Origin of the sequence: Chryseobacterium pennae (assembly GCF_003385515.1) — a bacterium.
GTDB classification, from domain to species: domain Bacteria; phylum Bacteroidota; class Bacteroidia; order Flavobacteriales; family Weeksellaceae; genus Chryseobacterium; species Chryseobacterium pennae.
Genome location: NZ_QNVT01000006.1, coordinates 114,166 through 171,836 on the forward strand (window position 1 = coordinate 114,166; position 57,671 = coordinate 171,836).

The 57,671-nt window shown below is 33.8% G+C and carries 61 protein-coding genes and 1 pseudogene (2 of these 62 only partly in view); 14 read left to right on the plus strand and 48 right to left on the minus strand.

All coding sequences use genetic code 11. The annotated features are described in order from the left end of the window. From DRF65_RS08520 to DRF65_RS08610, 18 genes are all read right to left on the minus strand, one after another. Window positions 1-225 carry the 5' portion of a metallophosphoesterase family protein gene (locus DRF65_RS08520; protein WP_115970344.1) on the minus strand. 624 nt of this gene lie to the left of the window's left edge, so only the first 225 of its 849 coding nucleotides appear in the window; it begins with the start codon at window positions 223-225; its stop codon lies beyond the left edge, outside the window. A gap of 59 nt (window positions 226-284) precedes the next feature. Further along, window positions 285-1,067: a hypothetical protein gene (locus DRF65_RS08525; RefSeq protein WP_115970345.1), complete on the minus strand. Its 783-nt coding sequence runs from the start codon at window positions 1,065-1,067 to the stop codon at window positions 285-287. Beyond that, complete coding sequence (locus DRF65_RS08530; protein ID WP_115970346.1) at window positions 1,048-1,668, minus strand: hypothetical protein; 621 nt, start codon at window positions 1,666-1,668, stop codon at window positions 1,048-1,050. Before DRF65_RS08530 ends, DRF65_RS08525 begins: the two co-directional genes overlap by 20 nt. A gap of 72 nt (window positions 1,669-1,740) precedes the next feature. After that, the gene (locus tag DRF65_RS08535; RefSeq protein WP_115970347.1) at window positions 1,741-2,403 is read right to left on the minus strand and encodes an immunity protein Imm33 domain-containing protein; all 663 of its coding nucleotides are present in this window, start codon (window positions 2,401-2,403) and stop codon (window positions 1,741-1,743) included. 117 nt (window positions 2,404-2,520) lie between these two features. Continuing rightward, on the minus strand, window positions 2,521-2,991 hold the full coding sequence (locus DRF65_RS08540) for a hypothetical protein (protein ID WP_123947300.1): 471 nt from the start codon (window positions 2,989-2,991) through the stop codon (window positions 2,521-2,523). A gap of 414 nt (window positions 2,992-3,405) precedes the next feature. Further along, on the minus strand, window positions 3,406-3,915 hold the full coding sequence (locus DRF65_RS08545) for a DUF2314 domain-containing protein (RefSeq protein ID WP_115970349.1): 510 nt from the start codon (window positions 3,913-3,915) through the stop codon (window positions 3,406-3,408). Window positions 3,916-3,986: 71 nt separating this feature from the next. Continuing rightward, on the minus strand, window positions 3,987-4,553 hold the full coding sequence (locus DRF65_RS08550; RefSeq protein WP_115970350.1) for a hypothetical protein: 567 nt from the start codon (window positions 4,551-4,553) through the stop codon (window positions 3,987-3,989). 167 nt (window positions 4,554-4,720) lie between these two features. Beyond that, entirely contained in the window at window positions 4,721-5,308 is a 588-nt protein-coding gene (locus tag DRF65_RS08555; protein ID WP_115970351.1) for a hypothetical protein, read from the minus strand. A 116-nt stretch (window positions 5,309-5,424) separates the two neighbouring features. Further along, the gene (locus DRF65_RS08560) at window positions 5,425-6,339 is read right to left on the minus strand and encodes a Kelch repeat-containing protein (RefSeq protein ID WP_123947301.1); all 915 of its coding nucleotides are present in this window, start codon (window positions 6,337-6,339) and stop codon (window positions 5,425-5,427) included. Between the two features lie 86 nt (window positions 6,340-6,425). Next, a complete protein-coding gene (locus DRF65_RS08565; RefSeq protein WP_115970353.1) occupies window positions 6,426-6,653 on the minus strand; it encodes a hypothetical protein in 228 nt (75 codons plus the stop codon). 87 nt (window positions 6,654-6,740) lie between these two features. Then, a complete protein-coding gene (locus DRF65_RS08570; RefSeq protein WP_115970354.1) occupies window positions 6,741-7,214 on the minus strand; it encodes a hypothetical protein in 474 nt (157 codons plus the stop codon). A 329-nt stretch (window positions 7,215-7,543) separates the two neighbouring features. Beyond that, window positions 7,544-8,029: a hypothetical protein gene (locus DRF65_RS08575; RefSeq protein WP_115970355.1), complete on the minus strand. Its 486-nt coding sequence runs from the start codon at window positions 8,027-8,029 to the stop codon at window positions 7,544-7,546. A gap of 136 nt (window positions 8,030-8,165) precedes the next feature. Further along, window positions 8,166-8,510: a putative quinol monooxygenase gene (locus DRF65_RS08580; protein WP_228438584.1), complete on the minus strand. Its 345-nt coding sequence runs from the start codon at window positions 8,508-8,510 to the stop codon at window positions 8,166-8,168. A gap of 405 nt (window positions 8,511-8,915) precedes the next feature. Continuing rightward, on the minus strand, window positions 8,916-9,458 hold the full coding sequence (locus DRF65_RS08590) for a hypothetical protein (RefSeq protein WP_123947302.1): 543 nt from the start codon (window positions 9,456-9,458) through the stop codon (window positions 8,916-8,918). A 278-nt stretch (window positions 9,459-9,736) separates the two neighbouring features. Beyond that, on the minus strand, window positions 9,737-9,979 hold the full coding sequence (locus DRF65_RS08595; RefSeq protein WP_115970358.1) for a hypothetical protein: 243 nt from the start codon (window positions 9,977-9,979) through the stop codon (window positions 9,737-9,739). Window positions 9,980-10,186: 207 nt separating this feature from the next. After that, complete coding sequence (locus DRF65_RS08600; protein WP_115970359.1) at window positions 10,187-10,687, minus strand: DUF2004 domain-containing protein; 501 nt, start codon at window positions 10,685-10,687, stop codon at window positions 10,187-10,189. Between the two features lie 228 nt (window positions 10,688-10,915). Beyond that, a complete protein-coding gene (locus tag DRF65_RS08605) occupies window positions 10,916-11,152 on the minus strand; it encodes a hypothetical protein (protein ID WP_123947304.1) in 237 nt (78 codons plus the stop codon). Window positions 11,153-11,212: 60 nt separating this feature from the next. Beyond that, window positions 11,213-11,722 (minus strand): dihydrofolate reductase family protein, encoded by a 510-nt coding sequence (locus DRF65_RS08610; RefSeq protein ID WP_115970361.1) that lies wholly within the window; start codon window positions 11,720-11,722, stop codon window positions 11,213-11,215. An 82-nt stretch (window positions 11,723-11,804) separates the two neighbouring features. On the opposite strand from DRF65_RS08610, the gene DRF65_RS08615 reads away from it, so the two are divergent. The 3 genes and pseudogenes from DRF65_RS08615 to DRF65_RS08625 all read left to right on the plus strand — a co-directional run bounded on the left by DRF65_RS08615 (window position 11,805) and on the right by DRF65_RS08625 (window position 13,321). Next, complete coding sequence (locus DRF65_RS08615) at window positions 11,805-12,152, plus strand: winged helix-turn-helix transcriptional regulator (RefSeq protein WP_115970431.1); 348 nt, start codon at window positions 11,805-11,807, stop codon at window positions 12,150-12,152. Window positions 12,153-12,399: 247 nt separating this feature from the next. Continuing rightward, window positions 12,400-12,594, plus strand: a pseudogene (locus DRF65_RS08620) (winged helix-turn-helix transcriptional regulator); the annotation flags it as partial. A 136-nt stretch (window positions 12,595-12,730) separates the two neighbouring features. Beyond that, the gene (locus DRF65_RS08625) at window positions 12,731-13,321 is read left to right on the plus strand and encodes a DUF6624 domain-containing protein (protein WP_123947305.1); all 591 of its coding nucleotides are present in this window, start codon (window positions 12,731-12,733) and stop codon (window positions 13,319-13,321) included. A gap of 59 nt (window positions 13,322-13,380) precedes the next feature. On the opposite strand, the gene DRF65_RS08630 is transcribed toward DRF65_RS08625, so the two are convergent. Continuing rightward, window positions 13,381-14,103 carry a hypothetical protein gene (locus tag DRF65_RS08630; protein WP_115970364.1) on the minus strand — a complete coding sequence of 241 codons (723 nt, stop codon included), beginning with the start codon at window positions 14,101-14,103 and terminating at the stop codon, window positions 13,381-13,383. Between the two features lie 128 nt (window positions 14,104-14,231). After that, window positions 14,232-14,768 carry a hypothetical protein gene (locus DRF65_RS08635; protein ID WP_115970365.1) on the minus strand — a complete coding sequence of 179 codons (537 nt, stop codon included), beginning with the start codon at window positions 14,766-14,768 and terminating at the stop codon, window positions 14,232-14,234. A 518-nt stretch (window positions 14,769-15,286) separates the two neighbouring features. Between DRF65_RS08635 and DRF65_RS08640 the strand changes: the two genes are divergently transcribed. After that, a complete protein-coding gene (locus DRF65_RS08640) occupies window positions 15,287-15,544 on the plus strand; it encodes an XRE family transcriptional regulator (protein ID WP_115970366.1) in 258 nt (85 codons plus the stop codon). Between the two features lie 25 nt (window positions 15,545-15,569). Here the strand turns inward: DRF65_RS08640 and DRF65_RS08645 are convergent, their stop codons facing one another. From DRF65_RS08645 to DRF65_RS08700, 14 genes are all read right to left on the minus strand, one after another. Beyond that, window positions 15,570-16,241: a hypothetical protein gene (locus DRF65_RS08645; RefSeq protein WP_123947306.1), complete on the minus strand. Its 672-nt coding sequence runs from the start codon at window positions 16,239-16,241 to the stop codon at window positions 15,570-15,572. A 53-nt stretch (window positions 16,242-16,294) separates the two neighbouring features. Beyond that, window positions 16,295-16,795 (minus strand): hypothetical protein, encoded by a 501-nt coding sequence (locus DRF65_RS08650; RefSeq protein WP_115970368.1) that lies wholly within the window; start codon window positions 16,793-16,795, stop codon window positions 16,295-16,297. Window positions 16,796-17,055: 260 nt separating this feature from the next. Continuing rightward, window positions 17,056-18,825: an AIPR family protein gene (locus DRF65_RS08655; RefSeq protein WP_115970369.1), complete on the minus strand. Its 1,770-nt coding sequence runs from the start codon at window positions 18,823-18,825 to the stop codon at window positions 17,056-17,058. Between the two features lie 323 nt (window positions 18,826-19,148). Beyond that, the gene (locus tag DRF65_RS08660) at window positions 19,149-19,919 is read right to left on the minus strand and encodes a hypothetical protein (protein WP_115970370.1); all 771 of its coding nucleotides are present in this window, start codon (window positions 19,917-19,919) and stop codon (window positions 19,149-19,151) included. 84 nt (window positions 19,920-20,003) lie between these two features. Next, window positions 20,004-21,629 (minus strand): chaperonin GroEL, encoded by a 1,626-nt coding sequence (gene groL / locus DRF65_RS08665; protein ID WP_115970371.1) that lies wholly within the window; start codon window positions 21,627-21,629, stop codon window positions 20,004-20,006. Window positions 21,630-21,733: 104 nt separating this feature from the next. Continuing rightward, a complete protein-coding gene (locus tag DRF65_RS08670) occupies window positions 21,734-22,012 on the minus strand; it encodes a co-chaperone GroES (protein ID WP_034696138.1) in 279 nt (92 codons plus the stop codon). A gap of 179 nt (window positions 22,013-22,191) precedes the next feature. Next, a complete protein-coding gene (locus DRF65_RS29095) occupies window positions 22,192-22,326 on the minus strand; it encodes a hypothetical protein (RefSeq protein WP_259080891.1) in 135 nt (44 codons plus the stop codon). Between the two features lie 266 nt (window positions 22,327-22,592). Next, window positions 22,593-22,730 carry a hypothetical protein gene (locus DRF65_RS28410; RefSeq protein WP_165852192.1) on the minus strand — a complete coding sequence of 46 codons (138 nt, stop codon included), beginning with the start codon at window positions 22,728-22,730 and terminating at the stop codon, window positions 22,593-22,595. Window positions 22,731-22,891: 161 nt separating this feature from the next. Then, window positions 22,892-23,614 carry a DUF3108 domain-containing protein gene (locus DRF65_RS08675; RefSeq protein ID WP_115970372.1) on the minus strand — a complete coding sequence of 241 codons (723 nt, stop codon included), beginning with the start codon at window positions 23,612-23,614 and terminating at the stop codon, window positions 22,892-22,894. A gap of 50 nt (window positions 23,615-23,664) precedes the next feature. After that, window positions 23,665-23,853, minus strand: a complete 189-nt coding sequence (locus DRF65_RS08680; RefSeq protein WP_115970373.1) for a hypothetical protein — start codon at window positions 23,851-23,853, stop codon at window positions 23,665-23,667. A 143-nt stretch (window positions 23,854-23,996) separates the two neighbouring features. After that, the gene (locus tag DRF65_RS08685) at window positions 23,997-24,179 is read right to left on the minus strand and encodes a hypothetical protein (protein ID WP_115970374.1); all 183 of its coding nucleotides are present in this window, start codon (window positions 24,177-24,179) and stop codon (window positions 23,997-23,999) included. A gap of 102 nt (window positions 24,180-24,281) precedes the next feature. Then, entirely contained in the window at window positions 24,282-25,520 is a 1,239-nt protein-coding gene (locus tag DRF65_RS08690; RefSeq protein WP_115970375.1) for a cation:dicarboxylate symporter family transporter, read from the minus strand. A 90-nt stretch (window positions 25,521-25,610) separates the two neighbouring features. Next, entirely contained in the window at window positions 25,611-26,897 is a 1,287-nt protein-coding gene (locus DRF65_RS08695; protein WP_115970376.1) for a CitMHS family transporter, read from the minus strand. Window positions 26,898-26,915: 18 nt separating this feature from the next. Further along, window positions 26,916-27,608 carry a DUF2490 domain-containing protein gene (locus DRF65_RS08700; protein ID WP_115970377.1) on the minus strand — a complete coding sequence of 231 codons (693 nt, stop codon included), beginning with the start codon at window positions 27,606-27,608 and terminating at the stop codon, window positions 26,916-26,918. Between the two features lie 229 nt (window positions 27,609-27,837). Here DRF65_RS08700 and DRF65_RS08705 point away from each other — a divergent pair, with 229 nt between their 5' ends. Together DRF65_RS08705 and DRF65_RS08710 are read left to right on the plus strand one after the other, a co-directional pair. Then, entirely contained in the window at window positions 27,838-28,866 is a 1,029-nt protein-coding gene (locus DRF65_RS08705) for a sensor histidine kinase (RefSeq protein ID WP_115970378.1), read from the plus strand. After that, the gene (locus DRF65_RS08710) at window positions 28,866-29,564 is read left to right on the plus strand and encodes a LytR/AlgR family response regulator transcription factor (RefSeq protein WP_115970379.1); all 699 of its coding nucleotides are present in this window, start codon (window positions 28,866-28,868) and stop codon (window positions 29,562-29,564) included. The genes DRF65_RS08705 and DRF65_RS08710 overlap by 1 nt, the downstream gene beginning before the upstream one ends. Before the next feature lie 101 nt (window positions 29,565-29,665). On the opposite strand, the gene DRF65_RS08715 is transcribed toward DRF65_RS08710, so the two are convergent. After that, window positions 29,666-32,050 carry a M1 family metallopeptidase gene (locus DRF65_RS08715; RefSeq protein WP_115970380.1) on the minus strand — a complete coding sequence of 795 codons (2,385 nt, stop codon included), beginning with the start codon at window positions 32,048-32,050 and terminating at the stop codon, window positions 29,666-29,668. A 67-nt stretch (window positions 32,051-32,117) separates the two neighbouring features. Further along, window positions 32,118-32,696 (minus strand): HupE/UreJ family protein, encoded by a 579-nt coding sequence (locus DRF65_RS08720; protein WP_115970432.1) that lies wholly within the window; start codon window positions 32,694-32,696, stop codon window positions 32,118-32,120. A gap of 70 nt (window positions 32,697-32,766) precedes the next feature. Here DRF65_RS08720 and DRF65_RS08725 point away from each other — a divergent pair, with 70 nt between their 5' ends. Next, window positions 32,767-33,267, plus strand: coding sequence for a DUF6702 family protein (locus tag DRF65_RS08725; protein WP_115970433.1), 501 nt, complete (start codon window positions 32,767-32,769; stop codon window positions 33,265-33,267). Here DRF65_RS08725 and DRF65_RS08730 read toward each other — a convergent pair. The 4 genes from DRF65_RS08730 to DRF65_RS08745 form a co-directional block, all read right to left on the minus strand. Beyond that, a complete protein-coding gene (locus tag DRF65_RS08730; RefSeq protein ID WP_115970381.1) occupies window positions 33,264-33,857 on the minus strand; it encodes an acyl carrier protein phosphodiesterase in 594 nt (197 codons plus the stop codon). The two genes, DRF65_RS08725 and DRF65_RS08730, sit on opposite strands and share 4 nt — an antisense overlap. Then, window positions 33,854-34,561 (minus strand): VanW family protein, encoded by a 708-nt coding sequence (locus tag DRF65_RS08735; protein ID WP_115970382.1) that lies wholly within the window; start codon window positions 34,559-34,561, stop codon window positions 33,854-33,856. The genes DRF65_RS08730 and DRF65_RS08735 overlap by 4 nt, the downstream gene beginning before the upstream one ends. Next, window positions 34,558-35,229 (minus strand): class I SAM-dependent methyltransferase, encoded by a 672-nt coding sequence (locus DRF65_RS08740; RefSeq protein WP_115970383.1) that lies wholly within the window; start codon window positions 35,227-35,229, stop codon window positions 34,558-34,560. The genes DRF65_RS08735 and DRF65_RS08740 overlap by 4 nt, the downstream gene beginning before the upstream one ends. 83 nt (window positions 35,230-35,312) lie before the next feature. Next, window positions 35,313-35,441 carry a helix-turn-helix domain-containing protein gene (locus DRF65_RS08745; protein WP_115970384.1) on the minus strand — a complete coding sequence of 43 codons (129 nt, stop codon included), beginning with the start codon at window positions 35,439-35,441 and terminating at the stop codon, window positions 35,313-35,315. Between the two features lie 266 nt (window positions 35,442-35,707). Between DRF65_RS08745 and DRF65_RS08750 the strand changes: the two genes are divergently transcribed. The 3 genes from DRF65_RS08750 to DRF65_RS08765 all read left to right on the plus strand — a co-directional run bounded on the left by DRF65_RS08750 (window position 35,708) and on the right by DRF65_RS08765 (window position 39,875). Further along, the gene (locus DRF65_RS08750) at window positions 35,708-37,132 is read left to right on the plus strand and encodes a sedoheptulokinase (protein ID WP_123947307.1); all 1,425 of its coding nucleotides are present in this window, start codon (window positions 35,708-35,710) and stop codon (window positions 37,130-37,132) included. Between the two features lie 38 nt (window positions 37,133-37,170). Further along, on the plus strand, window positions 37,171-38,316 hold the full coding sequence (locus DRF65_RS08755) for an MFS transporter (protein WP_228438586.1): 1,146 nt from the start codon (window positions 37,171-37,173) through the stop codon (window positions 38,314-38,316). 464 nt (window positions 38,317-38,780) lie between these two features. Beyond that, on the plus strand, window positions 38,781-39,875 hold the full coding sequence (locus DRF65_RS08765; RefSeq protein ID WP_115970387.1) for a substrate-binding domain-containing protein: 1,095 nt from the start codon (window positions 38,781-38,783) through the stop codon (window positions 39,873-39,875). 232 nt (window positions 39,876-40,107) lie between these two features. Here DRF65_RS08765 and radA read toward each other — a convergent pair whose 3' ends face one another. The 7 genes from radA to DRF65_RS08800 all read right to left on the minus strand — a co-directional run bounded on the left by radA (window position 40,108) and on the right by DRF65_RS08800 (window position 48,286). Beyond that, window positions 40,108-41,457, minus strand: a complete 1,350-nt coding sequence (gene radA, locus DRF65_RS08770) for a DNA repair protein RadA (protein WP_115970388.1) — start codon at window positions 41,455-41,457, stop codon at window positions 40,108-40,110. Between the two features lie 184 nt (window positions 41,458-41,641). Then, the gene (locus DRF65_RS08775; RefSeq protein WP_115970389.1) at window positions 41,642-43,342 is read right to left on the minus strand and encodes a bifunctional alpha/beta hydrolase/class I SAM-dependent methyltransferase; all 1,701 of its coding nucleotides are present in this window, start codon (window positions 43,340-43,342) and stop codon (window positions 41,642-41,644) included. 3 nt (window positions 43,343-43,345) lie between these two features. Next, entirely contained in the window at window positions 43,346-44,647 is a 1,302-nt protein-coding gene (locus tag DRF65_RS08780; RefSeq protein ID WP_115970390.1) for a phosphatase PAP2 family protein, read from the minus strand. Then, on the minus strand, window positions 44,629-45,384 hold the full coding sequence (locus DRF65_RS08785; protein ID WP_115970391.1) for an SDR family NAD(P)-dependent oxidoreductase: 756 nt from the start codon (window positions 45,382-45,384) through the stop codon (window positions 44,629-44,631). The genes DRF65_RS08780 and DRF65_RS08785 overlap by 19 nt, the downstream gene beginning before the upstream one ends. 461 nt (window positions 45,385-45,845) lie before the next feature. Continuing rightward, window positions 45,846-46,889 (minus strand): patatin-like phospholipase family protein, encoded by a 1,044-nt coding sequence (locus tag DRF65_RS08790; RefSeq protein WP_115970392.1) that lies wholly within the window; start codon window positions 46,887-46,889, stop codon window positions 45,846-45,848. A gap of 4 nt (window positions 46,890-46,893) precedes the next feature. Next, entirely contained in the window at window positions 46,894-47,694 is an 801-nt protein-coding gene (locus tag DRF65_RS08795) for a phosphatidate cytidylyltransferase (protein WP_115970393.1), read from the minus strand. After that, the gene (locus DRF65_RS08800) at window positions 47,684-48,286 is read right to left on the minus strand and encodes a CDP-alcohol phosphatidyltransferase family protein (protein WP_115970394.1); all 603 of its coding nucleotides are present in this window, start codon (window positions 48,284-48,286) and stop codon (window positions 47,684-47,686) included. Before DRF65_RS08800 ends, DRF65_RS08795 begins: the two co-directional genes overlap by 11 nt. Window positions 48,287-48,439: 153 nt before the next feature. Between DRF65_RS08800 and DRF65_RS08805 the strand changes: the two genes are divergently transcribed. Both DRF65_RS08805 and yidC read left to right on the plus strand, forming a co-directional pair. Beyond that, on the plus strand, window positions 48,440-50,050 hold the full coding sequence (locus DRF65_RS08805; RefSeq protein ID WP_115970395.1) for a CTP synthase: 1,611 nt from the start codon (window positions 48,440-48,442) through the stop codon (window positions 50,048-50,050). 229 nt (window positions 50,051-50,279) lie between these two features. Continuing rightward, window positions 50,280-52,073, plus strand: coding sequence for a membrane protein insertase YidC (gene yidC / locus DRF65_RS08810; protein ID WP_115970396.1), 1,794 nt, complete (start codon window positions 50,280-50,282; stop codon window positions 52,071-52,073). Window positions 52,074-52,148: 75 nt separating this feature from the next. Here the strand turns inward: yidC and DRF65_RS08815 are convergent, their stop codons facing one another. Continuing rightward, a complete protein-coding gene (locus DRF65_RS08815; RefSeq protein ID WP_115970435.1) occupies window positions 52,149-52,733 on the minus strand; it encodes a ribonuclease HII in 585 nt (194 codons plus the stop codon). 284 nt (window positions 52,734-53,017) lie between these two features. Here DRF65_RS08815 and DRF65_RS08820 point away from each other — a divergent pair, with 284 nt between their 5' ends. Beyond that, window positions 53,018-56,074: a SusC/RagA family TonB-linked outer membrane protein gene (locus tag DRF65_RS08820; RefSeq protein ID WP_115970397.1), complete on the plus strand. Its 3,057-nt coding sequence runs from the start codon at window positions 53,018-53,020 to the stop codon at window positions 56,072-56,074. A gap of 14 nt (window positions 56,075-56,088) precedes the next feature. Further along, on the plus strand, window positions 56,089-57,671 hold the 5' portion of the coding sequence (locus tag DRF65_RS08825; RefSeq protein ID WP_115970398.1) for a SusD/RagB family nutrient-binding outer membrane lipoprotein. The gene runs 97 nt beyond the window's last position; the window shows 1,583 of its 1,680 coding nt (coding positions 1-1,583); it begins with the start codon at window positions 56,089-56,091; the stop codon falls past the right edge of the window.

The following is a 57,671-nucleotide window of genomic DNA, read 5'->3' on the forward strand; positions in this document are numbered from 1 at the left end:
TGGATTTATTTTTGTAAAGTCATCATGAAAACCAAGTTCATCCCTGTCATATTGTGCATGCTTTATGGTTGCTTTGTCTAGGTTTTCAATATTTGGGTAAGCTCCCATATCTCCGCATTGCAATATAAAATCAACGGCATTCCCAGTTTGTTTCTGATATAAATCAACCAATTTAAAGGGCAATAATATTTTACCGTGAATGTCAGAAAAAAGAGCAACTCTCATGATGTTTGTTTATTTAAAATTGATGGAAATGTTTTTATTAAGTCCAATTTTTAGTGTGATTATATGCTTAAGGGATAAGAAAAGCAATCGATTCTATATGTTTTTATTTTAAATTTCCATTCCCCTCTTTTTCTGCTTTCATTGATAAATTCGTAGACCCTTCCATTTCGGGCATCCAGAAAAAACTGATTATATCGAATTATTTTTTCAGATTCGATTAGGATTTGTTTATAAAGTCTTTTTGTTCTTGCTAAGCATGAATCGGATTCTTCCACTTTATATTGATCCATTCTATAAGTAGAATAAATATAATTCTCAAATATTTTTGGTTTCAAATCAAGATTCGTTTCAGCATTTAAAACACTTTTCATTAATTCTTCGATTAGTAATCCAAACTCTTCTTGGGTTAGATTTAATTCAGAAACAGTATTTTTTATCTGTTTTTCAAATGTTGAATTCGTTTTAGAATATAGTTGTTTTTGATCCTCATTATCAAAATTCCAATAGTCAAAATACATATTTGAGAAAAATGGAACAGCATAGAACTTTTTATTCTTGCTAAAAACTAAAATCTCGTCATAATCTTCTTTTTTAGGGTTTCTATAGAGTGAAATAGTAAGAGAGTCTAAATTCACTTCTTTTACTTTTTCAAAGTTTTTAGCAAGCATTGGAAAATTCTGTAAGGTAAACTCTATACTTTTCTTTTCCGAATGAAATTCATTTATTTTTGTTTTTTCACACGATAAACTACACAACAGTACTATAACTGATGCAAAGTATTTGAATTGTAAATGTATACCTGTTTTCAATAGTATGCTTTTTTTATTTCTTAATTTCTTCAATTAATTTTTCAATTTCCTTTACAATATCTGAGTGGCTACTATTCTTTTCTTTGTCTATTGAAAATAATCTATTGCAAACTTTGACAATTCGGTCTAATACTGTATTGTCATTAGGTGACCAAGTTTCACCAGTCTTCATTTGTCCGGTTGTATCGGTTGTAGCAAAATAAAACATGGTTCCATCAAATCCTCTTTTTTCCTTTTCTGAGGTTTTCATTTGTTGGGTAAGAATTTGAAATAAATTTCCGATTTTTAAATAAAGAGTAGAATCTATTTCGGTTTTATGACTGATTAATTTAACCTGGTTACGTTTTTTAGCATACCAAAAATTTTCTGAAAATCTATTGGATATAATATAATACCTGTTATCTATTGTTTCAACTGAAAAAGCATATTCTTCGGAGAATGAAGGTATTGAAGTATAGCGTGCATAAGATTGTTGCGAAAAGTCTTTATAAAGTTTTGGAAAGATATCGTTATAGTACTCCCTTAAAGAACCCTTATATTTGTCAAAATTTTCTGAAAGTTCTAAATATCCTTTTTGCCCGAAACATAAAAGTGTACTCAAAGTAAACGATAATATTAAAATTCTCTGTTTCATAGTTGTTTCCAAATTTAGTTCGCTTCCCAAGAAAGTATTTTGTGTAACTTTAATAGAGCAGTTATTTATAATCTAATTTTCTAGCAATTGTCTGTCAAATGCTATCTGTGCATTATTACCTTGCCAGATTACCTTAAAGCCAGATGGGAGAGCCATAAATTGAACGATTTCCGGGCTGAGTGTCATAAATTGTCCTACTGTCATTTGTTCGAAAGACATTGTTTCTTCATTAAAGCGATCTGTCATTGCAACCCATCCCGAGTCCGGATAATCTCCTATCCAACGGAACAAATTGGCCTGTAATCCTGTTTTGATCAACGGATCTACTGTAACAATCTGGTCAAAATCAGGAAAATCAGGTTCTGTTTTTACTCGAGTACAAACGGAAAGTTGTTGGTTCAGGATGTGAAGTGTACGGTTAAGACCTTCACCAAATCCTTGCTGTTCCGGGATGACTTCAAGAATTTCAAAAAAGTCTGACGCTTCATGAAATAGAATGCACCAGGAGAAACATGTAATTTTTTCTCCGCTTTTAATATCTGGTTTTTCATCTTGAATAAATTCAACCAGATATTGTAAAATTGGTTTTAGTTCATCTAGTGAAAGAGTAGTTTTTGCAATTTTTATTTCTTTCTCAATGGATGATTTTAATCCTTTGGAATAATAATAACTTCCCTCAGAATAAAATTCTATATTTCTGATCTTAAATGTTTTGCTTCTGTTGAAAAATCCCATAGAATATTTTGGTTATTAGTTTTTTTGATTAACATTTCAATTTCCCTTACAATGCCCACCTTGTACACAGTCAGAATTTAGGTATTGTATTGCCCAACGGATATCTGGTATTCTGTTTTATATTTCCAATATTTCCGTTTCAGTATTTTCATACCTGGTTTTTAAACTTTTAATTTTTGCTTCAAATTCACGATATATATCTTCAATTTCTCCTGGATAAAAATGAAGCCAGCGACTGTGATTTCTATATGCTTCCTGCCCTTCAGCAAGTTTTTTGTTTCTTTTGGATTCGTTTGGTACTAAAATTTTGTTGATGGTTAATTGGTGTGGCTTCAACATTTCAGTGAGTGTATCAAAGCTCGTAATACTTACTTTGAGATCACAGATTAAAATATTATTTTTTGAATGAATAATCTCTTCAGAAATATATTCAAGCTTCTTCTCGTGAGATTCTATTGATGAACGGTAATTAAATTTTTGAAGAATATCATGACAACTGACAATTTTAAAACCTGCAAATTCAGAAATGTTTATATCCTGTTTAGAAACCTGTAAAGTTAAAATTACGGTTATTTTCTTTTTTAACAAGTTTTCTTTTTTCTTGAAAAGGTCAAATAGTCCCATAGATGAGTTTTCGGATACGGTTATTTTTCAAATATAGGAAAGTTCTGATCATTCTAAAGTCTTGAAGTGTAAAAACCGCTTTGAAAAGAGCGGTTTTTATTATCGATTGGATCTCCACTATCCAAAGTTTCCTGAATTTGGATTAGTTGTTTTATTTGCACAAAGCCAGGATATTCTATCTTTTGAACTTTTCTTCTAGCAGTTTTTCCATTTCATTATCTTTTATATTATAATGTCTTTTATTGAAAAAAACGGTGCCCCTACGAAATTTTGATTTGGCCAATTAATATTATTGTCTTTTAAATCTTTTTGATAAACTTTATTAATATCAATTTGGTGTATTATAACAGTATTATAGCTCCAGTCCATCTGTGTTTTTTACTCATTTTCAAAAATAAATCCACTTTCCCTGTCCATTTGTTTCTGCTCTTCCTTTGATATTCTTTTCCTTAAGACCCTGGTAGTATACGCTCCTTTTACAATGTTTTTATCAATATACATCCAATCCGTTATATTCTGAGGATTAACTTCAATAGTATCTCCCAGTTTTACCTCCATTGTTGAAATGGGTTCTCCATCTACAATTCCATAAAATTTATAGTCAGAATATTGAACTTCACTTATCCATATATGTTCGCCTCCGGAATCAGGAGTTGTAAATTTTTCTTTCAATGCGAAATTATAATAATCCGGATTGTGGCTCTCTATTGCTTGCCTGAACTGGTATAAAGAGTTTTGTGCATTTTCTATTGCGGTATTCATTTCATTGTCTTCTCCCTGTAAAATGTGTACACCAGGCTCATTATCTACTTTTATAATTTTATCTTTTTTCTGACAGCTTAGTATGGCAAAACATGAAAGCAAACAGATTGAATATTTAAAATGCATAATTTAATCTAATAATATTAATTTGATTTTCTAAATGGCTATCCATTGTTCTTATTCTTTGCTCTTCTTTATCATATTTTTACTTCGTAATGGGTAATGAGTTGGTTGGCATTCTTTAAAATGATTCCACGAGTATGCTTTTCAGCTCCAAGCTTTTTCTCAATATAATTTTTAAGTTTTCTTTGATCGGAGCGAATGAGTTGCCAGTCTAATCGATGAGCTTCTTGTTCATGATCCGGATGTATAGAATCTTTTGCTATCGCTCCTTTTTCGTTAAATCCCATAAACTGTGATGAATTGAGAAAACCATTTTGGATTCCGCCAAAATATAATCTTTGGATTCCCCAGCCTTCACTTGTGTATCGAAATGTGTAGCCGTTACAATATTTGGGATCTAATATCACTTTTCGAACTATATTTTTTGTTTGATCTAACGGATTCCAAAGCCCAAATGTAACGGCATTTTGTTTGCCATTTTCTAAATCAAATTTTTCCAGAATTTCGCTGGTTGAAAAATACTGTTTTAATTCTTCTCCAAATTCAGAATAATGATCGAAAACGAGATAATCAGTTTCTGAAAATATAAAATCCAATATTAATTTTTTATCCTCTAGTGTTCCGAAAAAATCTGTTTGCATGATATTGTATGGTTACTAATATTCAAATTTATCCATTGTTTTAATATCATTTATGCACAACTACATTACCATTATATTATTTTTTTGCTATCTGAATTTTCTAGTTTTGGGAGTATGCCCTGGAATTTTTGTTCAAAATCGGAAGATCTTGTACGGTGTATAGTTCTTTAAGTTATAAAAGTATTAAGCATTTTTTTTACCATCCACTCTCCATTTTTTTGTTTTTCCAGTAAATAGGCGAAGCCAATTCCAAAGCTGGTATCATTATACTTTAACTCAATATAGGCAAATCCATCATTGAAATATACAGGATTAGAGAATTGATATAATTCTATACGGTTATTAATTTCTTCTTTGTTGGCTAATTTGATGTTCGGATTGATTTTATCATCTACTTTTAGGGTATCAAAAATATATTGGTTTTGCTGTAATAACTTCAAAGAGTCAGATTTTCTTTCTTGTGATTTTCTATGCCTTAAATCAAGTAAACGAACAACACTTTTATTAAAAGATGGTGGTGGTCCAGGTTCTTCTCCCAACATTTCTTTTAGGCTGGGAGTATAGATTTTTAATTTCAGAAGCTCGGGATTGATCAAATAGATATTCTCTTTTAAAGAATTACGATTGGATTCATATTTTAAAACAACATTTACTATTTTGTTCAGTTCTGTTTTTTCTTGTATTTTACTTTTAGAACAACTTATTGTAAAGAAGATTACAATTAATATCCAATATATCTTTTTCATTTTTTTCAATCTTTTGGTTTTCTATATTTGGTTTGGTTTTGAAACAAATATTAGGTAAAGTTGGGCAGTAGGGGAGGTATTTTAGATGAGAGGGTATGATAGATAATTTAGGATTACTTAGTTTATCAGTGTAAAGTTGGAAGGTTTTGTGCAGTGAGTACACTCTCGCTGATATCTGCCACTTGTATGCTTTTAATAGCTGAGCTGGTGACAGATGTCGTACTTCCGCCGATGATGTACAGTTTATTGTTATATACTTCTGCTGTGGCATGTCTTCTGGGAATCATATTGGATGATAACTGGTGTAACTTATTGGTTGTAGTATCAAAATAGGCCATAAAAGCTTGATTATTAACACCCCCTGCAATAAAAATCTTATTACCGGATACTGCTAATGAGTGGCCTGATATAGCAGCAGGCATTGTATATTGATTGGTCCAGAGATTAGTTTTGAGGTCGTAAACATTGATCAGACGGGATGAGGTACCGTTAAAACCGCCAATCACATAAAGCTTATCATTCACAATTTTCCCTTTTGCTTCTCTGGCTGTGGGCATATTGGGTAGTGGATTCCATGTATTGGAAGCAATATCATAATATTGGAATGTATTGGAAAATACAGTGGTTTTAGCTCCGCTTAATCCGCTGCCACCGAACACATATATTTTACCGTTATAGATGGCAGAGCCTGCATTTCCTGTATAGGAACGATTAACAGCTCCTTTTGTTATGGTATTGGTGGCAAGGTCTACAATTTCAAGATGGCTATTTCCCCAACCGTTAAAAATGTAAATTTTATTATTATAAGCCTCTGAATTAGCAAATTTTTTGGTCAGCAGAGTAGAATTGAGAACACTCCATTTGTTATCCGTAATATTATATTTCTCAATATAATTGGCATTACCTCCCTTGTCCTGATATCCGTTGCTCACATAGATATTATCGTCTACAATGACGCTGGTTGCAGCACCTCTGCCTACCGACATATTGACGAGATTTTTAAAATCAAGGGTTTGTGCATGGGCTAGTAGTGTGCTCAAAAATGAAAGAAATAATAATTTTGTTTTCAACGGTAGGAATTTTAGGGTTGGGTTCTCAATTTCAGAAACAGGAATCGTACGTGAAGCTAGGGCATCTCGTCAATTATTTTTCCTAATTGTTCAGCAATAGAATTTTTTGACATACTTACGATTTGCCATTTTTCGTCATCAAATTTTGAAATGGTGATAAAATGGTTTTCATCAAATTTAAAAGTATAATAGTAAAAGCCGTCTATTTTGTCAACATTTCCAATAATTTCAATATTGTATTCTGTATTGTTGAAGTTGAAATTAATGATATCAGGTTTATCCATTTGGTTTTAGTTTAAAACAATTTTTATATTCTTCATCAAAATATGATATTTAATGGGATTATTCTAACCAACAATTACGAATCACCTTTATGCCCCGCCATTCAATACGGCATTGCAAAACGTTTTGAAATCACCCAACTCAAGGCCATCTTTTGGATTCATAAAAGGACTTCCATCATAAAACTCACATACCTGGCCAAAAGATTCAGATCGTTTATCACAACAGATGAAAAAAAAGCCTCTTTCATTTCTATGACCTACATAAAGCCAAAAAGCAGTTTTTTTTTCTTTATTACCATTACAATCCATATCTTCAATTGTAGAGTCAATCATCTGATATAGTCCATAAATATATTGGTCTATTGTATAAAAAGCGATACCATCATTTTCTGTCTTTTCTAGAAACTGAGCATAGGCTTTTGGAATCACAAGATTTTCATATTCTTCATAAGAACAGTCATTATAAAAACTTCTGAAAATATTTTTAAAAAAGCGTTCCAAATCGGTTTCAATAGAATATAATGTCCCTTTTGCCACTAATTTGCTATATAGATCATCCATTTTTTAATTTTTGCTTTTGGATTCAGATTTGATATTTCTCCTCTGATGTATTTTTTGATGTGAATATTTAATATAGTATTGAAACAAATATAATAAAAGCGGGAACAGAAAAGGGAGAGTAGGGGATATTTTATCTAATCATAAGAGATATTATGGTGACATTTATTTTACCCACATTTTGCTAATACATTGTTAACTGTAGTACTATTTTGCAAACATTTTAATGTTATCAATTGCATCTGAAATAGTTCCCTCAGAAGACTTGCGCAGAATGTTATTGCAAAACTCATGTTAATGGCTGCTCTGGTCTATATTATTTATTTAACTTTCTAATGTAAGACTTTCTTACAAACAAATGTGGCTCTGAAAGTGGAGTGGTCGTAAACAATTGTAAATTCATCTGGCGTCAAAGATAACTTGTTGTACTGAATGTCTACGTTGCTATACAATGGAAATACCTTGTAATATAAAACTAAGTAATGTTCATTTCCCACTTCTTCTAATCCATAACTGTACTTGGTTATTAATAGTTCGTCAGCCTCCAAGGTTATTTTTCCTTCATTGTCTTTATTGAATTCAAATGTTCCACAATTTGTATATTTTTTTGTTTGTTCAGTACCTTGATTTTTAGAGGTATATTCATAACTCAAAATTTTCCATTTTCCAGTTCCATTATAAAATAGTTCTTTTTCTTTCTCAATGATTTCCTGTTTACTTGAACAGCATGTTAAAACTGCACCAAGTGTCAATACCATGAAGAATATTTTAAGCATATTTATAGACGTCATAATTTGTTCGCCTTTTTTGTTTTCCATTTTGAAAATATTTTTGAGGTTGGAATAGCCTATAAACTTAGGAATTTGTTTTGAAACAAAAAAGCGTCCTACAAAAGTAGGATGGTTAATATACTAAATTGTCTCAGCGAGACACTGTTCCATCATTCTTGGAATTTCATATTCCTGCTCCTCCTAGGATTTCCAGTTCCTGTCCTTTTGTTGGTTGTCCGTCTAATATCGGCATTGCTTTCATGATGAGTTCCCTTACACCTTCAATTTTTAGAGAATTGTCATGGTCATCTTTACTATCCCAAATTTCTGTAACATAAACAGAAGTTGCATCATCTTTGTCACTACTAACAGCGTAAAGGTTACAGCCTTTAGCTGTTGATACAAGTTGAGAAGCTTGTATTAAAATATTGGAAAGTTCCTCTTTATACCCCGGTTTTGCGGTTAGTTTTCCGTGAAGTAAATATTTACTTTCCATATTTTCTGTAATTGTTTTTACAAATATATCCATTTATAGGACGATTTTGAAGGTATGATGAATCAAATGGAAAGAAAAACCGTCCTACAAAAGCAGAACGGTTTATATATTAAATTGTCTCAACAAAAGGTTGTTACATTATTCCTGGCATTCTAGCCCCATTGGCATAGCTGGTCCAGCGCTCTTTACTTCAATGGTTACACATTCAGTGGTAAGAAGCATCCCAGATATAGAAGCAGCGTTTTCAAGGACAACTCTTGTTGCTCCACTATTCGAAATCTCCTTATTTCGAATTTCTGTTCTCTTTGTGCAAAGTTGGAAGGTTTTGCGGAGTGAAGAATTAGAAATACAAATGTTCAACTTTAGAACTTATATTCCCTTCAATTTTGTCAAATTCTTGTGTAGGAGCTTTTCTTTTTTGAAATACAGTCTTTAAAATTAAAATTTTTCGTTAGAGCCTTTTTTCGTTGCATTATATTCAATTAGTGTAGCGAAGGCTTTTTTCAACCTTTCAACTAAAGCTTGGTCAGCTGTAAAACTAAACGGAGCAGCATAGTCATTATAGTTTGGTCCACTAATGGATAAAAAATCTTGTTCAGTACCATACTCATTTGCTTCCAATACAGTATTGACTAATTTTTTGCCAGTTACATAAAAGTCTTTTGAATACTCATCGTTCATTCCTTTAACTGTGTTTAGATCAATTGTCGTAAAATACCATTCGTTCATTTTCATTTCTTTTTTATAAACAAAAATGCCATTGCTGTAAGAAACAAAGTGTCTGAAATCTCCTAGCTTCCCGGCTAAGTTTTCCTTCATTTTTCCACCAATCCAATCCATAGTTTCCTGTTTGGTAGGTTTGGCTGTCTTATTTTCAGTAGCTGGTTTGGCAGGTTTTGAAGTTATTTTCTTTTGGGCATTTACGCCCATGCTTGTAACTGTTATTAGTAATACAATTGCCAGTTTTAGTTGTTTGGTCATAGTTTTTAGTTTAGTTTAATGCTTACTATTGTTTTAGGGTGTCTGTTCAGTTTATTTCCCTGTATTCATTTTTAAAGTGCTTTATCAGATTCTGTTTTTACTGAGCAACTTCTAAATAATTTTATATAGTTTGCAAATTTATAAATTGTTTTAATTTTACCAATATAGCGTGTATTATTTTATATTAGATGGGTCAACCAAATGATTAATATATTAATTTACCTCGGTCGCTGAGCGTTACATCATTCCTGTATCCCAGCAGCCATTGACATGTTAATTTAATTTTGAAATTTTTTCCCTTTTCTTTCAATAATAAGATACGCTGCATCCAGCATTTTAATCAGATGAATGTAAGGATTGATCATATTCCTTTCCGGTAGGTTGTCATAGATACCCAGTGAGAAGTAGACCATTCTGGAAATAAAATAATCAAATTCCTTAATGCTGTATTCTTTGAAAGCTTTTTTAAAGACCAACAGAGGGTTTTGATATTCTTTCTCCGAAAGCAGGCCAAGAACCAATGGTGAGTAGTTCTAAGTCCTCCGCTGCCGCACGAATCCTTTCGTGTGGTTTTAGTATTATAAATTAAACATTCTAATAATATAAATCTATAAGCCAAAGCCAGACGATACAATTGTGCGGTAGAGAGGGTATAAAAATAGAATAAAAACCGCTCTGAAAATCAAAGTGGTTTAGCATTAATAAATTCTTTATAAATAGAGGAATATTTAGCTTTCCATAGACATGTAGTCTAATTGACCATTTTGATCTGTATTTATGACAACCAGATAATCGGTGATCTCTTTTCCGATAGAATAATCTAAAATAGCAAAACCGTCTTCATTGTCAGGATAAAGTCCAATTCTAACTAATTCTAATTTTGTTAAAAGTTGTTGCTCCGGTTCTATTGTTGAATCATCAAAGTTGATAACCGTTGAAAGTTTGTCCTGCTCAACTTCTTCAAGATGGTGTTCCAAATATAATTTTACGGTATCACCGTCTTCATTGTGATAGTCTTCAAGAATGTAATTTTTAGCTAGTTTATTGAAGGGTTCAATATTCTCAAGATAGTTTTTTATTTGATCTAGCTTTGCTGCATCAGTAGTCTCACTTTCAAAATTTAAATCTATTTGAATTTCATTCCCATTGAAATTGATGGTAACATCATAATATTCTTCTATGTTGTACGCTGAAAGTTGCCCAAAATAAGGTAATGTGTATTCTGCCATGATTATTTTTACAGTTAGTTGGTGTATTTATTTTTTAAGTTTACTTTAAGATTCAATTTTTTTGTCCTATAAAAATAGAATTTATTCTTTCAATATAATCTATTTCTTTTGTAGAATGTTTGTCATATGTTTATTACTAAATGAACAAAGAATAAAAAGTTCAATAATAGTTCGCTATCTGCAGTTTACTCTTTGGATTGCTTATTTTATTTATGTGCTGATTTATCTTTATTTTTTGCTTCTTCTTCTTCTTTCAATAATAAGGTAAGCTGCATCCAGCATTTTAATCAGATGAATGTACGGGTTAATCATATTCCTTTCCGGTAGCTTGTTATAGATTCCCATTGAGAAGTAGACCATTCCGGAAATAAAATAATCAAATTCCTTGATGCTGTATTCTTTGGATGCTTTTTTTAAAGACCAACAGTGGAGGTTCTTTCGGTTCATCTTTAGTAAGATTAACATAAGGATATTTTTTTCGTCCAGAATATATCCAAGACTGTATGTTTTTTAGCTTGTTGTTATTCAGTCTTCTTTTGTTAGATGCAGTTGAATGAAACTGTCTTTAAGTTGATATTCTTTATGTTTAAATTTTGAGTTCAGTTCACTGCTGTTTCCTAAAACACCGCCAACTCCTGTGATTAATGGATGAATATTAAAATAAATGTCCGTTACCAAATCTTTGTTTATAAAGGCATTAAAAGCACCTGTTCCGCCGCCAACTGCCATTTCGTGCCAACCTTTTTGTGACATATATTCAATAGCTTCTTCAGGGCTTTTAACCGTCTTGTAGTCTTTTGATGGGTTAGGTTTTTCAGAAAGTACTACGATTTCTATTCCGTTGAAATGGTCTTTGACCTCCTGTGGGAAGGTTAAAAAATTTTCAAAGGTTTTAAAGCCTATGACAAGGTTTCCCACTTTTTTAGCGAATGCTAAATAAAACTTCATTGCTTCTGGTGGCAGCTGATGATGTGGATTGTCAGATAATAATACTTTACCATTAGCTGAAATGTTGGCAATTACTGTTACTTTCATTTTTAATTTTTTTTACCGTGTAAAATTATCTGAAAGAAACTTTACCTTTACTATGCGTTACCTTTTGGAAAGTAACTATTGTATGAGTACTAAAAAAAATGACATCAGTAAAGAACAAATATTGGCGCTTAAAGATGCCATTGAATTATTGAGCGGTAAATGGAAGTTCTGTATTCTGCATAATTTGTATCATCACGAAACAATGCGGTTCAAAGATCTGCAAGAGATAGCTTTGGGAATAAGTCCAAAGGTTTTATCCAAAGTGTTGCAGGAACTGGAAGATAATTTACTGATCACCCGAACGGTTAATAATACTAAACCTGTTACCGTTTCGTATGCACTTACCACCCATGCCAAAGAAACTGAAGATGTTGTCAATGCCTTAATTAATTTTGGGTTGAAGCATAGAAAGAAGATAAAGGAGAAGTGATTTATATCATTAAGAAATTGAGTTTACATCAAATCATCTTTTTTGATTTTGAAGACTTTATTTTTTTCTCTCTTTTCAATAATAAGGTCCAGTATTTAATCATATCAATATTTGGATTTATCGGGAGGTTATCATATACTCCAAGTGAGCAATAAATTGGCTATCCGAAGTCTCCTGACTTCGGAGTCTTTTTTTAAGATCTATTTTTATGTTATCGGCTCAAAGTTAGGAGACTTTGCGCAGCGGGGGAATAAGTCCAAAAGTTCTATCTAAAGTTCTGCAGGAACTGGAAGAGAATTTACTGATTACCCGAACGGTTAATAACACCAAACCTATCACCGTTTCGTATGCACTTACCACACACGCCAAAGAAACTGAAGATGTGGTTAGTGCCTTAATTAATTTTGGTTTGAAGCATAGAAAGAAAATAAAAGAGAAGTGATTTTTATATCATTAAGAAGCTGAGTTTATATCAGATCATTTTTTTTGATTTTGATGGCTCTATTTTTTCCTATTTTTACAATTAACTTTTAACCAAAAATGGTCAATCTATTTTGGATTATGACACAAAAATAGAAATGAAAATAAAAAAAATATTATTTAGCATATTAACCGCTCTTGTTTTAATGATATCAATATTCCTTTATATGAATAGGGATAAATTTGTCTATGTAGGTTCAGTAGATATTATTGAAGTCGATTGCAGCAAAAAAATTCAAATCTTGAGCGAAGTTTTTGAAAGTGATCAAAGGATTAGAAAATCAAATGAACTCATCAAATACGCTAAAGAAGATCACAGGAATCAGGAATTAGTGATTAGCATTATTGAAAAGTGTGGTATGCCGACATTAAAGGAGGTGGATCAAAAACACATGGATGCAATCTGGTTGGGTCTGCAACATAGTACTAAAGAAATCAGAAAAAAGTATTTTCCACAAATAGAGAAAGCGGTAAAAAATGGAGACTTATCTAAACAGCAATATGCATTGATGAAAGATAGGATGTTAATGGACGAAGGAAAACCCCAAATATATGGTTCACAAATAGAAAATGGTAAATTGTATACATTAGAAAATCCTGAAACTGTAAACGAAAGAAGAAAAGAAATGGGATTGGAACCAATAGAGGATTATTTAAAGTATTTTAATATTCAGTTCAATCCGAATTAACAACACAACATGTAATCACTAGACGACTTTGCGCAGCGGGGGATCAGATATAATTAATTCTATTCCATTTTCTTTTTAGCTAAAGGAACCCGCATGATATCTTTTTTGCCTTTTTTATTTGGATAATACAAAAATCTCCCATCAAGAATAAAATACTGCTCTTTGAGAATATCTTCATCTGCAAGGACATCTTCAATTTCAAATTCGAAAAAATTAGAATCTTTATTCTTTTTGAGAAAAATAATATAATCCTTTACATTGTAAGTCATAAATCCTATTTGTGAAAATTCTTTTTTGGAAATTACAATTGAATTATCGGCCTTAAGAATGTGTTGTTTTTTAATAGATGGTGCCCAAAAACACTGCTTAATGTAAGGTGATTTAAGAAGATTAACATAATTTCCCTTTTTATCAAAATAAACAGTTGCCATTCTAAACTCCTGATTATTGGACGGATTAGAGTCATCATTTTTAGGATTGTAATTAATTTTAATGGTAATAGAATCGGACGTGATCTTAGATTCTTTCATGTTTACTTTGGCAAATTCCCTTTTGATTTTTGGGTTTAATACTATTTTGTTGCCAGAAAGAGCCCAGTCTCCCTGATACTTTCTTCCATAATTATTGAGAACAAATGTAGAATCAGATTTAAGTTCTACATAGTCGGCATAAGGGTTAAATTTTCCAGTTAGACCTTCTCCATAGATTCCTGTAATATCTTTATTTTGTGAATAAAAAATTGAAGGGATTGAAAATAAAGAAATTAGAAAAAGCCTTTTCATAGATTAGTTTTTTGTACCCTTTCATCAAATAAAATGCCGTTTTTAAGAGTGATTTTACTTTTTTCAAATATGGGTATTGTTTTGTTTACTCATTTTCAAAAATAAAACCATTTTCCTTGTCCATTCGTTCACGTTCTTCCCTTGATATTCCTTCTCCTTTCAATAATAAGATATGCTGCATCCAGCATTTTGATCAGATGAATGTATGGATTGATCATATTCCTTTCCGGTAGGTTGTCATAGATGCCCAGTGAGAAATATACCATTCCGGAAATAAAATAATCAAATTCCTTAACACTGTATTCTTTGAAAGCTTTTTTAAAGACCAGCAGCGGATTTTGATATTCTTTCTCCGAAAGTAAGCCAAGACCCAATGGTGAAACATCTTCCAACTGAATATTGACAAACAATTTCTTTTCCTTCAATATTAAAAAGTAGCCTGCACGGATGAATGACCGCATCGCCTGGTGAAAATGATAAATGACAGAGGGTTCTTCTTTTATCCAGCTATTTCTTTTAAGGGCATAGCTCATAATGGTGTTTAAAAGCTCTTTTGTGGCTGGCAGATCATTAAGCTGAAAAAATGTTTCCATCTGCTGTAACTCGTAATGTTTCTTCCTGCCTTTCCCAAGCCGGGTTTGAAAGTCTGTTCTGTTTTTTTTCATGAGTGTGTATTTTTTATTGTACGATTTATCTGGCAGTAAAGAAGTAAGCCCTGCAATGCCTGAACCTCCTGTCTATATAAGCCGAATGAATATAATAGAATTTGTGTTTTTCTAAAAGCCCGAAAGCCGCAATGGATTGTACACCCCATTGTATTGTATCATGATACTTTATGTGGTAAAGCAGGCTTAGAAAAAGATGATTGTAGAAAAGCAGAACAGCATGAAAATAAAAACGGCATGAGACTCTACAATATCCGACTTGAGGTACTGGTATACCTGTACACAGATAAGAGAGCTCACGCCTAGGTCGTGAGCCTTTTACTTATCCTCTCGTGTACTTTTAAATTACCAGTTTTCAAGTCGAGATTCTAAGCAATAGCTTCTATATTTCTTTGAAGTATCGCAAAATTACTCTAATGAGTAATCTTTTCCAAATATAATAAAAATATCTTAACATTACCGAATTCGGTAATGGTATTTTTTGTTAATAATTACAATTTGCACTAAAGAGTACAATTATGAACGAGTTTAAGACTGATGAAATCAAAAAAATGGTCTCAGATAAAATAAAAGAAATAAAAGGTGAGACTCCCTATTCTAAGATTTCTGAAAGATGTAATGTTACTGCTGCAAGAATTAGTGATGTTGCCAATAACAAAATTGATTGTCAACTCAGTACTTTCATTGAAATTGCAACTGGATTAAGAATACATCCAAAAGAATTATTTGATATTGTTTTTGATTTTGAGGAATATTATTCTGAATTAGATAAGTAAAATATTCTCTGAGTAGAATTATGGATTAAAGTTGATCATCTATATAATTAAATGGATTTTTAGTAGTATTTGCAAAGTCTACCATTCCTGTTCCATAAAATATTTTAATTTCGTCATTGTGATTATTTGAATTTTTAAAAATTTGAAATTTATTTTCCCCAAGGTTTGTCTTATTAAATGCTACAAATATCCCATAAACCTTTTCGTTACCATTATTTTTATTTTCAATAATCTCTTTTAATCTAATCATTTTATCAACATCTTGTTGATAGTTAAAAATATCAGTATCATTAATTCCATTCTTATCTCTACAGAATTTAAGTTCAATTAGTATAGCTCCACCAGCAATCGTGAAGTTTTTAGAAGGATTACTATTATAAACTGGTGTATGTTTTATAATTTCATATTCCGTTGAATGATAAATGCTAATATTTGAAGTGTTTACAACTATTAAGTCAGGAACTAAAGTCAGTTTATCGTCTTCATCAAAGAACTTCACCTCCGAATGTACAGCACACCCTTTAATATCCGGGCTAAATGTTTCATGACTGATTGGGAACAAATCATAAATTAATCTGAATAGCTGACATTTTAAATCATTTTCAGTTAAAATTAAGGCTTTATTCTCTTGAAAAATTTGTTCTAATTCTTGAAGTTTTCTAATTATTAGAGATATAGAATCCAAGTTTATATCCATAAATGTGTATATTATTCCTGTTGGTTTTTGTTTACTTAACTTCCGATTGTAGATTAACAATGCCGTTTTAATTTTTCAATTAAACCATAATAAGATAATTCGCTATTTTTTGAAGCTATTTCACTTTCAAAAATACTTTTAACTTGAGGTATTTTTAAGTTTTCAATTATTCCATTTTTCCAAGCTTTCCAAACATCACTAGGAATTCTGCGTTTTTTGTACCAAAGATACTCTTCTGCGCATAAGTTAAAATAGTCAATAATTTGGTTAACTTCTTTTCTACTTAATTCTTTTTCTGTTTCAATCCTTAAAGTATTCATCAAATCATTCAGCTCAGAATCATATTTTTCGTTGAATGATTCAAATAGATTTTTAAATAAATTATCATCATCACTTTTTTGTTTTTGTAAACCTATATATAGGGCAACTAAGACACCTAATGTTGTAATAATTAACTCTTTTTTAAGTAAATCATAATAAAAACAAAATAAAATAGAAACAGCAAAAAAGAGAAATATTATTGTATAAGTATTTCTTTTGATATAGCTTATCATTCACTTATTAATTTTAAATGTTCAATATCAAACATATTTATTGTTCTTTCTTCTCTTCCTAAATCAAGAGTAATTGTATGTGGAAGAATATCCCCAAGATTTGTTAAATCATATCTTATTAAAAAACCTTTGATTATTTCATTTTTTTTTGATAATTTTTATATTTAACTTCAATTTTTTGATTTAAAATTTTATCTAAATCTTCTTTCTTGTAATTTAATGGATGCATAATTTAAATTTTGGGATTAATGACAATCCAGTTAATAGTAATCTTTGGAATCACTGATAAGTTCTGGACTATCAAAATATTTTGTGGGATTGAAATTACTTCTTTCTTTTTGTTCGCCGGTTTTTTTGTCTTTATATGAAATAAGATATCTGGAATGTTTTGTAATTTTAGAGTAAAAGTTTTTCCAGTTATTATCAAAACGTTCTATATTATCATCAATTGATTTTTGATAATCTTCAATTTTCTGTGGTTTGTGTAATAAAGTTAGTACACGAACCTTGGCATAAGTTATCCTATCAACTGCTTGATTATGGTGTTTTGCTTTGTATAATTTCCTGAAACATAAATAGCCAAAATATGCATTATCTAATTTTTTAGTATCATCAAGGGTTTCCTCCACAAAATCTTGTTTCATAAATAGTTTTTTTTGCCTCCCTTTATCGACATTACCATTGGCAGAGTAATACATTCTGAAAAATAGATTTCTTTCAATAATTTGTTTCTCAATTATATAATTATGAAAAATTCCATCTGCAAATTCGCCTCTTTTTCTTTCAAATAATAATCCATACCTATCAAAAAGAACTTTTTGTATCTTAAGATTGATTGAATCATTAGCAAATTTATCAGCTCCAATAACAGGTGTTTGCTGGTTTGTTGCTGTAGAAATTTCTTCAATCAACTCTATTTTTCCTTGTTCATCATTTTTATCAAGTAATGTAATAACTTTTAATAGAACTTCTTTATTTTCAAAAACTTCTTCAACATTTGTATTTTTATACATCTCGTAAATTCGACTAAGTGTATATGATGTTTGCCCACCATTAATTATTTGTGGATTTTTAACCACTAGTTGAGCTTTGTTTTTTTGACCGATTTTCTCATTTATTAGAGTTTCATCCGATAACATTGTTATACCATTGTTAAATAAAGCAAATTCATTTGTTTCTTTACTAATAATAGTTTCCGTTATTGCTGTATTTACCTTTTTACCTTCTAAATCAAGGTAGCTTCGAGGGTTATATTTTAGAACTGAATTTTTATATTTATTCATAATTCGTCCAATTTCAATTGTTGGAACAAATAGTACTGTAATTTCACACTCGCCCTTCTTGGTTAATACAGTATAACTTATTTTACTTCCTGCATTTTTATTACTTAAATCTATATTAATATTTAAATCTGTAGCATTATAAAATGTCCCTGAAATCATTGGGAAAATTAACTTTGTATAAGTCTTTTCATAATCAAAAACTTCAGTAGCAAAACCACCAGTCAATTGACGTAACTTTGAATCTGTCCATCCAGATAAATTAGCAAGAATAATAACTTGGTATGAGTATCTCCCTATATTATCCAATTCTGTGATTTCACGTTGCAATTGTTTTATTTTACCATTATATTCAATTCCTTTTTCATCTGCAGTTTCGCCATCTAGAATTCGATTAACATCCATTGTCAAAATTTCTTCAAGAGCAATTTCTTTACCTTCAAAATTTTTTTCATTTATACGAAATTTGGATTGAATAAAATAAATTGTTTTATTATCTTTATTTATGTAATAGCCATCTATACCACCATCTTGTGTTCCGTCTGCAATGCATGCTTCTCTTTCTTGGAATTCTAATATACCAAAGCTTACTTTTAGAAATAAATGTATAAAAGCTTTTGCTCTAGCTTGGTTTACTTTTTCAACATCCGTACTTATTGGATTATATTTATTATAAGATGGCTCAGATGCTTTTACTTCTGATCTGATTTTATCTAAAATATCAATTAAAATTTGGTATTTTGCATGCATAATATAAAGGGTAATTTAATGGTATTGCAGCTAATATCCAACTTTACGCATTGCATCAATAATATATACGATTGCGCTAATGTTGTTTTAATTTTAGCTATTATTAATTATCAAATATAAAATATAATATACTATTTCATTATGGGAAACCATAAAAACAAAAAACCGCCCTATGAAAATAGAACGGTTAGTATATTAAATTTGTCTCAACGACTCGCTATTACATCATTCCTGGCATTCCACTGGTATAACACATTCAGTTGTTAAAAGCATTCCAGATACAGAAGCTGCGTTTTCAAGGGTAACTCTTATAAAATTGATAATTACCGATTCAAAAATCTGCACATACTTTTGGCTCTTTGAATTAAATTAAACTCCTTGAACCTTAGTAGTGTTGATTTACTATTAATAATTTTTTCTAATTCTTTAATATTTTCATAGTGTTCAAAAAAATGTTTTTCAAAATTTGAATATTTTATGCCATCTTTTATGTTACTGATACCAATGTAAAAATAACATGATTGGATTTTGTATAGTAATCTAACTAAATCATAGTCAAGAGATATTGCATATGGGAAAGAAAAAATAATATCAATATTTTTTCTGACTAATTTTTTCTCTTCGATAAATAGATCAAGTTCGGTAAAAGTTCCAGTTGAACATGCTATTGTATTTCCTAGTTCATTTTTTCTTTCGTAGCTAAAAGCAATTTCATCATTATTTTTTAATGTATGTAAATTATCAAAATTTGATAATTTCAATGTTTTAAAATCTATATTTTCGAAATATCTTTCTCTTAGGTAAGCTTGTCCAATATTTATTTGCTGTAATATATCTGAAAGGTATCCTGATATTAGTTTTTGGGTCTTTTTTTCTCTGTAATAAGATACAATTTGAATATTGATTACATAAAAAATATAGCTCGCAATTATACTGGTTGCGAGATTATAAATTATATCATTTGCTGTCTTTATTGTTTCTGCAGTAAAGTCAACATTAACTAATGATAAATGAAAAAATTTTATATTTAGTATTAATAATAAACAAATTATATTTAGGAATAAAAGAAATCTTTCAAGTTGTTTTTGTGTCATTTTTATTAGTTTTTATAATATATACAAAACCGCTCTACAAAAGCAGAACGGTTTATATATTAAATTTGTCTTAGCGACTTGCTATTACATCATTCCTGGCATTCCACCACCCATTGGCATAGCTGGTTCAGCGCTCTTCACTTCAGTGATTACACATTCAGTTGTTAAAAGCATTCCAGATACAGAAGCTGCGTTTTCAAGAGCAACTCTTGTTACTTTAGTTGGGTCAATGATTCCTGCTTCAAGCATGTGAACATACTCGTCAGTTTTAGCATTGTATCCGAAGTCTCCAGAACCTTCTGCTACTTTAGCAACGATTACAGAACCTTCACCTCCTGCGTTAGCAACGATTTGTCTTAATGGCTCCTCGATAGCTCTCTTAACGATTTTGATCCCTGTAGTTTCGTCAGAATTGATTCCTGTAAGGTTATCTAAAGCCGAGATTGCTCTTACTAAAGCAACACCTCCTCCAGCAACGATACCTTCTTCAACAGCAGCTCTAGTTGCGTGTAATGCATCATCAACTCTGTCTTTTTTCTCTTTCATTTCTACTTCAGAAGCAGCACCTACATAAAGGACAGCAACACCACCAGCTAACTTAGCTAGTCTTTCCTGAAGTTTCTCTCTGTCGTAGTCAGAAGTTGTAGTTTCCATCTGAGCTTTGATCTGAGCTACTCTTCCTTTGATTTTCGCTTCGTCACCACCACCGTTTACAACAGTTGTGTTGTCTTTGTCGATCGTTACTTTCTCAGCAGTTCCAAGCATATCCAAAGAGATGTTTTCCATAGTGAAACCTTGCTCTTCAGAAATCACCTGTCCACCTGTAAGGATTGCGATATCTTCTAACATTGCTTTTCTTCTGTCTCCGAATCCTGGAGCTTTTACAGCAGCAATTTTAAGAGAACCTCTTAATTTGTTTACTACTAAAGTAGCCAAAGCTTCACCTTCAACTTCTTCAGAGATAATTAATAGAGACTTACCACCTTGTGCAATTGGCTCAAGAACTGGTAATAATTCTTTCATTGAAGAAATTTTCTTCTCTACTAAAAGGATATATGGGTTTTCTAGTTCAGCTAACATTTTCTCAGGGTTAGTCACGAAGTAAGGTGACTGGTATCCTCTGTCGAACTGCATACCTTCTACAACATCTACTGTTGTATCGATACCTTTAGCTTCTTCTACAGTGATTACTCCTTCTTTACCTACTTTTCCGAAAGCTTCAGCGATCAAAGCACCGATTGTTTCGTCATTGTTAGCAGATACAGAAGCAACTTGTTTTACCATTTCTGTAGAATCTCCAACTGTCTTAGATTGAGATTTTAAGTTTTCAACAACAGCAGTTACCGCTTTGTCAATCCCTCTTTTTAAATCCATTGGGTTAGCACCTGCAGCTACATTCTTAAGACCTTCTCTTACAATAGCCTGTGCCAAAACAGTAGCGGTAGTAGTACCATCTCCTGCGATATCATTAGTTTTGGAAGCAACTTCTTTTACCATTTGCGCTCCCATATTTTCTACTCTGTCTTCAAGTTCGATTTCTTTTGCAACAGAAACACCATCCTTAGTTACGTGTGGAGCTCCGAAAGATTTTTCGATAACTACATTTCTACCTTTAGGACCTAAAGTTACTTTTACTGCATTAGCCAATGCATCTACACCTCTCTTTAGAGCGTCTCTTGATTCAATATCGAATTTTATTTCTTTTGCCATTTTTGATTAGATATTAGATGTTAGATGTCAGATATTAGACAGCTAACAATAGTTTTTTAATTTGATTTTTTTAATCTGAAATCTGATGTCTGTGATCTGAAATCTTAGCCAATAATTCCTAATAAGTCAGCTTCTCTTACGATTAAGTAATCTTTACCTTCTAACTTCAATTCAGCACCTGAATATTTTCCATAAAGAACTTTGTCACCTACCTGAACAGTTGTAGGCTCATCTTTTTTACCAGGTCCTACTGCCACTACAGTACCTTCTTGCGGCTTTTCCTTTGCAGTATCCGGGATAATAATACCTGAAGCTGTTTTAGTTTCTGCTGCGATTGGCTCTACCAGAACTCTGTCTGCCAATGGTTTAAAGTTTACTGACATAATATATTTATTTTTTAATTATTTCTGTGTTGTAATTCTCTAAATGTATGCCATGAGGCGTAGACGGCTGAAATGGCAGACTTTTGAGCCCGAATGTGAAAATATGGCAGAAAAATAAAATAAGAAAGCCGGAAAATTCCGGCTTTTATTGTAAGTGTTTAATTTTTATGAATCCTGTTTTATGGACATTGTTGTCCCGGTCCGATCCATAGAATACATTGTCCTTTGTAATTGCGTTCACAGCAATAACGTCCTGCTGCACCGCCGTTGATTGATTTCTGAGCATCTCTGCTTAGTAATTTTGCATTTTTCATAGTTAATAATATTTAATTTGTATACTTCCTGAACGTTTAAAGTCAATCAGGATTTTGATATTTGGTGTTTAATTAAATCAAAGATATGTTTTTTCCTTAATATGTGATATATTTTTAATTGTTTTTTTTTAGTATAAATTATTGGTTATCAGTTAATACTTGTTCGTTTGTTTGGAGCAGTATTGATTTCAGAAGAGGTAGAAGACAAAAAGAGAAGCCGGAAGATATCTCCGGCTTTTATAATTATTTGTTGTATCAGGGCAGATCTATGGACAAAATTGCCCTGGTCCGATCCAGCGGATACATTTCATATTGTCATCATAATCACAACAAACAAGTTTTCTCGCAGAACCTCCATTAATGGATTTCTGAGCATCTCTGTTTAATAATTTTGCATTTTTCATATATAATACCTTTGTTTTTTTAGCTCCTGAACATTTAATGTCAATCAGGTTTTTTTGACAGCCTGTGTTTTTATTGTTAATTCAAAGGTAAATGTTTTTAATACAGGTTGTTAGGTTGTTTGTAGACAGGGAATTGCTATTGGTATTTTGAATGACTGTTTTTATGAGGTCATTTCTAAAAACATTCTTCTTCCACTCATATCCATTTCCTGTTTTACTATTTTTCTTGTTATCGTGTCAATATAATAAGTGGTGGTAGTGGTTTTGTTACTGATATCATCATTTGTTTTCACAACCCAGACCGGTTTCCCTTTATATTCTGACTTTTGGGTATCCAGAATATAGGCCTTCATCATTCCTTTTTTCTCAGATTTTGGATTGTAGTCGAAAATAGAAATTTCGGCAGAATAGTGTTCTTGCAATGGAAGAAATCTTATCAGCATTGCATAGCTGCTGCTGTCAAAATATTGGGTTGCAGGAATATCGATACTATCTTTTTTCTGCAACTTTTTATCCAGATAATATCCTGTAACTTTATCTTTACCGGACTTTAGAACCATGTCCCGCATGGAGTTATAAGAAGAATGATACTCCGGGGTGAAATTTGAGGTTTTTACAATAGTGGAATCTGTCCATTGAGCATCTGGAGCTTGTTTCATTTTCACTATTGTTTTGATAAGAAGATCTGTTTTATTCAGCTTTTTGGTTTCTGTAATGATACTTCCGATTTCTATTTTTGTACCGGCATTTTCAGCATACCACACAGATTCTGATGTTTCATCTTTGATCAATTTAGAATTGATCTGTACATTTTCTGGGGTAAGAAGCTTTTGTGAAAAGAGATTCACGCTGCTCACTAATAAAAGGAATAAGAATGTTCTCATGATCTTTTTATTAGTTAGTTGATCTGAAATTCAAAAAGTTACAATGCTATTTATTCTTTTTGAGGTTCAGGAGAAATATTTTCGTTTTCCATTGAAAATATCACACTGGTGATTTTCCATTCATTTTTAATTTTCACAAGTCCCCAGGATTCTTTGCCCCATAAACCTTTCTTTCCTCCAGCCCAGAAACTGAAATTAAATGCTACAGAAGCAATGCTGCCGTCAGTATCTATATTCACATTAGAAAATTTTTCTTCTTTTACAGATCCTTTAGTAGTGCTTCTGAACCAGGATTTATAATCTGCTGTTTTATGATCCGGAGATTTAGGGTCTTTTTCAATTCTTTTCTGCTGGGTTTTATCCTTATAAACCCCTACCCAGGTTACTGGCCCGTCATAAAATAAGCGATAGAGGCTGGTGTGTCTTTGGTTTTTAAGCTGGTCATAAAAGTATCCAGCACTTTATGGAGTTCAGCTTTATCTTTTTCGGAGCCTGATTGTGTTTGCGAATAGGTGAGGTTAAATCCGAATAGAAAGATAATGAGCGTTATAATGATATTTTTCATGATTTTCTGTTGAGTTTGGATGAATCCAAATTACAAAAAATACAGAAATAGAATGTAAAAGTATTGATTGTTAGTGTTTTAAGAAACAATGTCTGAAATTTTTCACAATGTTTCAGTTCTGGGTTTATCTGTTAAATGATTCTTTGAAGCCTGATTTATTTTCGAAATCACTGCCCCGGAAACGGCAATTCCTATAAAGTTGGTTACCGATCTGGCTTCATTCATAAAACGATCCACGCTATAGAGAAGAGCAATATCTGTCAACGGAATTTTTCCAAATCTGTTCAAAGTGAAAATAAGCGCCAAAAATCCTGAGCCTGGGACACCGGAGGCTGTTTTTGAAGTAATAGAAATGATGATAAAAAGCCACAGATAATCATTGAAACTTAAAGGGATCGTATAAAACTGAACCAGAAAACAACAGGTCACGGAAAGATAGATACAGGCTCCGGCAAGATTAAAATTATACCCTAAAGGAATAATAAATCTTAAAATTTTCCTGCTGTAGCCTTCAGATTCCATTTTCTCAAAAATGAGAGGAAAGGCTGTTTTAGAAGATGAGGTACTGACCACCAGGATAATTTCTTCTTTGATGTTCAGTAAAAATTTCCAAAGGTTAAACTTGAAGAGGTAAGAAACAGCCCCAAGAATTCCAAAAATGAAAACAATATCAGCAATATATACCGTGGCAACTACCTTACTTAAAGGAAGAAGGGTATTGATGCCATATACAGCAACACCATAGGCTATATTACAGAAAATAATGAGGGGAAGAATGATGTAAAGATACTTAATGACGGTATAAAATATATTCACACCCTGATCCAATATATTCAGGAACTTTTCTTTTTTTGAAGAAAGATTCATAGCAATACCAATCACAATAGAAAGGAAAAGAAAGATACCATGCCTGTTGAGATAGATAAGATTGGGCAGACCATCATTTTTGATTTCAAATGTCTTGGGTAAGGATGTATTGATTCTGGTAATGTCAATTCCTGTATCAGAACCGGGCTGCATCATTAATCCAAAAACGAAACCCACTATTATGGCGATCGAAGTCATCACTAAGAAATATAAAATAGTCTGCCATACAATATTACGGGCATTTTTGAGCTCAGACAGCTGGCTGATTCCATAGGCGACTGCCATAAATATAACAGGGAGGATCAGTGTTTCCAGGATCATGAAAAAATACCGGCTCACCACTCCCAGTCTTATACTTTCCTCAGGAAGGTAATGACCGGCCAATACTCCTCCCATCATTGCTGTAAATACATACAATGTAAGGTTTTTAAGGTATTTTCCGGTAAATGTTTTCTGAGGTTGTAAAGGGTTCATCGGGAAAAATAAGCTATTTTTTACAAAACAAGTTTTAAGCGGTAATATTATTTCTGAAGTTGAAGATACTCATTATTCATTACATTCTTATCATATGGTTCCAAGAAGTAGCGCCCCTATAAGCATGATGATTGATGATCCGATTGCCCATTTTAAAGTATACTTCAGGTGATCAGAATATTCTACTCCTGCTAGTGATACTAACAGATAGGTGGAAGGAACCAAAGGACTTAATAAATGAGATGCCTGACCAACAAGACTTGCTCTTCCTAATATTTCAGGAGCAATATCCAGCTGGCGTCCTGTTGCCTCAATAATAGGGAGTATTCCAAAATAATAGGCATCATTCGTGAGAAAGAAAGTAAGAGGAACACTAAAGATGGCTGTAATAATATTCAGATAACCACCCCAGCTTTTGGGAACAATATCTATCATACTATTTCCCATAGCCTGCATGATGCCGGTTCCGTTAAGGATTCCCGTAAAGATTCCTGCTCCAAAGATCATTCCTGCTACAGACAATGCGTTTCCGGCATGTTTTGAAATAATTTTCTGCTGATCTTTTAGTTTTGGGTAATTGATGACAGAAGCAATACAAAAAGCAATCATAAAAGCAATACCTAATGGAACAATGTCTAATATCATCACAGTCAACAGAACAAGAGTCAAAATTAAATTCACCCAGATCAGTTTTGGACGGAGAAGCTGAGGATCAGATTCTCCTGTAATGTCTCCGGTACTGTATTTTGTATACTTCCCATATTTTGCGATGCGTTTTTTTTCTTTTTTTCCCAGGATGTAGGCCACAAATATAACCCAGATGATGCCTAAAGCCATAATAGGAATCATAGGCACAAAAATTTCGGTGTGTCCCAGTTTCAGGGAGCTCATCACCCTTGCCGTAGGACCTCCCCAAGGTAAAATATTCATAATTCCACCAGCCAGCATAATAATGCAGGTCAGCGTTAATGGGTTCATTCCTTGTTTTTTATATAAAGGAAGCATGGCTGCTACAACAATGATATATGTAGAAGAGCCATCACCATCCAGAGAAACCAATGTGGTCAGAATAGCAGTTCCTATAGTTGTTTTTACTGGATTGTCTCCAACGGCTTTTAAAATAAGATTGACTAAAGGCTCAAAAAGCCCGGTGTCTATCATTAAACTGAAATAAAGAATGGCAAAGATGAGCATAACCCCTGTAAGGGCTATTTCCTTGACTCCATTCTTCATCATTTCTCCCAATTGAGATCCAAAACCTGCTAAAAATGCGATGGCTACAGGGATAATGACTAAGGCGGTAAGAGGAGTCATCTTCTTATTCATGATAAGCACCATAAAGATGATGATCATCAAAAATCCAAGGAATGTAAGCATAGGTGGTTGTATTTGAGGTTATTTATTTTTATTTTTTCTCCAGTCAAAATTGTTTCGATAGCCGATATAGGCATAGTTACTGGTAGATCCGGTTTCCAGCTGGTTGATAAAAGCAACTTCTATGGCTGAGGTTTTTCCTGTTTTTATTCCTATCCCGGCTGTTAAACGGTTGCTGTCAAAAGTTTCTTCTTTGCTGGCATTCATTCTGATTTCATTTTTCAGAATACCATAAAGCCTTTCTTTCTCCCCGGCTTTATTGAATGGGATTCTTAAAGAAATAAGATAACGGAGTCTTACAATGAATTCATTCGGATTACTGATAAACCGTTCCTCCACACGAAATCGGTGAGAAATAGAGGTTCTTCCGATATTACCTCCCAAACTTACCTGTTGGAAAGGTCTTTTTTCATACCTTTCTTTTTTGGTGTTATCAGATTTGTACGAGTCCAGAATAAGAAACATCGCTCCTACAGCAGGTCTTACTTCAGGAGCTACTTCATAATCTACATAGGCAGAAACCAGAAAAAGTCTGGTATCATAGGCGAGGTCAAAAGACCGGTATTGGGTAAGGGCTGTCAACGTACTTTTGTCTGTAAGTTTTGCAGACATGAGGTATTGGAACCACATATTATAACTGTCCCGGCTTTGAGCCATAACAAATTGACTGACACCTAGTAGAAAAAAGGTGATTAACGATAATTTAACTTTCATGTAAAATTGAATTAATATCCTGCTTTCTCAAATATATTTATAAGAAGGAGCCGTGAATTTATTTTTCAATCAATAGCAGTTTTTATCAGTAAACTGCAATCCGGGGAGAAAAAGGTCTTATATTTGGAAGATTGAAAATTGGATATTTTAGATGTTTTTTATTATAAATATTGTATTTATATTATTGATTTTTAGAGTTTTACTTAGTGGTAAGATTTTAAAGAGACTGATGGAATATCATTGGGGGCTTTTGCTGAAGTTTCAGCACGTTTTCTTCTTTTTCTTCTTCTTTATCATCACTTTTTTCACCGAAAACTACTTTTTGGATGTTCCTGAGCTTATCTGGTCTGTATTATTTGTAATTATTTTCAATGTTGGGATTTACTATCTGGTCTATTTTTATCTTGTGCCCAGGTTTTATCTTTCCAATAAGTATCCGGAATTTATTCTGTATGCATTCATCTGTTTTTTAGTATCAAGTCTTTTTAGAATTTTGCTGGAACCTGCGGTGTTTCATATGAAATTTGATGAAACCCTTTCCAATACAAAATTCCTTTATAATGTCTATACCGCTCAGGGTATTGTGATACTGGTGGCGTCATTTCTGGGAATCACGAAGGATAAATTTCTGATCGAGCAGGATTTTAAAAATTTAGGGGAAGAAAAAGACCAATTGTATCTTGACCTTTTAAAATCGAAACTAAACCCTCATTTTTTGTTGAATACTCTTAATAATATTTATTCCAAAAGTTTTAATCCATCTGAGAAAACATCTGAGTCAATCTTACAGTTAAGCCGTTTGCTGCAGTATGTTATTTATGATACCAATAAGGAAAAAATTACGCTAATGCAGGAGTTTTCAACGATTAAATCATTGATTGGACTTTACCAGCTAAAGTATAATAACCTATTGGATATCAAGTTTGAAATAAAAGATGATGAAACGCTGGAACTTATTGAAGTACCGCCATCAGTTTGTCTTACTTTATTTGAAAATGCTTTAAAACATTCAGCAGTGGGAATTGAAGAGAATAGCTTTATCAAGGTATCTTACAAAATACAGGATCAGGAATTATTATTTGAAATTAAAAATTCTGTAGCCAAGAACCGGAATCTAGTGAATAACTTTAATGATAATGGATTTGGAAATGAAGCGGTCATCAGCATTCTGGAAAAATATTATCCTGAAAGATTTACTTTTATATCGGAAGCGGCTGAGAATAATACATACGAAACTACTTTAAAAATTAAACTATAATGGCTAACCTGACTATCGTAGGAGTGGATGATGAATATCCCGCGTTAGAACTTATCCGGCACTATTGTGATCAGATAGAAGATGTAGACTTGCTGGAGATATTTCAGAATCCGGAAGAGGCACTGCAATATTTAGAGAAGAATAGGGTAGACCTTGTTATTCTGGATATTAATATGCCTTATATCAATGGGATTGACCTTTTACTTAAGCTTCCCTATAAACCATTATGTATATTTCTTACCCTGGAAACTCAGTATGCTGTAAAAGCATTTGAATTGGATGTAGTGCATTATCTGGTGAAACCTGTAGATTTCGAAACATTTAAAAGAGCAGTATATAAAGCGAAGGACTTTTTACAGTTTAAACAATCTGCAGAAGATAAAAAACAGGAAGATTTCATTATGTTTAAATCTAATTATATCATGAATAAAGTCCTTCTTCAAGATATAAAATGGATTCAGGGGTTTGGAGAATATATTATTCTGATCACCCATTTGAAAAAATATATGATCCTGGAACGGATGTCCAATTTTGAAGAAAATTTTCAAAACCTGGGATTTATCAGAATTCATAAATCTTATATTGTTCTTTCTTCTCATATCAGTTCATATGATTCAAATACGATTTATTTGAAAGGCGGAGAACAGCTCCCATTAGGAAGAACTTATAAAAAGCATCTGAAAGAATATTTAGGATAAAAAGTAGCGAAATTAAATTCTTAGAGATTTCTAATGTAAAAAATAAAAAGCTCACTGATTCAGTGAGCTTTTCAATTATTGATTGCCGGCAATTATGCTTTTTAGCTTTTTCCTGCTGCCTGCATAGGATTTACTTTTCCATTAGAACTTCCTCTTGCAGAACTTCCATCCTGTTTCTGTTTGAAGAGCTGGAATTTTGAAGTTTCCCCACCGGAACCATTGCTGGTCCATAAATTATTGGTGGTATCAATATCAGCAGTTTCTCTCATAGGATCTAACTGAATTGATTTCAATTTTTTATCAAAATAATAGGTCTTTGAAACTTTTTGTTCGTTAAGTCTCCAGATCTGTGCCGAAGATTTATCGTACAGCTTTGTACCGTCTTCAAAGGTGAATTCGAGGATAATCGGCATTACTAATCCGCCTTTATTCAAAAAGTCGATCTGATAAGCGGTAATATTTTTAAATTTCTCTTTATCCTTAGCATCTAGAGGTGGAGTAGCATCTATTTTAGAAATATATTCCTTGGTGCTTACTTTTTCCTGACCTCTGTCATATCGGTAGTAAAAATCCTGTGCATCCTTATCCTGATCAACATAGAATTTAATATTTTTATCTTCTCTGTTTCTGATTTTTGAAAGATCTTCAAAACTATTTACCAATGGCTTTTCAACCTGATATTTTATTTCTGTAGCAGCTTTTGGATCGGTATCCAGATTAGGCGTTGCTACGGTTACCTTATCAATGGAGATATCTACAGGATCTGTTCCGTAGAACCATCCTCTCCAGAACCAGTCAAGGTCTTCACCACTGGCATCTTCCATAGTTCGGAAAAGGTCTGCAGGTTCAGGATGCTTAAAAGCCCATCTTTTCGCATAGGTTTTAAAAGCCTTATCAAAAAGTTCTCTTCCCATAATGGTTTCACGAAGAATATTCAGTCCTGTAGCAGGTTTTGAATACGCATTCGGACCATAGTGAACAATGTTTTCTGAGTTGCTCATGATAGGTTCCAGCTGGTCCTTTGGAAGTTTCATATAATCTACGATTGTCCATGCCGGACCTCTTTTAGACGGGAATTTATTATCCCATTTTTCTTCCGTAAGATATTCCGTGAAAGTATTCAGACCTTCATCCATCCAGGCCCATTGTCTTTCATCAGAATTGATGATCATTGGGAAGAAGTTGTGGCCTACTTCGTGGATAATTACTCCGAGCATTCCATTTTTTGTTCCTTCAGAATACGTACCGTCTTTTTCCGTTCTTCCGAAATTGAAGCAGATCATAGGATATTCCATCCCGTTGGCGGCTTCTACAGACTGAGCTACGGGATATGGATAAGGAATGGTAAATTCCGAATAGGTTTTTATCGTGTGGGCTACTGCTTTTGTGGAGAATTTTCTATAAAGTCCATAGGCTTCTTTGGGATAAAAACTCATTGCCATTACCTTATTATTGTTTTCAGGAATAGTAACATGCATTCCGTCCCATACAAATTTTCTTGAAGAAGTCCAGGCAAAATCCCTTACATCATTCGCTTCGAAAACCCATGTTTTTCTTTGTTTCGAATGATTCTTTTCCGCTTTTTTGGCTTCATCTAAAGTGACAATTTCTATAGGTTCAGAAGCATTTTCAGCTTTTCTGTATCTTGAAAGTTGATCTGAAGTTAATACCTGATCGTAGTTTTTACATTCTCCCGTTCCGCCTACAATGTGATCGGAAGGGACATTCATAGACACTTTAAAATTTCCGAAAACCAGGGCAAATTCACCTCTTCCGGTAAACTGATGGTTTTGCCAACCCTGGAAATCGCTGTATACACACATTCTTGGATACCATTGTGTCATCGTATACAGGTCATTGCCGTCCTCAGGGAAATTTTCATAACCACCACGGCCTCCCATCTTCATTCTGTTGGAAATATTATAGTTCCAGTCTACTTTGAAAACGAATTTTTCTCCTTTTTTCAACGCTTTTGGAAGGTCAATACGCATCATGGTTTTGTTAACGGTATACTTTAGAGGAGTACCGGAAGCATCCGTTACTTTTTCAAGAATAACTCCATATCCGTTATCCTTTACAGGAAGTTCCGTTACCTTAAGCTGTTGATCCGTTGTTGAGGGACGAAGGACTGATGATGTATCATATCCTGCATTCCTCATGCTTGAATGTTCATTTTCATCCAGCTGAAGCCAGATGTACTCCAGTTCATCCGGAGAATTGTTGTAATAGGTAACTGTTTCAGACCCTTTCAGATTTCTTTTATCCTCGTCAAGGTAAGCCGTAATATTGTAATCAGCCCTGTTTTGCCAGTATCCGTGTCCCGGAGCACCGGAAGCTGTTCTGTAAATATTGGGTGTTGGCAGAATACTTCCCAGCTGTTCAAACTTGTTTCCATGATTGCTGCCAAGGTTATTCTGAATATTTTGTGCGGTGAAACCTGTATATGCAAATACAGAAAGTGAAAGTATAACAACTTTTAGTTTCATAACCGAAATGATTTAATAATGATCAAAGATAGTAATAAGCAGTTGAAATAGTGAAAAATTTTCATGTTTAGAAAGGAATTCTTTCCAAAGTCATTTTTAGAGATAATGCAAATACTCCGGATGAGACAAAAAGAATCCAGTCTTTTTTGTTAACCTTAAAAATAGTAAGCAGAATAAACAACAGTATTAAAATAGCACCTACAATGACGATCTGTCCCAATTCCAATCCGATATTGAAGCCCAATAATGGAATTGCAATGCCTTGACTTTTAGCAATCATCACTCTGGCAGTATTGGCAAAGCCCATTCCATGAACAAGTCCAAAGATCAGGGCAAGGTAGTAATTGGCCCGCATCAACGTCTGTTTCTGATTTTTCATAATAATATTATCCAGAGAGGTCAGAACAATGGTCAGGGGAATTAAAAATTCAACCCAATCAGAAGGAACCCTGAAAACATCAAGGATACTTAAAGCCAGTGTAACAGAATGTCCAATGGTAAATGCGGTGACAAGGATCAGAATCTTTTTCCAGTCACTGTAGGAATAAACAGCGATCAGGGCCAGTACAAACAGCTGATGATCTAAAGCATCAAGGGAGATAATGTGCTCCCATCCAAGGTTTAAATAAAATAGAAAATCCTGCATCATAAAGTAAAATATAATGCGTACGAAAATAATGATTAATTTCGTACACATTATTTAAATGTCAGGGTTTATGAAGAAATTATGGCTGTTTTTGCTTCCCATTGTCTTTTTATTGTCTTTTACAACAGTATGGCATCCTTATCATGTAGGATCTGTGGAGATCAACTACAATTCTAAGTCTAAAACATTTGAAGTAACAGGCCGGTTTTTTCTTGATGATCTGGAAAATGGTCTTGGGAAAAAGTATGGCGGAACCTTCCATTTTAATGATGATCAATATAAGGCTAAGCTCAATGAAGGATTACAAAAATATTGTCAGGAATATTTTAAACTAAAGACCGACAGTAGATTTCTTAAGGTCAACTATATCGGATACGAGGAAGATCATGAATCTGTAAATGTCTATCTTGAATCTGAACCCGTTGCTAATCCTAAGAAAGTGGAAACAGCTGTAAGTTTCCTGTACAATCTTTTTGATGATCAGATCAATATTGTCCATATCATTGTAAACGGAGATCGAAAGAGTGAAAAATTAACGTATCCTAACCGTTATCTGTATAAACAGTTTTAATTTTCCAACTGAATAAGAGTGTTGATTTCTTTTGCATGGGCCAAAAGATCAGGGAAAAAGTCATTATAACATTCCTGAAGGATATCTTTATGATTTAAAAAAGCTTCAAAAACAGGGATATCTTTATCCAGATATTTTGCTTTGTTCAATACATTTTGGATACTGAATTTAATGCCCCAGTCTTCACGGTAATTGTAAAGCCAGTCGTCATGTTCCATTTTGGCCAACATTATTTTGAAACTGTCAGGTAACCATTCTTCATTAGCATTTAAAACTCTGTACACCCGCTGAGAATGAGCCTTCCATTCCGTCAGGGAATTTAAAGAAAGATCATTGGCTACAAAATAATCCATAGAAACATCTACAAATGCTCCGGCGTAGAGTCTTACCAAAGGAGCAAAAACTTTTTTAGCTTCATGAATGGCAGGGTGGGAGTCTGTGAAAGTATCAATGGCGCGGTGTAAAGTAATTCCATCCTGAATGTCTTTTGGAAAAGAAAAACGATCCCTGTTTCGGATAAAGTCTTCCAAAAACTGGCCGACAATTTGTCCGTCAGTGAAAGTGAGAAAAGAATGAGCCAGATAATTCATAAACGAATATAAAAATTTTTAAACAAAGTTTTACTATTGCTTACCGTTTCTACCCAAACTCCTTTTTCAATTTCAAGATATTTAAACTCAATGTCGTTTAAGATAACCTCTTCCGGAGAAACCAGGCTGAGCTGAAGTTCATCATCATTAATAAGACATTTAAACTGTACCGGAAACGAAAATAGATTCTGAATCTGCAGATCTTTGTAACCATAAACAACTGTACAGTCTGAACCTAATGGTGTAAAACGTTCGTCGTCCTTGTAAATATCTATCGAATGTGGATATCGTTCCAGAACTTTCAATCCGGATTGAAGCGCCAGATAATATAAAATAGAAGAGAACTGACAGATCCCGCCACCAAAATCACTTGAAATAGTATTGTTGATGAGGTTTCTTCCTTCCTTAAAATTATTTTTTTCGCTAGGTTTTCCAATCATTTTCCAGAAAGAAAATACTTCACCGGGATGGAGAATGAGGTTGTTGATTTTATCACCTACAACTTTTAAATTGTGAATTTTATTCTGATGAAAAGCCCCGCTTTTAATAATTTGCTGGAAGCTGACAGTATATTCTCCAATATTTTCTGAACGATATTCTTTAGGATAAGCATAATTGCTTTTTCGTTCATTAAAATACCGCTGCAAAAGTTTCATCTGCAGTTTCCATGAATGAGGGAGCCAGTTTTTCAGTTGCTGTTTCATCTCTTTTCCAAAATGGTAATATGATAGGAAGCCCAGTTTTTCAGAAAGGAGCGGCAAAGAAAATTATCCAGTGGAAGAAAGAATCTTCTGATTGTTTTCGGCACTCTGTGAATCGGAAAAAATAACACTCCGGTTGTATTGATAACTTTCCATTGATCTTTTGAAAGCGCTGCAATATCTGAAACTGAAAAGCTGTTTCCGGCATGCCAGTCCTTTTGTGGAGAAACGGATTTTTTTCTGCTTTTTACAGGATAATCGAAAATAAGATTTCCATTCTTGTTTAATTTCTGATAACATTCGTTTAAAAATGCTTTCGTCTCTTCCCGGTTCTGATGCATGATGACATGAAAGCAGAAAATACAGTCGAATTCCTCATGAAAAGGGATGTCTGAAATTTCACCCGCTTTCAGAATTTTTTCACGATATTTCTGACGGGCGACATCCAGCATATTTTCACTGAAATCTGTTCCATGGGTAGCAAAATTTAACAAGCGACCTGTTCCGCATCCGAGATCCAGAACCTTTGTATATTTTTTGCCCCGGAAAAAAGAGGTTAAAAAAGACCTTTCCTGTTGGTCAATGTATTGTCCGTAAGAGTTCCCGAAGCGGTTCTCATCATAGGATTCTGCGAGGTTGCTGTAATATTCAAGAATACTAGTTTTCATCATTTGAAAAATCTTTTGTTAAGATCTTTAATTTTATTGACTTCTACAATATTTTTTCCGGCATAATGAATTTTTTACAGCTCAGACTAATTGGATTGTTCTTTTCTGAATTCAGAAGGTGTCATCCCTGTCATTTTCTTAAAAATGGTATTAAAAGCTGTTTTTGAATTGAAACCGGACTCAAATGCAATTCCTATCCTGTTTCTTCTTGCCATTATATTTTTAAAGGCAACTCTTTAGTTCAGAGATGTCTTTTTCTTCACCTAAAATCAACGCATTAGTCATTTGATTTCTAATGTAATTATTTATTGGGGGTTAAGATAAATTCGGATTCAGCTATGGTATGTTAATATAAAGTTTTCAATGTTTGTGCTTGGTGATTCTTTCTTAAGATCAAAGATAGTATGTTTTTATTTTTTTTAATAAATGTTTGTATATTGTTTACTTTTATGTAAATAAACTATTATAATATTTTTGTGTATTGATAATAATAATTTTACATTTGAAAACAAATTATAAATCATTCAGTAAAAATACAATGGAAACAAAATCTTACATAATAGGTGTTGATTTCGGAACTACATCACTGTCGGTTGTGCTTGTCAAAACTGATGACTGGCAAATAGAAAGAGTAATCAACAGAGAAACGAATGCCTATATCGAGTCTAGTAATACCTTGGTGAAAGAACAGTCGATCAAAATACTGGTAGATTCTTTCAATAGTGTAATGGAAGAAATTAACTCATTACCTAATATTCATATAGCAGCCTATGGTTTTACAGGGCAGATGCATGGCATTGTTGGGCTAGACAAGAATAATAATGCGGTGACCAATCTGGTAACTTGGGAAGATCGAAGTGGAGAAACTGTAATGGATAATGCTACTAAAATGATTGATACTATTAAGACATTAGCAGGTGACGACACTATTTCTTGCGGTTACGGTATTGTTACCTTGTATAAATGGCTGGTTGTAGAAAAAAGAACAGACATTTCTAGCTTTTGTACGATTGCGGACTATTTTGTAGGGCTGATTACACACAAAATAGCAATGAGCCCGTCGATGGCTCATAGTATTGGTTTATTTGATATCTCCACGAATACATGGAATCGCAGATCTATTGAGAAATTGGGCTTAGACTATCAGTTATTTCCTTTGGTAGTCAGTGAATCGAGTTTGTTGGGTTATGCGGGCGATGTGCCAGTGTTTTCCGCAATTGGAGATAACCAAGCCAGCTTTATGGGGGCTGTTTCGGGAACAAAAAAATCAATGGTACTGAATGTTGGTACAGGGACTCAAATTTCGGTTCTACTTGAGAAAGGGGAAGTTAATAAGTACAATGGATACATAGATGGAGTGGCTACCCAGCTACGTCCTTACGATAACGATTATTATTTGATGGCCACCAGTTTTATCAACGGTGGGGCAACCTATAGATCGCTCTTTAATTTTATGAAAGAGATAGCAGTCTCTTTATTTAATCTTGAAAATATAGATGAGAATCAGTTGTGGAGCAATATGGAAAAGAGTGCAGGGTTCAGTATAGAGGAAGGTGATCCGTTAAAAGTTCTTCCTTTGCTGTCATACGAACGTAATGATTTTGGAAAAAACGGGGAAATAACAAATATAACTTCTGAAAATTTTCATCCAGGCAATTTGATTGCGGGATTCCTGAAGGGGCTTTCAGAAAATTATAAATCAGCCTTAAATCCTAACATACTAGAGAAGACAGATTTTATTTACGGAGGCGGAAACGGATTGAAAAAAAACAAAGTATTTGTTCAGATTCTGGAACAAACCTTTGGAAAGCCAATATACTTAACGTCTTATGATGAAGAAGCGGCGGTGGGTGCTGCAATGAATGCTGCTAAAGCAATACAAATTGAACAAATCCAAAAAATCTGATAAACTTAAATAAGGAATTAACCAAAATATAAACCAACATGATGAAAATTTTAAAATTACCGAATTCGATTGCTGTAATGTTCTCCTTTTTTGTTATGGGATATGTAGATTTGGTAGGCATTGCAACAAATAACATAAAGATAGATTTTGGACTGACGGATACCATTGCCAACTTACTGCCATCGATGGTCTTTCTCTGGTTTCTCGTCTTTTCGGTTCCTACTGGAATAATGATGAATAAGATTGGACGCAAAAAAACAGTGTTATTAAGTCTTGCCGTAACGTTTCTGGCGGTGATTACTCCTTTGATTGGATATAGTTTTCCGATTATGCTCATCTCTTTTGCATTGCTTGGAATTGGTAATACCTTAATGCAGGTTTCATTAAATCCTTTGGTAACCAATATTATAAAAGGAGAAAAACTAGCCAGTGCTTTAACTTTCGGCCAGTTCATAAAAGCTATCGCCTCTTTCCTGGCGCCTATAATTTCCAGTTGGGCTGCAATCAATTTTGGAAATTGGAGATTACTATTTCCTATGTTTGCAACAATTTCATTAATCTCTTTTGTCTTGCTCTATTTTACCTCAATAGAGGAAAAATCCGGTGAAGACAAAATGTCATCGTTCAAAGATTGTTTGGGGCTTCTGGCCGATAAGACTATTTTGATGCTATTTATTGGGATACTAGTACATGTGGGCATTGACGTTGGTGTCAATATCACTGCGCCGAAACTCTTGATGGAGCGTGTGGGCATGAATCTACAGGACGCTAGCTACGGAATAGTTTTGTACTTTATCTCCAGAACGATAGGAACGTTTTCAGGTACTTTTATCCTGTCGTTGATTCCTTCTCGAGTATTCTTTATGGTTAGTGCCCTTCTGATGGTAGTGGGAGTAATGGGGCTTTTTTTTGCTGAAACAGGAATGCTGCTCTATATCTGTATTGTCCTACTCGGAATAGGTAATTCGAATGTCTTTTCTATCATCTTTTCGACTGCAATGCAATTAATACCTTCCCGAAATAATGAAATATCGGGCCTGATGATCATGGGTATATCAGGAGGGGCTATTTTTCCCTTCTTTATGGGGATTCTATCCGATTCTCTGAAAAGTCAGCAAGGAGCCGTCATCATATTGCTTTTTTGCATAATCTATCTATTATCTATCTGTCGGAAAATTAAATAACCTAGGTTCGGTGGGATAAGAGAAATAGAATCGAGAAGGTTGAAAGCCTGCAGTTACCATTGGGTGGATGATTCCGCAAGTCATCAAAAAAATCCGGTTTTTTACCACCAATACACGAATAAAAGGTGCTGGAATTGAAACATAAATGACGAAGAATATCCAAGGTCGTTGCCATTCCAGAGGAACCCCAGTTTAGTCAAGAAATAAAATAGCAAGCAATTGGAAATCAAATATTTTTGAATATTTCTTAATCCAAGCTGAGGTTAAATAATGACATTTTTTCCTAAACACATATTACTCTTTCCATTTGATTTTAATGGAAAGAATGTAATCTTGCACACTCCAAAATATAGAATAAAGGTTTATTTTCCATTTAGTCAATGGGGTATTTTCAATGTGAGATACAAAACAGTTAATATATTTTTTATATTTGCATATCGCATGCAAAATATGATCAAACTTCTATGGATATAAAAAGAAACTATAAATCTATACTTGATTTATTACTTGCGGAGATAAAAAGCGGTAATTTTCCGTTTGATTCTTTGCTCCCCACAGAAGAAGAATTAGCTTTAAAGTATGGAGTGTCCCGGCCAACAATCACCAAGGTTTATAATACATTGCAGGATGAAAACTATATTGTCAAAAAAAAAGGTGTGGGAAGCCGCGTTATTTTCACGAATAAAAATCACCATACGTTTGGATTATTGTTACCGGGAGCAGGAGAATCTGAAATATTTTCGATAATAAATAATAGAATTCTGGAGCGTTCTCTACATGGCGAATTCGAGTGCCTTTGGGATGGTACAACAGCTGGAAACGCCGAAACTAGGAAAGAATTAATTGAAATATATACGGAGAATTATATTTCAAAAAAGGTAGATGGTGTATTTTTTGCTCCATTGGAAAGAATATCGAATGCAGATAATATTAATAAAAATATTTGCGATAAATTTACCCGTGCAGGTATACCACTGATACTTATTGACAGAGATATTGTGGAATTTCCAGCCAGAAGTATCCATGACCTTGTATCTCTTGATAATTTTAATGCTGGTTACGCGATGGCTGAACACCTCTTGGATTCAAACTGTACCGAAATCAATTTTTTATACAGGAAGAACTCTGCTTTTTCTATAACACTTCGTCGTCTTGGTGTGGCGGCGGCGGTACACAAACGAGGATTCGTATTTAATAATGATAATGTGTATTGTGGAGATCCTGAGGAAGTTGATTTTGTTCGGAAAATTAAATTCAAATCTGGACATGCTGGCATTATATGCGCAAATGACTCCACAGCAGCAATGTTGATGTCGACCATGGATTCTCTTGATATTAAAATTTCCAAAAATGTCCTAATATGTGGATTTGATGATATGAAATACGCAAATTATCTGAAATACCCTCTTACATCTTATAATCAGCCCTGTACAGATATTGCTGATGTTGCTGTTGAGATGATGTTCAGACGTATTAAAAATAAAGATATGAAGTCCAATCATTTAAGTCTGATTGGACAAATTATTCCGCGTAAATCTACCATTTTTGAGAAAAAATAATACTTAAAAGACAATGACAACCTGTGGAAATATTTTCAACTGTAATATATTTGTTACTAATATTTTTTACAGTGAAGTCATCTTGATTTTCCGTTTTGAGATTTTCCAAGAACAATTGCCAATAAAAGCTAAATAACTGAAGCCTATCCAACTGTGCATCTGTTCTTTCTATGGTATATCGCTCATTATATAGCGACTTATCGAATGTTTTCGAGCCACATTTTTTATTTTTTTAAAAAAGTCTTTCGTGGAAATCTTCAATTTTGCTTACTTCCTCAATCTTAATACCAAACTTTTTCTTCGGAAGTTTATTGAGATTGGAAATGAAAATTTTCTCGTAACCCAATTTTTCGGCTTCAGTAATTCTTTGTTCTGCCTGAGCAACCGGACGGATTTCTCCGCTTAAGCCGATCTCTCCGGCAAAGCAGTAATGTTCAGAAATGGCTATATCTTCATTGGATGAAAGAACAGAAGCTATAACTGCAAGGTCTAAAGCTGGATCATCCGTTTTTATTCCTCCGGTAATATTAAGGAAAACGTCTTTGGCTCCAAGTTGGAACCCAGCTCTTTTTTCGAGAACTGCCAGAAGCATATTCAGCCTTTTGGAATCAAATCCGGTACAGCTTCTTTGAGGAGTCCCATAAACGGCTGTACTCACCAAAGCCTGAATTTCTAAAAGCATCGGTCTGTTACCTTCCAGAGTTACTGCGACTGAGTTTCCGGAAAGCTCTTCAAACTTTTTGGTGATAAGAATTTCTGAAGGATTTTTAATTTCCTTTAATCCCTGTGAGATCATTTCGTAGATTCCGATTTCAGAAGTAGATCCGAAACGGTTTTTATTGGCTCTCAATAATCTGAAAAGGTGATTTCTGTCTCCATCAAAGTTTAAAACCACATCTACCATGTGTTCCAGTACCTTGGGTCCGGCAATCTGACCGTCTTTGGTAATATGGCCTACCAAAAATACAGGAATACTGTTTTCTTTAGCATATTTAATGATCTCATTGGAGCATTCTCTGATTTGGGAAACGGTTCCGGGAGAACTTTCTATCAATTGGGACTGAAGTGTCTGAATAGAATCAATGATCATGAAATCCGGTTCCAGTTTTTTGGCTTCATGAAGAATTTTTTCCAGGGATGTTTCTGTAAAAAGGAAACAGTTCGGATTTTGAATATCTGTTAACCTGTCAGCTCTCATTTTAATCTGAGATGCACTTTCTTCCCCGGAAACATAGAAGATTTTTTTCTTCATTTTTAAGGCAAGCTGAAGCAGCAGGGTAGATTTCCCGATTCCGGGTTCGCCACCGATCAGGGTAACAGAGCCTAAGACAATTCCTCCTCCCAGAACGCGGTTTAGTTCTTCGGAAGGTGTTTTTATTCTTGGTTCTTCACTGGTTTCTACCTCAATGATATTGATGACATGTTGCTTGGTTTTTGAGAAAGGTACCGATTTGCTGTTGGGTTTTTCTACCACTTCTTCTACCAGAGTATTCCATTCTCCACAGTTTTTGCACTGTCCCATCCATTGGGAATATTGGGTTCCGCAGTTTTGACAGAAATATGCCGTTTTCAGTTTTGCCATACTGCGAAGTTATAAAAAAAGCTTTTTTTTCTGAGGCTTACAGAGATTTAAATATCAAAAACTCGTCTTATTCACTTATAGTATGTGTTTGCATACTTGGAATAGATTTTATTCTCTCGCAGATTTGGCAGATTGAGTAGCTAAGAAAGATCAGTGTAATCTGCAAAATCTGCGTGAGAAATCATCAGTTAAGAACATTTACTTTCCCGGAAGAAACTGTGAAAATTCCAAAATCATCAATCAGCATCTTCTCTTTTTGAATAGTATTGAATGCCATAACTCTGTCCAGCTCTTTCTGTGAACGTCTTCTCATGATCCAGTCCTTGTTCTGATGATTATTCAGTACATAGGCGATCATTTTCAGCTGTGGATGCCAGGGTTGTCCTGTGTACACAATGTGAGAGTCCTTTTCTGAGATGGCAACAATTCCCTGAATAGCTTTACTTGCCATCTCATTATCTCCAAAAAGTTCAAGAATACCGGAAACAATGGTGATATTGGGTTCAATATTCAGTTTTTTATACGTCTCAGGATTAAAACAATCGAAATTAGTAAACCGGATCTGTTGGTAACCTTTTTCTTTAATCACCTTTTCACCGATTTCGATATTAGACTTTACAAACTCATTAATGACAATTTCAGCTTCAGGATATTTCTCTTTAATATCAAATAAATAATTTCCGGTACCTCCGGCAATATCAAGAATTTTAACAGCTCTTCCCTGTTGTTTAAGTACCTGAATATTTTGTTCTAAAAGCTGAAGCAAATGTTGTTTTCTGATACGGATTCCTTTCCAGCCAATGGCATTGAGATAATTCTTATCCATCATTTTTCCAAAACCTAATTTTCCTTTCGGCTGGTTCTGATAAACATAATCCAATGAAGCACCGGAATCAAATCCATACTTTAATCCGATAGCCATTCCATTGCTTATTTTTCCGATCTTTCCCAGGGAGAGTTTCTGAAGTTTAAAGTTCAGATTGTTTCCAACATTATTTTTCAGATCCTGCTCTTCTTTTACAGAAAATGGGTCAGGGGAAAGATGGGTCTGTTTTGGAACTCTGTTAAAACATTTTTCAGCAAAATCTACAATTTTATCGTATACTTTTTCTTTTCCGGAATCGGATAAAATGCCGTGGAAGAAATCGGGCAGTATCTCGTACTTTTTTAAATCTGTATCCAGTTTATCATGGAATATTTTTTGGTCTTTATTAAAAACCACATGATCTTTTTCTGCAGCTAAAATCAATGTTGGAGTATCTATTGCTTCAGCATCTTCTGTTAAACGTTTTCCAGCTTTGGCAAGATCAATAAGAAGTTCCGCATCAATGGATCTGGAGATCAATGGATCAGTATCGTAAGCTTTCTGTTGTTCAGGATCATGGGTCAGCATCTTCGATTTTACATAACTTTTGATGATTAACCCTTTTTTCAGCTTGGTTCCCAATGTAATCATTTCATTAGCCAAAGGAACAATAAGATTAATCCTGAATGCCGGTGCCAAAAGAGCCATGCCTGAAATGCCAGGAGCAAAATCATGAGCCCAGGCAGCAGCAACCACTCCCCCTATACTATTGGCAACTACAAAAATATCTGAGATCTTCACCTCATATTTTGTGTAAAGAAATTTTGAAAAAGCATTCAGATCGCGAACATAATCCATGAAAACGGATGAGGTTGTAGCAGGAGTATGGCCATGGCCACGGAGATCAAAAGCAAAAATATTATATTTCGAAAACTGTGGTGACTGAGCAATATCATTAAGCCTTTCAGAATGTTCATGACCTCGGTGGATCATGATGATGCTTTTCTGATGGGGCTGGTAATTCCATTCCCTGTAAAAAATCTCATTGTTATCAAAACTTGTAAAATGTCCGCTGTTCATAGGTTAAAATTTTTTGAGAAAATCCTGCAGGTAAGAATGGATAATGATATGCTTATTGCTGGTTTTCATAATGGTTATTGCTTCCTCTAAGGGTAAAGATAAAATATTTTTGATTACCAGAATCCCGATTACAGAACTTCTGGTAAATCCCATTGTACAATGGATGAGTATTTTCCCATCTTCAGGAAGATGTCTGTGGGTTCTGCTGATTTCTGTGATGAGAGATTGTGTTCTTTCAAGATCAAATGTTCCTATATCTAAAATAGGACGGAAAAAATAATTAGCCTGCTCTTTTAGCAATAAGTTTTCCTCAATTTCAGGAGAAAGATCATACACAAAAGTATTTTTATCTGCCTTAAAATATTTTAAAGTTTCCTGATCCGGTTTTGATGAAATATAAATACGGGAAACAGGTTCAACAGGTGTTTTATTTTTTCGGAGTAGTCTCCAGAATATCCGGTACATTAAAAGATATGGAAAATAAAAGATCTTTTTGATCCAGGAAATGTTTCCGTTTCTATCTTTTAAGAAATAGGTATTGTCTTTTTGATAATGATAACCGATGCAAAAATTCATCAGAGCCGGCCATAGCAGGATTAGTCCTGGTTGTCCTGAAAACTGATTCAATAATAATGCAGCCAGAATAAACATCCAGGCCGATAAAAAATAAAAATTCGCGACATAAAAATTCCTGTATTGGAAATCTTTTTTTCGGTAAGGAAAGATGATAAAACTGATATGAGAAAGTATAGCACCCGTTATGATGTCAATACCATGATGCTGATAGGTAGTTAACGTTGAAAACCCTAATAAAATAAGCAAGAGTAGAAGAAAAGTCCTTCCTTTTTGTAATGTTCTGAAAACAGACCAGAAGATCAATGCATAAGAAATATGTAATGAAGGAGCCTGATTAAAAGGTGAATCAAATGTTTTTAAAAACTGAAAAGAATATCTCAAAATGAAATTTTCAATATCAGGTTTTTGTAAAGAAAACTTTAAAGGAAACAACAGAAAAGAGATCCCTGCAATAATTGTCACAAAGAGCATTCTTTGGGTCAAAACCTTAAGCTGTTCTTTATTAGTACAAAGGAAAAATACCAGATAGAAAAATAATCCACTGGTCATATACGGAATAATCGTCCATGGAATAAACGGAATATATTTTTCAAAGTCAAAAACAAACGATGGAACCTCCGGTAATGCTGAAATATGCCACGCCGTATAATTGTAAACCACAGTGAATACAACGGAACAAAGTAGCAGAGCATACAACTTCTGCTGTATTTTCAATCGTTTTTCATCCATTTTGCTTTTCTGAACATAATGATATTTAGTAATGAAGAAGGAAGCAGGGATAAAGATTTCATCATCCACTTCATTTTTGCTGGAAAAATAATTAATTTTTCTTTGTCTTCAATGGCTTTGGTAATAATAGAAACTGCTGTTTCCAAATTGGTGAGAAATGGTTTTTTGCTTAAATCATTTTGATTCAGCTTACGTAACTTTTCAGTATCCACATAGCCAGGTGCAATAGTGGTTACAGAAATTCCAAAAGGTTTCAGGGCACGGCGGTAAGCATCGGCAATCTGAATGACAGATCTTTTACTCTTAGTATATAAACTGGAATTTTCATAATTCATAATTCCGGAAACTGAGGCAATGACAGCAATATTTCCGCTTTTCTGCTTTTTCATAGCTTTTCTTGCAGCTTCAAAACAGTTCACCGTTCCTAAAATGTTAGTCTGCAGCATTTCCTCCGCTTCTTCATAGGAGATTTTTCCTGCCACATCTTCTGCATAGCTTCCGGCACAATTAATAAAGATATCAAGTTGATCTTTATCCACAAGGAAAGACTTTAATGTGGATAAAACAGAACTCATTTCGCAAACGTCTGTCTGGAAAACCTGCAAGGTTTCGAAATGGCTATCGGTAATTTTTGCAGGATCTCTTCCACAAACTCCTACACAATATCCTTTTGAAAGATAATGCCGGGCCAGAGAATAGCCAATACCAGAAGTTCCGCCTGCAATAAAAACATTCATGAGTATGTTGTGATTTTCAATTGTATGTAAAAATAAATTTTAAAAATGAAAAATAAGGATGTTTTGCTACGGATACATAATAATTTTATTTTCCCACTGCTGTTGCAGATTTATACGGATGACTCGTTTTGAAGTGGATGTCTTGATCTCGGAAAAAATCAGAAAATTTTTGATTCATATTTTGATATTGTGGATAACTTTTTTATATTATAAATTAGACTTATTTATGAAAAATCGTTTAATAGATGTAATTTATAACTTGTTGAATTTTTGATGAATATGGAGATATGTTTTCTGCAATTCCATATTGTGGATAACTTTTTTAACCGCAGACTGTACAGATTTATGCAGGTGCTTGTGGATAATAAATCAGAAATTTTCAACACTTTTATGTGTTTTTTATACGAAGACTTGTTACGTGAAAATAATATGGGAGGTTAAAACTTTTGTGGTTAAAAAAATTATAATTTAGTCTTTATTCCTTTCACGGTTTGATCAAAACCATACTGCCACTGCATTTCCATATCCTGTACAAATTGCTGATAAGTTTTCGGCAATGAAAAATCAATCTCCAATTTTTTCCAGTTAATGCTTTTTTCCGGATAATGACCTTTTAAAACTTCTTTTATGCTGGTAGTGTCAATCTGATAATCAACTTTAATCTGATTGGTTTCCAATAATCTTTCATTAGCATTGAAACCAAAAACCGAACGGATTAGTGCCTCTTCAATTGAGGTGTAAGGCTGCTTTTTTTCAGTAATGATTTCCTGGGAAAGATGTTTTGCCAGTTCAACGGGAATAAGATCAATAACTCCGCCCATAAAATAACTCTGTTTGAGAAGTACAGGACTCACATAAAACATATCAGAGATAGAAGCTCTTGTACTTTCAAGTAGCGAAGCGTCTGTTATAAGTTTAGAATCTTTTTCAACGGCGCTGTTTTTAAAACTGTTGAAAGTAACGGAAATATGCTCCGCGTTTATTTTTTTCGCTGTTTCAGAATCAGTGAAGATTACTTTTCTGAACAATTTTTTTTCATTTCTTGTCTGTTGGGACTCCTGTGGACTAAAAAGAAGTTCAGATCCAATAATAAGGGTTGGAATTTCTTTTGAAAACCTAGTACCTTTTAGTGAGGGAAAACATTCAGAAAGATCTTGAGGCATTTTCACAATATACCGATTGAAAACATCTTCAATGAATGGCGCTTTTCTTTTATCAAAGCATTTTATTAATGAAAAAACACCTATCTCAGAGAGTTTTTTATGTTTGGTCAATGCTGTTTTTGATACAAACTGATAGTATTCTTCTGATTTCATATATTCCTTTCGGGAAAAATGATCGGGAAAAGCGTTGATAACAGTTGCTGCAAAAGATCCGCCGCAGGTTGCAATGAGAATATCCGGTTTCATCCCAAGTTCATCCAGGGCTGCAAAAATACCGAGGTAAATCATTAGCCTTGTTCCGCCTCCTGAGAAAATGACTGATCTTTTAAATTTTTCATCCATGATTTTAATTCTTTATCAAAAATGAAAGGATCCAGAAGAATAAGGGAGCATTAAAAATAAGACTGTCCATTCTGTCCAAAAGGCCTCCATGGCCGGGTAGGAGTGTGCCTGTATCTTTTACTTCTGTTTTTCTTTTTAAATAAGACATGAAAATATCTCCGCAAAACCCTGAAATTCCCAAGGCTATTCCAATAATACTATTGGTGAAGATACCGGTTTTCAGTAAAAAGAATCCTAAAATATTACTTAGGATCACCGTAAGGAAAATGCCTCCTATAAGTCCTTCTCGCGTTTTATTCGGACTGATTTTGGGTACGATTTTATGTTTGCCAAAGAATTTTCCCATCAGATACTGAAAAACATCATTGAGCTCTGTTACCACAACAAGGAAAATAATGGAACTAAGCCCATTGGAACTGCATCTTATCCATAACAGATGTGGAAAAGCAAAAAGGCAGACCAGCAGAGCAATAAGAATCCCATACAATTGTTGTACAGAATCTCTTACAATTAAAAAATAAAGAAAGACAGTAGCTCCTAAGATAAAACTGTACAAAAAGTAATATTCAATATTAAAAAAGTATAACAGTAAAAACTGGGCAATTCCGATGAATATAGCAGGATTTACAGGATTTATAACTTTAAGCATTCTTGAAAATTCAAAAAAAGCCTGAAAGCTTATCCATGAAATAAAAATGGTCATGGCAAGAGGATGTGAAATTCCGAGGGCAAAAACTATAATGATATAAATCCAGGTCTTTACTCTTAAGGGAACGTCTGCGAATTTATTTTGTTCAGACTTCATTCAGTGATTTCTTAAGTCGGGTATAGGTGCTGATCAGTAGCAGAATGATGATGATTCCTATAATATAATTTGAAACCGCTGTGATGCTGACCCCAAAAAACACGAGTAAACCATATAATCCTAAGATAAGTGCACGATCACTTTTCCCCATAGGGCCATCATAACGGCGCTCTTTTCCTACAATTTTTCCTATCAGTCCTGCAAATTCATTAATCACACTTAAGGCAATGAAAATAACAATCAGGTATATACTTTCGGGCTGAAATTTTAACAAAGGAAAAAATATAATCACATCAGACACAATATCACCTACCTCATTTAAAACCTCTCCCAGTTTGCTGGTTTGGTTGAATCTCCTGGCCATCATTCCGTCTAAAGCATTTAAAGCCATTCTTAAAAGCAATCCGATCGGAAGACTCAGAAAAAGCCATTTTGATGAATCTGCATTCCAAAATAGTACCCCAATTATAGCGGATAACAGAATCGAGCTGATTGTAATCTGATTGGCTGTAATTTTATTCTTATTTAAAAATAATAAAACAGGAGTAAGCAGCTGCTGGAATTTTGGTTTGAGTTTATATACCGAAATCATGGTGATTATTACTTTGTATCATTTGTCTTTATCAAATATAGAGAAAAATTTTAATCAGGATTTATAATTGTTTGAAGGGTGTTTTCTCATTTTAAAAATCTAAAAAATTGCTTTGTATCTCTTTTTCCCATAACTTTGCACAAACCTAATCTAATGAGTAAAAAGAATACAAAGTACATCTTTGTGACAGGAGGTGTAACTTCATCTTTGGGAAAAGGAATCGTGTCTGCTTCTCTGGGACTATTGCTAAAATCACGCGGTTTTAACGTAACGATCCAAAAACTTGATCCTTATATCAATATTGACCCGGGAACTTTGAATCCTTATGAACACGGAGAGTGTTATGTGACTGAAGATGGTGCGGAGACGGATCTGGATTTAGGTCACTACGAGCGTTACCTTGATGCTCCTACATCCCAAAACAACAACGTTACTACAGGAAAAATCTACCAGACTGTAATTGAAAAAGAAAGAAAAGGAGACTTCCTTGGAAAAACAGTTCAGGTAATTCCTCATATTACTAACGAAATTAAGCGTAGAATTAAAATCCTTTCTAAACAGAACTACGATATCATCATTACCGAAATCGGAGGAACTGTAGGGGATATTGAATCTTTACCATACATTGAAACTGTTCGTCAGCTGAAGTGGGAACTGGGAGAGAAAAATTCTATGGTGATCCACCTTACACTATTGCCTTACCTGGCTTCAAGTGGAGAATTAAAGACAAAACCATCTCAGCACTCCGTTCGTCAGTTGATGGAAAGCGGAATTATGGCTGATGTATTGGTTTGCAGAACAGAACATAAAATTCCAAAAGATCAGAGAGCAAAACTGGCTCAGTTCTGTAACGTTCCATTGGAAAACGTTATTGAATGTAAGGATATGGAAACTATTTATGAGGTTCCAATGTATCTTCAGAAACAAGATTTCGATGACGTAGTCTTGAAAGAACTGGATCTGAAAAGTGATAAAGATGCTGATCTTAAAGACTGGAAAACTTTTGTGAAAAAATTCCAGAACCCTAAGAGAACTGTTGAAATTGCATTGGTTGGAAAATATGTTTCCCTTCAGGATTCTTATATTTCTATTGCTGAAGCATTCAAACATGCAGGAGCTGACCTTGAAACTGAAGTAAAAGTAAGATGGGTATACAGTGGAGATATTACAGAAGAGAATATCAAAGAAACACTTAAAGGTGTTAATGGTATCCTTGTTGCTCCAGGTTTTGGAGACAGAGGGATTGAAGGAAAAGTTCTTACTGCAAAATATGCAAGAGAAAATAAAATTCCAATGTTGGGAATCTGTTTAGGAATGCAGATTATGACGGTTGAATTTGCAAGAAATGTTTTAGGACATACAAAAGCAAACTCTGTGGAATTTGATACGGCAACTCCGGATCCTGTAATTTCATTAATGGAGGAACAGAAAAATGTGATTGATAAAGGAGGGACGATGCGTCTTGGAGCGTGGAAATGTGCTTTGAAAAACGGATCTAAGCTATACGAAATCTATGGAAGTAAAAATATTTCTGAAAGACACCGTCACCGTTATGAATTCAACAGTGATTATCTTCAGGAATTTGAAAAGAACGGTTTCTTAGCTACAGGAACAAACCCGGAAACAGGATTGGTTGAAGCATTAGAATTACCAGGGCATCCATTCTATGTAGGTGTACAATATCACCCGGAATACAAGAGTACGGTAGCTACACCGCATCCTTTATTCAGAGCTTTTATTAAAGCTTGTGAAACTTCTAAGTAAGATATTTTAGTGTGGGAAGAACATAATATTCAACCCAACATCAACAAATAAGGTAATTTTTTACTATAAACGTCTATCGATAAACTCAGGTTGATTTTTCTCAGCCTGAGTTTATTATATACTAATGTATTATAGTATAGAGTTTTGATAAAAAAACAGTATTTTTGTCAGCTCAAATAACGTACTGGTGTACGTACATTTTAAGTTTAAAATTTTAATCTAAAATAAAATGCAACAAAACAACGGAATCGATAAGAAGCAGATGATTAGTTTCGCGGTTTTATGCCTGGTTCTCTTCGGTGCAATGTTCTATTTCCAGAACAAGCAGATGAAAGAAGAAGAGTTAAAAGCTCAGCAGCAGAAAACGGAACAGGTGAAAAATGCCGTAAAACAAACTCAGGCCACCAATATCAATCCAAATGTAACTCCTAATGCGATTCAGACAGCTAATTTGTCTAACAAAGAATTGAATGTCGAATTCTCAAGCTTAGGGGGACAGGTTTCTAAAGTTCAGCTTTCAGAATACAAAGCATACAATAATAAAACGGATCAGGCTGACCTTCCGCTTTATCTTATCAATAAAAATAATTCAAACTACGGATTCCAGTTTAAAGATAAAACAGGGAAGGTAATCAATACTAAAGATTTAGTTTTCTCACCTACTGTTAACGGAAATGCTGTAACGATGACCGCTAACTATAATGGAGCTGTTATTCAGTTTATTTATACATTACTTCCAAAATATACACTTGATTTTAAAGTAAGAACTCAAGGTCTTGCAGCAGTTACTTCTGATAACAAAGCAGATTTTATCTGGGATTATAGTGTAAGAAACCTTGAAAAGGGTAGAGCTCAGGAACAATCTCACTCAGAATTCTCTTATGCTTTCAATAATTATAAAGATTATGATTATGATGGAAGAACCACAATGGAGGAGGAAAAAGAAACTCTTAACTGGATTGGAGTAAAACAGCAGTTCTTTACTTCTGTTATCGAAGCTAAGAATGGATTTACTCAAAGTAAGGGGAATCAGGAAAATGTAGAAGAAGGAGAATATCTGAAGAAATTAAACTATGAAGGTTTTGTTCAGATGACCGGAAGTGAGCTGAATCAGGATTTTACATGGTATTTTATGCCATTGGATTTACCATTATTAAAATCTTACGATAAAAACTTTGATGAAATTCTTCCGTTAGGTTGGTCTTTCATTGGAGCAATGAACCGTTATTTCTTCATGTGGTTATATGCAATTATTGCTGGATGGGGATTATCAGCTGGTTGGGTAATTTTCGCAATGACAATTATCGTAAAATTGATTTTATCTCCAATTATGTACAAGCAGCATAAGCTGAGTGCTATGATGAAGGTGATTCGTCCGGAAATTGATGAAGCAAATGCTAAGTTCAAGGATGCGGATCCAATGAAGAAGCAGCAGGCTACGATGGAGATCTACAGAAAAGCTGGAGTAAATCAGATGGCAGGATGTTTACCGGCGTTGGTACAGATCCCTATCTTCTATGCATTATTCCGTTTCTTCCCGAACTTTATTGATTTAAGAGGTCAAGGATTCTGGTTTGCAAAAGACTTAACGGCTTATGATGATTTGATTAAATTACCATTTAAAGTTCCATTCCTTGGAGATCACTTAAGTATCTTCGCATTGGCTTGTACGATAGTTATCTTAATCTATACTGTAATGACCTCAGGAAACATGCAGCAGCCACAGCAGGAAGGAATGCCAAACATGAAAGTGTTAATGTATATCTTCCCGATTACATTCTTATTCTTCCTGAACACTTCAGCATCAGGTCTTTCATGGTATTACTTTGTATCGAATGCAATTAACATCCTAATCATTCTTGTTATTAAATATGTAATTCTGGATGAGAAGAAAATTCATGCTCAGATTCAGGCTAATAAAGAAAAGCCGAAAACGGAAGGTAAATTCCAGAAGAAGATGAGAGAAATGATGGAGCAAGCTCAACAGCAACAGCAAACTCAAGAAAAAAACAAAAAGAAATAATCGATAATCTATCATAATAAAAAAGAGAAGCAAATTGCTTCTCTTTTTTGTTTTATATAAAGTTTAATTTTTTAATTAGTCATACTTTAATCTGAAAGACTGTCTGTGATGTTTTGTTGGCCCATGCTTAATTAATGCTTCCTGATGTCTTTTTGTAGCATATCCGAAATTGGTATTCCAGCCATATTCGGGATGTTCCTCGTGAAGATCAATCATTAATCTGTCTCTGTAGTTTTTAGCAAGGATGGAGGCTGCAGCAATGGCTAAAACTTTGGAATCACCTTTTATGATGCATTGATGGGGAATATAATTATAAGGATGGAATTTATTGCCATCTACCAAAATAAGTTCCGGTGTTATAGCCAGTTTGTCTAGTGCGCAATGCATTGCGTGGATGCTGGCATTGAGGATGTTATGTTCATCAATGAATGCTGGTGGAAGTTCCGCTATGGCATAGCTCTTTACATTATCTCTGATATAGCTGTCCAGATTCATTCTGGTTTTAAATGTTAGTTGCTTGGAATCGTTAATGAGACTTTGTTCAAAATTATCATCCAAAATAACAGCTGCGGCGACTACCGGCCCGCTTAAACACCCTCTTCCTACTTCATCACATCCTGCTTCAATGTAAATGTTTGACCAGCTTTTTATTAAGTCCATATTTTTTTCTACTGGTACAAAAATATAACTTTTTTTTATTTTTTTTTTTTTTTCATATTTCTCCAAATTGATAGTTGTTATGCATATCCTTGTTTTGTTGAAAATATCCCTTTTAATGGGTGTTTTTAATCTGTTTGTATTATCGTTGTTTTGGTGAATTATTTACAATGATATCCCACCATTTGTTGAATTTGATTATGTTATTTTTAATATTTTAACAAATTGTTTGGTAATTTTAAGAAACTTTCACATATTTGTAGCCAAATAAAAAAAATAATACATTCATGAAGAAATTAACAACGAGTGTTCTGATTATTGCCCTCACTTCTTCTGTTATTAATGTAAGTGCCCAAAAAAAAGGTAACGATACATTAACTACTCAGAATATCGGGGAGATCGTAGTGACAGGAGCATTGGGGATTAAGAAAAAGCAAGATGCGATTACAGGAAGTACAGCACTTGTAAAAACTGAAGAGCTTACTAAAGCAGGTAACCCGAACGCTGTTCAGGCATTAACGGGTAAGGTGTCTGGTCTACAAATTAATTTACCTAATAACTCAGTAAATGGACAGGCTACAATTAACCTTAGAGGTCAAAGATCTTTAACGGGTGATAATGGTGCTTTGATTGTTATTGATGGAGCTCCATCCACTGCTGCTATTTTTCAGCAGTTACCTCCTGATGTAATTGAAAGTGTGAATGTTTATAAAGGGCAACAGGGATCTGCACTTTATGGAGAAAGAGGTGCCAACGGGGTAATTGTTGTTACAACAAGAAAGGGTACGAAATCAGATAAGCTTCAATTTACACTGACATCAAATATTGATGCTTCTTCTGTGTACAAGCTTCCTATTATTCAAAAGAAATATGGGCAAGGAGTTCCTGGGGCTCTATTTAGTCCTGGTCCAACAACTCTTCTTGGGGGAAGTGCTTGGATACCATACGAAAATACATCTTGGGGACCACTTTATTCAGACCCTACCATAGGAGGGAAAGATATGATTATTGGAACACCAGATGCAAATGGTCAGTTTGTTAGAGGAAAATATTCACCTAGAGATAATCATTTCGCAGACTTCTTTAAAACAGGTATTTTATATCAGAATGGTTTATCCATGAACGTTGGAGGAAGCGATGCTTATGCATTCTTCTCAATCAACAGAACACAAAATGATTTTGTAGTTGATAAGGATAGGTTAACCAGAAATAATATTTTATTCAAAGCAGGTAAGAAACTTGGCAAGTTCAGAATTGATGGAACGTTCAATTTGATTGATCAACAAACGTCTGAAACTAACTCAAATCTTTATGCTACATTGCTTCAAACTCCGTCCAATGTTGATATAAGAGCGTTTTCAAAACCTGATCTTGAACATTATTTTACTACTTATGCAAATAACCCATATTGGACTATAGATAATGTAAGATATAATAATAAGAGTACAACCTTTAGCGGAATATTTAATGCTGAGTATACCTTCAATGATCATATCAGCTTATCTTATTTAGGAAATGTTTTGAGTATTTCCGGATTGGGAGAAAGTTATAATAATGGTTATAAATTTGGTAAAGTATTTGCGGATAGCGGAACAGACTATGATGGTCAATCCTTTGTTAGTTTTGCCCATACAAATATTGAATCTAACTATTTCAAAAGTGTAAGTAGAAGATTTAATTATTATGGAGATTTAATGTTGAACTTCAACTATAAACTTACAGATGATATAGCAATGAAGTTGAATATTGGTAATAACATAAGGGATGATTCTTTTACTGTTGCTACTGTAGGGGGGATAAATCTTCAGATTCCTGGATTTTATCACATTAATAATGTAGGAAACCCATCTTCGTTTTCTGATTTGCAGAATACACAAACTCGCCTAAGAAGTATTGCTGGTTTTGCCAATTTAGACCTTTCATACAAAGACTATTTGTTTTTAAATTCAACATTTAGAATTGAGAAGAGTTCAGTGTTAGCTACGCGCCCTACTTATACTGATGATTTAAATATTAAAGCCTATCCATATTATTCTGTAGGGGTTTCATTTGTACCAACAAAAGCGTTTGAATCGTTAAAAGGTGGTATTTTGAACTATGCTAAAATAACAGCTTCCTATACAAAAGTTGGAAGTACAGCGGCAATTAACCCTTATGCAACTGATGAGGTAACTGGGCTAATTCCATCCGGATTTCCAATGAATTTCTCATCATATTTAATTAATAGAAACCCAACTAATCCAAATATTAAACCGGAGTTTACGAACACAAAAGAAGCTTCATTGCAGTTAGGATTCTTTAATGATAGAATTACTTTGGAAGGGGCTGTATTTTCGTCTGGTGTTACTGATTTGATTACAAACTTTTCAAGTTCAAGTGCTTCAGGGATTTCAACTTTAAGAGATAACCTAGGAAACGCCACGAATAAAGGGTTTGAAGTGGATCTTGGGCTTACTCCAATAAGAACTCAAGATTTTGAATGGAATCTAAGAGCTTCTTATAGTACTTATACTTCTGAAGTTACAGACCTTAGAAATGGTGTGGATGAAATTCCTTTATTGGCTTATAATAATCCTAATGTTGGTGTGTATATCAAAAAAGGAGAAGAATATCCATTAATTAAGGGAACTAAGTATCAAAGAGATGATCAAGGTAGAATTGTTGTAGGGAGTAATGGGATGCCTCTAGCTACTTCCAATTTTGAAGTACTAGGGAAAGTAACTCCTGATTATATCTTAGGATTCAGTACTTCTTTCCGTTATAAAGGATTTAGACTTTCGGGAACAGCGGACTATAGAACTGGAAATAGTTTTGTAGCTTTTACAAAATCTACACTAGCTTTTACAGGAGCTTTAGAGCAATCTGCTGATTTTGATAGAAGTAAAGGGTATGTAGTGCCTAATTCGGTACAGAATGTTGGTACAGCTGCTAATCCAGTATATGTGGCAAATACTACTGCTGCATTAGGGGCAAATTATAATGGGGCTGTAACTTATTTTTCCGAAACAGGTAATTTTGATTCTGTTGGAGAGGAATTTGTGATTGACGGATCTGCTTTTAAAATTCGTGAAATTGCATTAAGTTATACATTACCTAAATCTGTTTTATCATCTACATTTGTTAATAGTCTTACATTTGGTGTTTATGCAAGAAATCCTTTTGCATGGTATGCTAAAAGTAACAGAAACTTTGCTGATCCTGAAACAGCTAGTAACAGTGGAACGATCAACCAAAGGCCAGGTCAGGCAACTGGGATTGGAGGTCCTAATGCGTACGGAATTGCATTTACAGGACAATATCCTTCAACTAGAACATTTGGAGTTAGTATGAGTGCATCATTTTAATTAAAAATCAAGAAATGAAAAAAATAAATAAAATCAAATTAATATTACCTTTAGCGGCATTAAGTTTAAGTGTCTTATCATGTAGTGATTATTTAGATATTAATGAAAGTCCAAATGCTGGACATATTGAAAGTGTAACACCAGCTTTGGTGCTTCCGGGTGCTATTAATGAGTTATTCATGACGGAAGGGAGTGAGCCTGGAGGATCACGTTTATCATCAATGATGACTTTAGGGAATGTAATGATGAATAGCTGGGCTACAGATGTTCATAATTTTGGAGGAATATTCGGTTCTGAGTATACACTAGGTTCTGTAAATAGTGGATTTTATTCTGGTATTTGGGGAAGAATTTATTTATATGCAGCTAACCTAAAGTTGGTAGAAGATTATCCTAACGCGGATCATTCTCAGGATAACTATGTTGCAATTGCTAAGGTTGTTAAAGCTTTTTATATGCAGTATATAGTCGATTTGTATGGAGATGCTCCTTATAAAGAAGCTTTTCTTCGTTCAGCAAATACGTCTCCTAAATATGATGACGATAAAGAGATTTACAAAGCTTTAATAGGAGAATTGGAAGCAGCAAATGCTTTAATTGATAATAATATGCCCAATAAAGCTGCTGCAGCTACGGATCCTATTTTTAAAGGGGATATGAATAAGTGGAAAGCTTTTTCAAATACAATTAAATTGAGAATGCTTCTGAGAATGTCTAATGTTACTGGCGAAATGGCAACATATAGAGATCAAAAATTAGCTACATTGGCAGGTGCAACATTTATTAAGGATACAAAAACTACAGATTTGCTTGATATTACAGATAATGTTCTTAATAATCCAGGCTATTCTAATGGAAATAATGATAAAATGAATCCGTTTATCAGTTCATATAGGGCTACATCTTCAGGTTCATCAGTTCAATTGTATAGTAACCTTACAGCTTCTGAGCATTTAGCTAATTGTTTGAATGGTAACCTTATGAATTCCACAGAGTCTTATTATACAAAATTTAACGGAATCGTTGATCCTAGAAGATTTAGAATGTTCTCATCTGTAACGTATAATGGAGTTGCACAAGTAAAAGGAATACGTCAAGGAGCAAATTCAGGACAGCCTGGAGCACCAACTGATAATAAAACTTTATCTAAATTAGGAACAGGTAATTTTGCGGGTTCTACTGCGGTAACTACTGTAGGCCAGCTTATTACAGCAGGTAATGCAAGAGGTGGAATGGTGATGTCTATTGCTGAAAGTGAATTATTACAAGCCGAGGCTGCTTTAAGATATCCTGCAATATTTTCAGGAGCGGAAGATCACTTTAATAATGCTATTGATGCTTCCCGTAAGTGGTTAGGTGCTGATAAAGTGGCTGTAGATGCATATAAAGTAGCTATTGCATCAGTTCCTGGTTTAGGATTAGGAGCTGGCACATTTAACCAAAAAATTGAAGCAATCATGACTCAAAAATGGTTAGTTCTAACTAACGTTAATGGTGCTGAGATGTTTATTGAATATAATAGAACGGGATATCCTATAACACCAATGGCAGTAACCAGTACAATGCCTAATAGACCATATAGGTTATTTTATCCTAG

What these genes read in the sequence shown, in the direction of transcription:
- DRF65_RS08530 (WP_115970346.1), bottom strand. Translation starts at nt 1,668, where the DNA reads ATGAAACAGAGAATTTTAATATTATCGTTTACTTTGAGTACACTTTTA.
- DRF65_RS08535 (WP_115970347.1), bottom strand. Translation starts at nt 2,403, where the DNA reads ATGGGATTTTTCAACAGAAGCAAAACATTTAAGATCAGAAATATAGAA.
- DRF65_RS08545 (WP_115970349.1), bottom strand. Translation starts at nt 3,915, where the DNA reads ATGCATTTTAAATATTCAATCTGTTTGCTTTCATGTTTTGCCATACTA.
- DRF65_RS08550 (WP_115970350.1), bottom strand. Translation starts at nt 4,553, where the DNA reads ATGCAAACAGATTTTTTCGGAACACTAGAGGATAAAAAATTAATATTG.
- DRF65_RS08565 (WP_115970353.1), bottom strand. Translation starts at nt 6,653, where the DNA reads ATGGATAAACCTGATATCATTAATTTCAACTTCAACAATACAGAATAC.
- DRF65_RS08570 (WP_115970354.1), bottom strand. Translation starts at nt 7,214, where the DNA reads ATGGATGATCTATATAGCAAATTAGTGGCAAAAGGGACATTATATTCT.
- DRF65_RS08575 (WP_115970355.1), bottom strand. Translation starts at nt 8,029, where the DNA reads ATGGAAAACAAAAAAGGCGAACAAATTATGACGTCTATAAATATGCTT.
- DRF65_RS08580 (WP_228438584.1), bottom strand. Translation starts at nt 8,510, where the DNA reads ATGGATATATTTGTAAAAACAATTACAGAAAATATGGAAAGTAAATAT.
- DRF65_RS08590 (WP_123947302.1), bottom strand. Translation starts at nt 9,458, where the DNA reads ATGACCAAACAACTAAAACTGGCAATTGTATTACTAATAACAGTTACA.
- DRF65_RS08600 (WP_115970359.1), bottom strand. Translation starts at nt 10,687, where the DNA reads ATGGCAGAATACACATTACCTTATTTTGGGCAACTTTCAGCGTACAAC.
- DRF65_RS08605 (WP_123947304.1), bottom strand. Translation starts at nt 11,152, where the DNA reads ATGTTAATCTTACTAAAGATGAACCGAAAGAACCTCCACTGTTGGTCT.
- DRF65_RS08610 (WP_115970361.1), bottom strand. Translation starts at nt 11,722, where the DNA reads ATGAAAGTAACAGTAATTGCCAACATTTCAGCTAATGGTAAAGTATTA.
- DRF65_RS08615 (WP_115970431.1), top strand. Translation starts at nt 11,805, where the DNA reads ATGAGTACTAAAAAAAATGACATCAGTAAAGAACAAATATTGGCGCTT.
- DRF65_RS08625 (WP_123947305.1), top strand. Translation starts at nt 12,731, where the DNA reads ATGAAAATAAAAAAAATATTATTTAGCATATTAACCGCTCTTGTTTTA.
- DRF65_RS08630 (WP_115970364.1), bottom strand. Translation starts at nt 14,103, where the DNA reads ATGAAAAGGCTTTTTCTAATTTCTTTATTTTCAATCCCTTCAATTTTT.
- DRF65_RS08635 (WP_115970365.1), bottom strand. Translation starts at nt 14,768, where the DNA reads ATGAAAAAAAACAGAACAGACTTTCAAACCCGGCTTGGGAAAGGCAGG.
- DRF65_RS08640 (WP_115970366.1), top strand. Translation starts at nt 15,287, where the DNA reads ATGAACGAGTTTAAGACTGATGAAATCAAAAAAATGGTCTCAGATAAA.
- DRF65_RS08645 (WP_123947306.1), bottom strand. Translation starts at nt 16,241, where the DNA reads ATGGATATAAACTTGGATTCTATATCTCTAATAATTAGAAAACTTCAA.
- DRF65_RS08650 (WP_115970368.1), bottom strand. Translation starts at nt 16,795, where the DNA reads ATGATAAGCTATATCAAAAGAAATACTTATACAATAATATTTCTCTTT.
- DRF65_RS08655 (WP_115970369.1), bottom strand. Translation starts at nt 18,825, where the DNA reads ATGCATGCAAAATACCAAATTTTAATTGATATTTTAGATAAAATCAGA.
- DRF65_RS08660 (WP_115970370.1), bottom strand. Translation starts at nt 19,919, where the DNA reads ATGACACAAAAACAACTTGAAAGATTTCTTTTATTCCTAAATATAATT.
- groL (WP_115970371.1), bottom strand. Translation starts at nt 21,629, where the DNA reads ATGGCAAAAGAAATAAAATTCGATATTGAATCAAGAGACGCTCTAAAG.
- DRF65_RS08670 (WP_034696138.1), bottom strand. Translation starts at nt 22,012, where the DNA reads ATGTCAGTAAACTTTAAACCATTGGCAGACAGAGTTCTGGTAGAGCCA.
- DRF65_RS29095 (WP_259080891.1), bottom strand. Translation starts at nt 22,326, where the DNA reads ATGAAAAATGCAAAATTACTAAGCAGAGATGCTCAGAAATCAATCAAC.
- DRF65_RS28410 (WP_165852192.1), bottom strand. Translation starts at nt 22,730, where the DNA reads ATGAAAAATGCAAAATTATTAAACAGAGATGCTCAGAAATCCATTAAT.
- DRF65_RS08675 (WP_115970372.1), bottom strand. Translation starts at nt 23,614, where the DNA reads ATGAGAACATTCTTATTCCTTTTATTAGTGAGCAGCGTGAATCTCTTT.
- DRF65_RS08685 (WP_115970374.1), bottom strand. Translation starts at nt 24,179, where the DNA reads ATGAAAAATATCATTATAACGCTCATTATCTTTCTATTCGGATTTAAC.
- DRF65_RS08690 (WP_115970375.1), bottom strand. Translation starts at nt 25,520, where the DNA reads ATGAACCCTTTACAACCTCAGAAAACATTTACCGGAAAATACCTTAAA.
- DRF65_RS08695 (WP_115970376.1), bottom strand. Translation starts at nt 26,897, where the DNA reads ATGCTTACATTCCTTGGATTTTTGATGATCATCATCTTTATGGTGCTT.
- DRF65_RS08700 (WP_115970377.1), bottom strand. Translation starts at nt 27,608, where the DNA reads ATGAAAGTTAAATTATCGTTAATCACCTTTTTTCTACTAGGTGTCAGT.
- DRF65_RS08705 (WP_115970378.1), top strand. Translation starts at nt 27,838, where the DNA reads ATGGAATATCATTGGGGGCTTTTGCTGAAGTTTCAGCACGTTTTCTTC.
- DRF65_RS08710 (WP_115970379.1), top strand. Translation starts at nt 28,866, where the DNA reads ATGGCTAACCTGACTATCGTAGGAGTGGATGATGAATATCCCGCGTTA.
- DRF65_RS08715 (WP_115970380.1), bottom strand. Translation starts at nt 32,050, where the DNA reads ATGAAACTAAAAGTTGTTATACTTTCACTTTCTGTATTTGCATATACA.
- DRF65_RS08720 (WP_115970432.1), bottom strand. Translation starts at nt 32,696, where the DNA reads ATGCAGGATTTTCTATTTTATTTAAACCTTGGATGGGAGCACATTATC.
- DRF65_RS08725 (WP_115970433.1), top strand. Translation starts at nt 32,767, where the DNA reads ATGAAGAAATTATGGCTGTTTTTGCTTCCCATTGTCTTTTTATTGTCT.
- DRF65_RS08730 (WP_115970381.1), bottom strand. Translation starts at nt 33,857, where the DNA reads ATGAATTATCTGGCTCATTCTTTTCTCACTTTCACTGACGGACAAATT.
- DRF65_RS08735 (WP_115970382.1), bottom strand. Translation starts at nt 34,561, where the DNA reads ATGAAACAGCAACTGAAAAACTGGCTCCCTCATTCATGGAAACTGCAG.
- DRF65_RS08740 (WP_115970383.1), bottom strand. Translation starts at nt 35,229, where the DNA reads ATGATGAAAACTAGTATTCTTGAATATTACAGCAACCTCGCAGAATCC.
- DRF65_RS08745 (WP_115970384.1), bottom strand. Translation starts at nt 35,441, where the DNA reads ATGGCAAGAAGAAACAGGATAGGAATTGCATTTGAGTCCGGTTTCAAT.
- DRF65_RS08755 (WP_228438586.1), top strand. Translation starts at nt 37,171, where the DNA reads ATGATGAAAATTTTAAAATTACCGAATTCGATTGCTGTAATGTTCTCC.
- DRF65_RS08765 (WP_115970387.1), top strand. Translation starts at nt 38,781, where the DNA reads ATGGATATAAAAAGAAACTATAAATCTATACTTGATTTATTACTTGCG.
- radA (WP_115970388.1), bottom strand. Translation starts at nt 41,457, where the DNA reads ATGGCAAAACTGAAAACGGCATATTTCTGTCAAAACTGCGGAACCCAA.
- DRF65_RS08775 (WP_115970389.1), bottom strand. Translation starts at nt 43,342, where the DNA reads ATGAACAGCGGACATTTTACAAGTTTTGATAACAATGAGATTTTTTAC.
- DRF65_RS08780 (WP_115970390.1), bottom strand. Translation starts at nt 44,647, where the DNA reads ATGGATGAAAAACGATTGAAAATACAGCAGAAGTTGTATGCTCTGCTA.
- DRF65_RS08785 (WP_115970391.1), bottom strand. Translation starts at nt 45,384, where the DNA reads ATGAATGTTTTTATTGCAGGCGGAACTTCTGGTATTGGCTATTCTCTG.
- DRF65_RS08790 (WP_115970392.1), bottom strand. Translation starts at nt 46,889, where the DNA reads ATGGATGAAAAATTTAAAAGATCAGTCATTTTCTCAGGAGGCGGAACA.
- DRF65_RS08795 (WP_115970393.1), bottom strand. Translation starts at nt 47,694, where the DNA reads ATGAAGTCTGAACAAAATAAATTCGCAGACGTTCCCTTAAGAGTAAAG.
- DRF65_RS08800 (WP_115970394.1), bottom strand. Translation starts at nt 48,286, where the DNA reads ATGATTTCGGTATATAAACTCAAACCAAAATTCCAGCAGCTGCTTACT.
- DRF65_RS08805 (WP_115970395.1), top strand. Translation starts at nt 48,440, where the DNA reads ATGAGTAAAAAGAATACAAAGTACATCTTTGTGACAGGAGGTGTAACT.
- yidC (WP_115970396.1), top strand. Translation starts at nt 50,280, where the DNA reads ATGCAACAAAACAACGGAATCGATAAGAAGCAGATGATTAGTTTCGCG.
- DRF65_RS08815 (WP_115970435.1), bottom strand. Translation starts at nt 52,733, where the DNA reads ATGGACTTAATAAAAAGCTGGTCAAACATTTACATTGAAGCAGGATGT.
- DRF65_RS08820 (WP_115970397.1), top strand. Translation starts at nt 53,018, where the DNA reads ATGAAGAAATTAACAACGAGTGTTCTGATTATTGCCCTCACTTCTTCT.